Genomic DNA, 54,676 nt, shown 5'->3' with positions numbered 1-54,676 from the left:
ACTACAAAGGGAAGTTCCCGGAAATTGCGGATTCAGCTTATATTGCCGACTATACGACCATTACCGGCGATGTGAAAATCGGGGAAGAATCCAGTGTCTGGTTTAACGCGGTCATCCGCGGTGATGTAGCACCGACCATTATCGGAAGCGGTGTGAATATCCAGGATCAGTCCGTCCTTCACCAAAGCCCGAAAAATCCCCTTATTCTAGAAGATGACGTCACGATTGGGCATATGGTTATTTTACATAGTGCCATTATCCGGAAAAATGCGCTGATCGGCATGGGCTCCCAGATTCTTGACCGCGCGGAAATCGGCGAGGAAGCCTTTATCGGCGCCGGCACTCTCGTTCCTCCGGGCAAAGTCATTCCACCGCGGACGCTGGCCCTCGGAAGCCCAGCGCGGGTTGTGCGTGATCTTACCGATGAAGACCTGAAGGAAATGCATCGTATTCAACAGTCCTATGTAGAAAAAGCCAGATATTATAAAGAAGAGACCGGGCGATGGTGAACCCATTCCCACGATGAATGTAAAAGGGAATGGAACAAAGCGGTACGTCCCCCGACATACGAATGACAAAAAGAACCCGGCTCGAGTGTCCGAAAGGATAGTTGGAAGCGTTTTGTTCAACCCCTCCTTTTGTGCAAATCAGCTGGCGCTTTGTCCATCAGCAGCCTGAAATGAAAGGTATAGTATCCGCAGGATGACGTCTTGCGGACACTACGTCGTTAACATTCGACCATAGTGGTATCGAGTGGATGGCTTGGAGCCACTAGGCACCGGTGAAAGAGTCATAGTATCCTCAAGGACATCCCTTGTGGATACTAACGGTACCATGCGGTCATCCAGTGTACCCGGCATCCTGTGACTGCACCGCTTCCGGTACGCTTCTGCTTCCCAGCATCCCGGCGGCTGCACACCAAAGACCCGAACGATGTCGGCTTCTTTAAGCAGCATGACAGACCATCGTCCGGGTTTTTATTTACTCCGTGTTATTTTGTTCCGGCCTGTTTTATGTCACTTCTCCTGCCTGGGCCTTGAGTGTTTCGGCTTTATCGACTGCTTCCCAGGGAAGTTCGACATCTGTTCTGCCGAAATGGCCGTACGCGGCAGTCTGCCGGTAAATAGGACGGCGGAGGTCGAGCATTTTGATAATGCCGGCAGGCCGCAGATCAAAGTTGTTCCGCACAAGATCGGCAAGTACATGCTCGGGAACTTCCTCAGTACCAAACGTTTCCACCGAAATCGATACAGGCCGGGCAACGCCGATTGCATAGGCGAGCTGCACTTCACATTTTTCAGCAAGACCTGCAGCGACAATATTTTTGGCAGCATAACGGGCGGCGTAAGATGCGGAACGGTCCACTTTTGTTGCATCTTTGCCGGAAAAAGCTCCGCCGCCGTGACGGGCAAACCCACCGTACGTATCCACAATGATTTTTCTTCCGGTCAATCCGGCATCCCCCTGTGGTCCGCCGATCACAAAGCGGCCGGTCGGATTAATGAAATAATTCGTTTCTTCATCCAGAAGGTGTTCCGGAACCACCGGGTAAATGACATGTTCTTTCAGGTCTTTGTCAATTTCGGCCAACGATACCTTAGCATGATGCTGGGTGGATATCACAATCGTTTCCACCCGCAGCGGCTTCCCATCTTCTCCGTATTCAATAGTCACCTGGGTTTTGCCGTCCGGGCGCAGATAAGGAACAACCCCTTCATTCCTCACTTCCGTCAGGCGGCGCGCCAGCTTATGGGATAAAGAAATCGGAAGCGGCATTAACTCCGGTGTTTCATTATCGGCATAGCCGAACATCAATCCCTGGTCTCCGGCACCAATCGCCTCCAGTTCATTTTCGGTCATCTGCCCTTCCCTTGCTTCCAGAGCATGGTCCACTCCCTGAGCGATATCGGCTGACTGTTCATCAATCGATGTCAGGACAGAACACGTTTCGTGGTCAAATCCATACTTGGCTCTTGTATAGCCTATTTTTTTCAGAGTATCCCTCACGATACTCGGAATATCAACGTATGTTGAGGTTGTGATCTCGCCGGCTACCAGAACAAGGCCGGTATTCACCACCGTTTCGCACGCCACCCGTGCGTTGGGATCCTTCGATATAATTTCATCCAGAATGGCATCGGAGATCTGGTCGCAGATCTTATCCGGATGACCTTCTGTTACTGATTCTGATGTAAATAAACGTCGTCCATCGGTTGACACGTGTACTGCCCCCTCTTCGTACTAGATTCTTACGGCACTCATTCCCCTATCTTTCCTATTAAAGACGAGCAGGCGTAAACAGTGTTCCTGTCAGCTGAAAACATAAAGACCCCTTTTTCCATGGCGAGGAAAAGGGGTCTCGATCCGTTCACCTTTTTCGCCTCTTATCTTCCAAGACGTTATTCCGTCTTTCCAGGTTAGCACCTTTGCCTCTGTAACAGAGGATGGTTGCCGGGCTTCAATGGGCCTGTCCCTCCACCATCTCGGGATAAGAGTATCCGTTCGCAGTCTATCGTAACGCAGAACAGGTTCCCTGTCAAATCAGGCGCCGGGAACACCGCACGTTCCCGAACTGCATGACTTTCCGGACAGTCTGTGGCGGTTGCGTGCTACCAGCCTGTACACTCTCCTGCCTGCACAGTCCACTCCCGGCAGCTGCAAAAGCGGCGATACCCACTTTCCGGCTGGGAGCAGCTGTATGAGTCGTTTCACGGCGGCAAAACCGGTATAAAGATAGGTTCCGTTCTCAAGCATATGCATCGCTTCCTGTACATTCCGCCCTTTTAAAAATGGGTAGTCTTCTAATATACCAGGTTCCTGAATATCCCGCCAGATAATTTTTCCTGTCCGGTCCCCTTTTTCTATGATTCGTTTTGACTCTCTGCAGATGCCGCAGCTCTGGTCATAAAAAACGACGATGGCTGGTTCATGATTCAAAGCTAACCCTCCTGCCTTCATTTCTTTTAGTATAACATATTAAAAATATGGATTGACTGCCTGGAATTTGAGAAAAGAATAACATTTTATAATAAAAAGTATAGACTGTTTAATGAAATGTGTTATACTAATTTGTAATTAAGATAATAATTTGATCAAAGAAAGGATTTTCCGCCATGATGTCGACTCGTCTTTCCACCTCCCTAACCCGTCTGCTCCAAGGAGAAAACGTGAATATGGACCTCCCTGTTTCCCGTTTGGTGGAAGCTTCTCTGTTCCGCCGGGAAGGTGTCCTTACTTCCAACGGGGCCCTCTCTGTGGAGACAGGAAAATATACAGGCCGGTCCCCGAAAGACAAGTTTATCGTGGACGACAGCACCTCCCGCGGACGTATCGACTGGGGGGAAGTAAACCGCCCGATCAGCAGAGAAGTGTTCACGTCACTGTATGACCAGGTCCTCCATCATTTAAAAAGCCAAAAAGAACTTTTCGTCACAAACGGGTCGGCCGGCGCAGACTCTTCCTACCAGCTGCCGATACGTGTCATTAATGAATACGCCTGGCATAATCTGTTTGCCCGGCAGCTGTTTCTCCGCTCCGGCAGTCCTGAAAATGAAACCGGCCGGGAGCCTTTTACGATTATCAGTGCACCGCAGTTCAAGGCGGATCCGGAGCGCGACGGCACTTCTTCGGAAACGTTTATAATCATATCTTTTGAAGAACGGGTTGTGTTGATCGGCGGCACGGAATATGCCGGTGAAATGAAGAAGTCTATTTTTTCCGTGATGAATTACCTTCTCCCTGAGCAGGATGTGCTGCCTATGCATTGTTCAGCCAACGTGGGAGAAGAAGGAGACGCCGCGCTTTTCTTTGGTCTTTCCGGGACGGGAAAAACGACGCTGTCCGCTGACCCTAACCGGTACCTGATCGGGGATGATGAACATGGCTGGTCTGATAACGGCATCTTTAACATCGAAGGCGGATGTTACGCCAAATGCGTGAACTTGTCACAGGAAAAGGAACCTCAGATCTGGAACGCGATCCGTTTTGGAACGGTGCTGGAAAATGTCCATGTCGATCCGGACTCGGGCGTTCCTGATTACACACACACTGCTTTAACTGAAAACACACGCGCCGCCTACCCGCTGGACAATATTCCAAACGCTCTGGAAACAAGCCGCTCCGGGCATCCGTCGACCATCATTTTTCTTACGGCTGATGCATTCGGCGTTCTTCCGCCGATCAGCCGGCTTACGAAAGAGCAGGCGATGTATCATTTTCTGAGCGGTTACACGAGCAAACTGGCCGGTACCGAACGCGGGATCACCGAACCACAGGCCACCTTTTCCACCTGCTTTGGGTCGCCGTTTCTGCCGCTTGATGCTTCCGTCTATGCGGAAATGCTGGGAGACAAGATGGAGCAGCACGGAACAGAGGTGTTTCTTGTCAATACAGGATGGTCCGGCGGTCCTTACGGGGTCGGCAGACGGATGGATCTGTCCTACACGCGTGCCATGATTCAGGCAGCGTTGGAAGGAGATCTGCAGTCATCTGAAACAATGCGGGAGCCCGTCTTCGGCCTGCACATTCCACTGCAGTGCCCGGGCGTACCGGATGAGCTTTTGCACCCGGCTTCGACATGGAAAGACAAAGAAGCGTATATGGAAAAAGCCAAAGAGCTGGCTCGTCTTTTCGAAGAAAATTTCCACTCCTTCACGAACGTATCAGACGCTGTGAAAGATGCAGGTCCCTCAGTCCAGACCGCTGAAGCAGCAGGTTATTAATAATCCGCATATACCAAAATAGATTCAAACAGTCCCGGGGACATAACCTCCGGGACTGTTTTTTATTCCGCTTGAGCACGGGGTGCAGGCTTTTGTCATAGGATGCATTACAAGGAGGTGGAAATGATGAAAAAAAGGATACGGAGCCTGCTTTGCGGTGTGCTGATCGCCGGAATGGTTCTTGCCGGCTGCTCCTTCCAGCAGGACGATACCACCACTGTTGAAGTCGCCGAAGTTACCCGGTCTATTTTCTACGCACCATTGTATGCCGCTGTCGAAAAGGGGTTTTTTGAAGAGGAAAACATAAATATAGAGCTGACTACAACCTGGGGCGGCGATAAAACCATGACCGCCCTGCTGTCGGACGGTGCGGACGCAGCGCTTGTCGGTGCGGAAACCTCGATCTATGTTAATGCCCAGGACCCCGCGGAACCTGTTATTAATTTTGCCATGCTCACCCAAACCGACGGCACCTTTTTAATGGCACGGGAAGAACCGGAGGATTTCCAGTGGGAGGACCTGAAAGGCTCGGTTTTTCTCGGACAGCGTAAAGGCGGTATGCCGCAGATGACGGGAGAATACGTATTAAAACAGCATGATATCAATCCAAATCAGGATCTGGAACTGATACAGAACGTGGATTTCGCCAATATCGCCAACGCCTTTGCCTCCGGAACAGGGGATTATGTACAGCTTTTCGAACCTCAGGCCACCAAATTTGAACAGGAAGGAATTGCCCACATCGCCGCCTCGTTCGGAGAAGAATCCGGGCCTCTTCCTTACACGGTATTTATGGCAAAACAAAGCTTTTTTGAAGACGACGGAGAAACAGCTGAACGTTTCACACGTGCGCTGTATGAGGCACAGCAATGGATCTATGAAGCACCTCCGGAGGAAATAGGGAAAGTGCTCGCTCCTTACTTTGATGACACGCCGGAAACGGTTATTGCCGATGCGGCCGAGCGGTACCGCAGCCAGCATTCTTATGCCAAAACCCCGCTGCTTCCGGAAGAAGCCTGGAACAACCTGCAGAATATTATGGAAGAAGCTGGAGAACTTCCGGAACGGTCGGATTACGAAAAATATGTAGATACGAAAACAGCAGAAGCCGTTATGGAGGAATAAAAGGAGGAGGCATCATGCTTCGGCTCAAGGAAATCGAAAAAATATATTTCACGGACGAACACGCAGTGCGGGCAGTTGCCGATATTTCCCTTACCATCAGGGATGGAGAATTCGTTTCCCTGATTGGTCCGAGCGGCTGCGGTAAAACCACACTGTTATCGATGATGGCCGGTCTGTTAGAACCCACATCCGGAGCCATTTTTATGCATAACCGGAAAATGTCCGGCTATTCGAAAGAAACCGGGTATATGCTGCAGGAAGATTACTTGTTCCCCTGGCTCACCATCCGTGAAAACGTGGAACTGGGTCTGGTTATTACAGGTATGCATGACTCCGGAAAAACGGAAAGCACGATGAACCTGCTGGAGGAGCTCGGACTGAAAGATAAAGCAGATGCCTTTCCTTCTGAACTGTCCGGCGGCATGCGGCAGCGGGCCGCGCTGGTCCGCATGCTTGCTCCGGATCCGTCTCTGCTGCTGCTGGATGAACCTTTTTCCGCTCTGGATTACCAGACCAAACTGAAATTGGAGGATCTTGTCGCCGGAACGCTGCAGGCACAGCAGAAGACCGCCGTTCTTGTCACCCACGATATCAGCGAAGCCATTGCCATGTCAGACCGCATATTTCTGTTAGCGTCCAATCCCGGCACCCTCTATCAGACGTTTGATGTCCCGGAAACATTTCGAAGCCGTTCTCCCTTTGAATCCAGGAATCACCCCTCCTTTCACTCTTACTTCCAGCAAATATGGAAGGAGTTGGAGAATGTTGAAACACAATATCCAGACTCAACATAATCGGTACCTTCAGCAGAAAACAAGGCAGAAACGCCGGATTGTCAGTGCCCAATTATTGTTTGCCGTCTTGTTTTTCGCCGTATGGGAAACCCTGGCGCGGGCGGCTTGGCTGGACCCCCTCATTTTCAGCATGCCCAGTCAGATCGGACTATTGTTCATTGAAAAGATAAGCGACGGCTCGCTGCTCGTTCATGCTTCTGTCACCTTATCTGAAACAACTGCCGGATTTCTGCTCGGGACGGCAGGGGGTACAGTGACTGCTTTTCTGCTTTGGTGGTCCCCCTTTTTTTCCAGGGTATTCGACCCTTACCTTGTCATCCTGAACGCCATGCCGAAAGTGGCACTAGGCCCCATTATTATTGTTGTTTTCGGGCCCGGGATTCCTTCTGTTATCGCCATGGCCTGTCTGCTTTCGATTGTTATTACAACCATTGTCGTGTACCATGCGTTTCGACAAGTGGACGACAACTACAGAAAAGTGCTTCTAACGTTCGGAGCCACCAAAAAGCAGTTGTTTCAGTATGCCGTGCTGCCTGCCTGCTATCCAACGATTATTTCCACGATGAAGGTAAACGTCGGATTGGCATGGGTAGGGGTTATTGTCGGTGAATTTCTTGTTGCCGAGCAGGGGCTCGGTTACCTGATTATCTACGGTTTTCAGGTGTTTCAGTTCCGGCAGGTCATGCTCAGCCTGCTCATCATTGCCGTACTGGCCGCTGTTATGTATAAAAGCATTGAGGCGGTGGAACGATTCTTAATCAGTCGGAAAATCCGTCGGAAGGGCCGATAAGTTTTCTTTCTTTTATCTGCTGCAGTGCTTTAGGCAGGACATCATCTTTCATGATGAAACTATAATTTCCGCCCGGATTCCGCGGAAGATAACGGATACGAACCGGTCCCATCGTTTCCATATAATCTGATTTTCCCTCTATTTTATGGACATCGGCAAAATAGACATTTTTTACAATCGTTTCCGCCCGGCCTTTTACTTTATACTGACCGATCTGGGTGATATGCTCCACGATTCCGCCGGTTTCTTCCCATACTTCCCGTTCAGCGGCCTGTTCCGCTGTTTCCCCGGCTTCCACTTTTCCTCCCGGGAATTCGAGGCCGCGGCGGGGGTGGCGGGTCAGCAGCCACTGCTTCTGAAAACGGCAGATCACCCAGACATGACCCGGCCGGCTGGAAAACGGAGATGCATCAAAGGCCAGCTCCACTTCATTGTTGTAATAATCCCGAAACGTGAAAGTTTTCATCTTTGATCGTCCTTATTTTTTAATTGCGCTGAAATGGTTGCTACTTTCCATCCTGCCGCGAAGAGAAACTGGAGAAATCCTCATAAATACGTGCTGCTGCCTGTATGGACCATTTCTCCTGGTCTTTCTTCCTGTCGGTGAACTCTGACAGGATCGCTTCTCCCGAATATCCTTCCCCGATCAGTTCTTCAAGAATCAAATTGGACACATCGTCTTTGCCTGCTGCCATGGCCGCGTCAAACATGACACTGATATCTTTTTCAAGGGAAACAATCTGTCTCACTTTCCCCGACATGAGCGCAGGATCATTATGTTGATCGGTAATGATAACTTCAAGCACCATTTGTTCTTCTGTGTCCATTTTCGAACGAAACCGTTCATCCTCCTGTTGCGGCAGAACAGCTTCAATCAGCCAGGTTCTGTCTTTTTCCTCCCTGTTTATAATCAACCCTTCCTTCAATGGAACATAATACGGCTCAATATTCTCTTCTGCTTTCAGCAGCAGGGTCAAAGAGACAAGACGGAACGTTTTCATACTGCTGTTACTCCTTCCTCCGTATAGTGAAAAAAGCTGTCTTCCAAAAGGGGGCTTTGGGGGACAGCTTTTTCACCGCTTCTCCACTTTATTTCCTAACTTTCCGCCTTCATCATCAAACGCTTCTCCATCCCGGCCCTGTCTTGCTTCCGCCGGCTGTCTGCCATCCATTGGATCAGTTCTTTCTCTTCAACTGTCAGTATACGTCCAAGCTTGCTTTCAAATTCTTCCTGAAGCTCTTTTGCAACATCGTTTTGCATCATGAACCAGGCCCCTTTTCATACGCACAGAATGTTGAAGGAGGTTACACGTCTTTAAGACAAAGAACGAAACATCTTGTACTAGGTAATATATTCGATACTTTTTTCAATAATTCCTGCCCTCAGAAAAAACTTCATGCATTTACTTTTTACTTAAAAGTTCATAACACGGCACTGCATAATTTCTATGCAGTACCCATCCGATCACGGGCGGCTTTCAGGCGGCGCAGGCCTTCATCAAGCGTCTCACGCGGACACGCAGCATTCATCCGCACAAAACCTGCTCCTTCACTCCCAAAAATAGGGCCGTCACTAAGAGCAAGCTTCGCATCCCGGCGCAGCCATTGCTCCATTTCTTTGTTCCCCATATTCAGTCCGCGCATATCGATCCAGACTAAATAAGTGCCTTCCGGTTCAATCACCTTCATTTCAGGCATAGCGGACTCAATATACGTACTCATATGCTTAACATTATCTCTTACGTAGTTCAGCATCTGCTCCAGCCATTCTTCGCCGTGCCGGTAGGCAGCCTCGGCAGCAGCACTCGCAAATGGATTGTCAATGCCGACAAATTCCCGCTGCAGGTGGTTCTCATACGCCTGCTGAGAGTCCCCGTTTTCAAACACAACATAAGAAAGCTGCAGAGAGGCCAGATTGAATGTTTTACTTGGTGCGAGGCAGGTGATCGTCTCTACATTGTTTTCCGCTGCCACTTTGGAAAAAGGCAGGTGCTCCCCTTCCAGCACAATATCCGCATGAATTTCGTCTGATACGACCAGCACCTGGTGTTTTTCAGCCAGTTCCGCCACCTTCGACAGTTCCTGTTTTGTCCATACCCTGCCGATCGGATTATGGGGACTGCATAAAAGCAGCATCTCCGCCTCTTTCATTTTTTCCTCCAGATCCTCAAAATCCATCGTAAAACCTTGTTCCGTTTCTTTTAAAGGATTACGGGCCAAAGTTCGTTCGTTATTATGTACCAAGGCGTAAAAAGGATAGTACACGGGAGGCTGAATAATAATCCCGTCTCCTTTTTCCGTGAAGGTCTGGATAATGTGGCTGATTGCCGGTACCACACCGGGAGTGAAAACAATTTGGTCGTTGGATACATCCCAGTCAAACCTCTTTTTAAGCCATGCCGATGTCGCATCGAAAAGGGGTTTCGGCCGGCGGTGATAACCGAATATGCCGTGATCGAGCACTTCCTGCATGGCGTCAAGTACAGGTTTCGGCGCCTGAAAGTCCATATCCGCGACCCACATCGGCCAAAGATCGTCGGCTCCGTAACGATCCGGATAAAAATCCCACTTCATGGAATTGGTTTGATTCCTATCTATTACGTCTTGAAAATCCATTTCTGTTCCTCCTTGTCTGCCGGTCGGCTGCCGAACGATAATTCTTCTTCATTTAGTGTGCCTTTTTTCGCCATTTTTTGCAAGCTTTCCAAACCGATAAGAGGAGATGCCCCGGCGGACATCTTCCCTATGTCTCAAGCCGTCTGCGAATGCTTCTTGCCGGTGCGGACAACACAGCAGAGAGAAGGCTGCAGCCATTAGTCTCCTCCATATCTGCCTGTGTTGTGACCGCCGGCAAGCAGTACGAATCCAAGAATCTTCATCTTCAACAAGCCGGTTCTCTACATCCTGTGGATAGGCACATGCTGGCTTATCATTTATACTACCAGTAAGACTTGCTGTGAGGCAGGACTGCTGAAAAAAGGAGGGCGATCTGTGGGAGATAAAAAAGGGATAAAAAGACACAAATCATTATATTCGCTATCCCACCACCATCATGAAGGATTGTTTTTAGCTCTTAATCTGCGGCGAGTTGAAACAGAAAAAGCACGTTATTCTATGGAACAGGTTGCAGCCGATGTGAAAAATTTCTGGATATCGGGTGGAAAACAGCATTTCCGTGAAGAAGAGGAGATCCTGCTGCCGGCTTATGCAGAATACGAGTCGGTGGATCTGCCGGAAATCAAAACGATGCTGACTGATCACATCCGTATACGGGCTCTGATGACATCTATCATTAAGAGCGCTGAACCTTCGGTGGATAAGATGCACCAACTCGGAGAAATACTCGAAACTCATATCCGCCTGGAAGAACGAGTTATCTTTCCTTATATTGAACAAACACTTCCGGAAGAAAAACTTCAGGAACTGGCCCAAAAACTGCAAGAACAGGAGTGATTGGGGTATAAAAAGGGATGTCTCTTAAAAAGACATCCCTTTTTTGTCGTAACATTATTTATTGGTATCGTTGTCCGTTTCATTATTGGCTTCATCGGTGAAGACATCTTCATCAATCTTCTTTTCGCGCTGAAGGTCTTCCAGTGCCGCGAAGATCCGCTGTCTTTCAAGCGGCAGCGATCCTTCCCGAAGTTCTTTACGCAATGCTTTAAAGAGGCAGTATACCATCAGAAGCATCACAATCATAAATGGAAAACCGCCAAGGAAAGACGCCGTCTGCAAGGCACTCAGTCCTCCTGCAAGAAGCAGAACGATGGCAAACAGCCCTTCAATGGTACCCCAGGTAATACGGACGCCAAGCGGTGGGTTCGGATTCCCTTTGGTCGTCAGCATGCCGATAACATACGTACCAGAGTCAGAAGATGTCACAAAGAACACAGCAACGGAAATCATCGCTACCGCGATCAGCAGCCCGGATAACGGAAACTCTTGCAGCAGAGCAAAGAATCCCTGTGCTTCATCTTCGAGTACGGCATCCAGAATGTTAACACCATCAAAATGCTGTTTAAAGAGAGCCGCACCGCCGAACACACTGAACCAGACCATGCTGACAGCCGTCGGCACAAGCAGCACCCCGATGGAGAAACTGCGGATGGTGCGTCCCCGTGAAACACGGGCGATAAATGAACCGACAAACGGCGACCACGCGATCCACCAGGCCCAGTAGAAAATTGTCCATGCTTCATACCAGCCGTTTCGGTCACCGTTTGTTGCATCCATACCAAAGGACATGAAAATCAGATTCTGAAGATACGTTCCGGTGGAATGGGTAAGTGCGTTCAGAATGAATAAAGTCGGACCGATCACAAATACGGTAAGCATCAGCAGCCCGGCGACACTAAGGTTAATCTGGCTGAGCCATTTGATCCCTTTATCGATCCCGGTAGAAGTCGATATGATCGCAAGAATAGTTACGACTACAACAATACCGACCCATAATCCCTTATTATTCGGAATGCCGAATAACTGCTCCAGGCCTCCGCCGATCTGCATAACACCAAGACCAAGAGAAGTGGAAATCCCGAGAAGTGTAGCAAGCACACCGATAATGTTCACGATATTGCCCCAAGTACCGTTTAGATTATCTCTACCGAGAATCGGCTCCAGCGTGGAGCTCAAAAGCATCGGCAGCCCTTTGCGGTAGGAGAAATAAGCAAGTGCACACGCAACCACGGCATAAACAGCCCATGGATGAAAACCCCAGTGGAAAAACGAATATTGCAGGGCGGTATGTATAGCCTGATCAGTTCCTCCTTCACCAATAGGAGGGGCATTATAATGATTCAGCGGTTCGGAAACACCCCAGAAGAGCAGGCCGATCCCCATGCCGGCGCTGAACAGCATTGCAAACCAGGAGCCGGTCGAATATTCCGGTTCTTCTCCGTCTTCGCCCAGTTTGATCTCGCCGAGCGGACTCAATATCAGATACACCGTTACAACCAGAAAGACACTGGCACCTAGTATAAATCCCCACCCGAGTGTACTGGTCATCCAGCCAAAGGCAGTATTCATATAGTCGCCGAAGCCGGGCAGTGTTATACCTACGATGACAAACGCCGCGGCCAGAATAAATGAAATAATAAATACCGGAGCTTTTAACGATTCACCAAACGTTTGAAGCCCTTTTCCAAAATTATTATCCACGTTTTTCCTCCTTTTAAAATGTATTTGGATTTAAATCACTATCCCCTACAGACTAGGAAAAATGAAGAAAGGTTACAAACACTGTAAGAGCACGTATCAGAAGCTGAACATTCGTGATTCGTCAATATCAGTCACATACCTCCATTATTTGCACAAATGACGATTATATTCATTATAGCGCCTTAAAGAACAATTTTCTCCGTCTTAATTTTCTGTTCTTTTAGAATTTTGCGTGAATGGTGAATTTAGGTGAAAACCCTCCGCACCATATGAAAAGAGTATCTATATAATGATAGGGAAAGGAGGGAATCTCATGGGAAATCGTAGGAAAAGAGAAGAAGAAGAAATGGAAGAAGCCGCGCGCATGGAAAACAAAAGAAAAAAAGAAAACTGCGTTTGTGATGCGCTGATTCATATAAAGAAAGCCCAGGATGAAGCGGAAGCATCGATGAGCGGGCAGTGCCGTAACAGCTGCTTTAACACGTTATTAAGCGGTAATGGAAACAATAACGGCCGGGATACCGTTCCTTTCCTGCTTCAGCAGAAAGACGGAACCTATTTTCATGCGATCGGAGCACTGGGTGAAAATGACTGCTTTCAGACGGTTTTCTTCCGTGTGGAAAAAGTGTTCAAAGAAGACTGTTGTGCGATATTGTCATTGCTTCGCCCAGACTGCATGATCGAATTTAATAAGTGCTGCGTGGATCCGGAATCACTATGCGGTATAGATGAATTAAACCGTACCCGGGACTGCATCCATGTCGACCTGGACTGTTTCTGTGCGGTGCAGTGTCTGGATCCGGATCTTGTGGACAGCTGAATTAAAAAATAAAACGAAGGAACTGTTTTTTTATGTTCCTTCGTTTTATTTTCTTATAAAGAGAAGCGCTTGATTAAAGCATCCATCTGATCTGATAGTTGAGACAAGGACCGGGAAGCTGCGGCGATCTCATGCATGGATGCACTCTGTTCCTGTGCGGTAGAGGCTGTCTGTTCAATGCCTGCCGCTGATTCTTCCGTCGTGGAGGCAATTTCGGCAGCAGAATCACTCACATTTCCGCTGTCCTCCCGTACGTGGGACAAGGTCGAAGAAACGTGGTCAATCCGGTTCTTCATCTCATTCATGGCGCCTGTAATTTCTTCAAAGTTCTCCCGGGTGATGTGCACCTGGCGGCTTCCTTCTTCCGCCTGCTCATATCCTGATTCCAGCGAAGTAGTGACTGCCCGCGTGTCACGCTGTACCCCTTCTATAATGTCAGTGATTTCAGTAACGGATGTTCCGACTTGTTCCGCTAGTTTGCGTACTTCATCGGCTACGACCGCGAAGCCTTTCCCGGATTCTCCGGCACGCGCCGCTTCAATCGCAGCGTTTAAAGCAAGCAGATTGGTCTGTTCCGATATTTCCTGGATGACATCCACCAATTTTGATATTTCTCCCGATCTTTTATCCAGCTCCCTCGTTTTCCCGACCGATTCTGCCACGAGCCGGCTCAGCTGGTCGATGTTTGCGACAGCCGTTTCCATCTGCTTCCTCCCCTCTTCTGCGCGTTCCACGACATGGCTGGAAGTTTGTTGAAGGGTTTCTCCGTCTTCATAAGCACCTTGAATCTGTTCATTCAGCTGTTTCATCCGGGCCGAAATATCCGACGATGCCCCGGCCTGCTCTTCTGCGCCGGCCGACAGTTCTTCCATCGTCGAAGCAATTTGTTCCGACCCGGAACGTACCTCGTCGGAAGACTGATTCAGTTCCCGGCTGCGGCCGTTTACTTCCTCGGATATCTCCTGAATCTGCCGGACCATATCCCGCATATGATCAAACATCGCATTGCCTGCAGCCGCCAGTTTTCCAATTTCATCATCCCGGTTCATCTGCATTTTATTGACATTCAGATTACCTTCTGCCAACTGCTCGTTCATCACTACGAGCTGATCCACCGGTTTTGTAATATGCCGGATTAAGAGCCAGCCGAGAATAAACACAGCCGCAATGGAAACGACAATCACGCCAATCGATAGAAACATCATCCGGTCATTATCAGCGTGAATCGTATCCACCGTCTGTACCGCGGCGGATTCAAGACTCTGCTGAAGCTGATCGATTTCGGTTCTGGCATTCTCAAACGTTGTGCGGATTTCTTCCATTTCGGCAGGCTGTGCCTGCATGGTTTCCTGATCCATGATACTGGAAGTCTGTTCTTCCCAGGCAGCAAGCGATTCAAAAAAACTATTATAGCGGGATTCCACTTCCTGGCTGCTGATGCCGGTATCCGATTGTAAAATAGTCCGGGCTTCTTCCATCCGTTCGTGCACCTGCGCCGTATTTTCCTCGTAAGCCGCAGCCGCTTCCTCTCTCCCATCCTCCGACTGGAGGGCGGTTAAAAACGCCTGATCCGCCTGATAGAAATCACGGTCGGCATTCAGTAAATAAAACGTCGATTGATATAATTCATCGTATAATTCCCGCTCCAGCTGCTGAGCGCTTTGATTCATATTGTAGATAAGCATGCCGCTCACTATAACAATACCGGCCACTGCAGTCATTAAAATAAAATATAATTTCGGTCCCAGGTTTATTCGATTTACCCATTTTTTCATAGCAATCCCCCATTATCCTTTACCTTTTATATCGGACAGCAGAGGGTGTTTTTTTACTAAATTTCTGAAAATTAAACCTGTTTTCAACATTATTCGACAATTATATGTTTATCTTGTGTTTTAAAACCGTTTTGCTATAAATATAAAATCCCTCTTCCATCCTACCAAAGGAAACAGCCGGGCACCTGCATATAAGTGACCGGCATGTAAGGCGTATATTCCGGCAGATGCTCGAAAAAGGGTTGCTGGAAGCAGCTTCCGGAGAAAAACGAATACGGACATACCGCTTAAAACAGCAGCGCGGACATTGAGTGCCTTATTTTGTTGTTTTGACCAGTTTTTTTCATGTTCACGGACACCTGTTCCGTTAACAGCCATAAACAAGAGGTCGGGGACGGCAAAAGGCACAAATAGCGGCACCGATGTCCGAATATACCTGGAAAACTGCTGTTTTGAAGTCAATAGCGGAACAGATTTCCGAGCCAACACTCTATCTCCGGCGGTCACTTCCGCTCTTCTTTTCGTATCTTCCACAAGGCGGTCAATCCGGAACAGCACGTCATCATTAACAATCTCTTTCCGGTGAAAGTTTTCCTCTTCAATAAACACATAGCCCTGCACTATTTCAGCTTTCATGTAAGCGAGAATTGGTTTCAGCTGCTGTTCGGCAATGAGGTAATGCTTCGCTGAGCCTGCGGTAACAATCATGCTGACTGTTTTATCACGCAGGCCGTCCCCGGGAAGCAGATCGAACACATTTTTCAGCGGTGCCGGGATGGAAGCCTGAAATACAGGAGTTCCGATGACAAGAGCGTCAGCTTCCATGATCATCCGGACCACATACCCGGTATCTCCATCGTAATCAAGGTAGTGGCGGCCGTCACTGAACTGGATGTCATGGTCCGCCAGGTCAAGCAGCGTAACAGCTGCCTCCGGGAATATTTTCTGAAGGGATTGCACGGTATAGTCCATCGCGGTCCGTGTTTTCGAACCTGCAATAGAGCCGGATAACGCCACAATATTCATCACTTATTTCCCTCCTGTTTTGCTGTATGCTTCCGGACTTCCGGGAGAATATCTGTTGCTATGATTTCAATGTTTTTCCGCAATTTATCAAATGGCATGCCGCCGAAATCGATCTGGGCGATATAACGCTGATGACCGAATACTTCATGCTGATAGAGAATTTTCTCGATAATTTCCTGGGGACTACCTATATTCATGACACTTCGTGTATCGGCTCCCTGGGCGAAAACCTGCTTCGAGAAGCCCTGCCCGTTCGTGCGTTTCATCCCCTCATTGATATGGGGATACATGTCACGGAGAGCCTGCTGCGATGTCTCAGCGGCATAGAAAAAACCGGCGGTTGCAACCGGAAGTTTTTCCGGTTCATAACCAGCCGCTGCCGCCGCTTCACGGTAGGCATCAATGGTCCGCTTAAAAGCAGTCACCGGGCCGCCTAAATGGGCCATGAACATCGGCACTCCTGCATATCCTGCTTTCATGGCACTCTGCGGCGTGCCGCCAACCGCCCTCCAGATCGGAAGCCTGCCTTTCTGCGGCCGCGGCAGCACTTCTGCGTTCCGCAGCGGAGCCCGGTAATCTCCGTTCCACGTAATTCTTTCCTGCTCATTAATTTTCAGCAGCAGATCAAATTTTTCTTCATACAACGCTTCATAATCACGGATATCATACCCGAGCAGGTCAAAAAGTCCGATCCGGGAAGCACGCCCGGCAACGATTTCGGCCCGCCCCCTGGAAATAAGATCTACTGTCGAGAAATTTTCATACACCCGCACCGGATCCGATGTGCTGATAATCGTGGAAGAGCTTGCCACCTTAATATTTTCCGTCGCCTGAGCGATACCTGCCAGCACCACCGCGTGCGCCTGGGTGACAAAGTATTCCTGATGGCTTTCTCCGACACTGAAAAAATCGATGCCGGCTTCATCTGCCAGTTTGGCATATTCAATAATGTCCTGAATGCGCTGTTCTGCAGAAATCCGTTCGCCCGTGTGGGGATCCGGCAGATGATCACCTAACGTATAAATGCCGAACTCCAGACCTTTACTCTCATCTATTCCATAATCTTTCATTATGTCACCAGCCTTTCCTGTGCCATGTTATTATAGAAGATACAGTATGAAAAAAGAAGTACGCACTTCAAAGTGGCATAGTACCCTGTATGATACCTTGGAGGAGATAAAATGGAAAAAATACCGGAACAATGCCTTGTCGACGATGCTCTCAGTATTTTAACCGGAAAATGGAAACCTATAATTCTGCTTCACCTGCTGCAGGAGGGCACGCAGCGTTTTAATGAGCTGAAACGGAAAATGCCCGGTATCACGCAGAAAATGCTGACCAAACAGCTTCGCGAACTCGAAGAAGAAGACATTATTGAACGTACCATCTATCCCCAGGTTCCGCCGAAAGTGGAATATGCGGTTACAGAATACGGACAAAGCCTGGAACCAATTCTCGAAGCCATGCATGAATGGGGAAGGAATCACGCCCTTCATAAAAGAAAGAAACAGGCACAGTCCACCACTTAGAAAAAACGCCGGTGCATCCATTGCATCGGCGTTTTTCCCTACTTTTCGTTACGTAGAAACTATTTCTTTCAGGATGTCATAGGACCGCTTCTGTTTTTCCTTATCATAAATATAGGAAACGGCCATGAGCTCATCCACATTGTATTTTTCCTGAAAACGTTGGAGCTGTTCCTGTACCGTCTCTCTGCTTCCCAGAAATGTCATGCTCGACATGGAAGCTGCGGCTTCTTTTTCGCGGGAGTTCCAGATCTCGTCCATGTTATCAACCGGCGGGCTTAACGGCTGTCTGTCGCCTCTGACAACATTCAGGAAAAACTGCTGCATCGTTGTCTGCTCCCGGCGCGCTTCTTCGTCTGTTTCTGCGGCAATGACATTGGCGCAGATCATCATATAAGGTTCGGCCAAATAATCGGATGGCTGGAACCGCTGCCTGTAAATCGATATCGCCTCTTCCATATGAGCGGGCGCAAAATGGGCGGCAAAGACATACGGGAGACCAAGTTTGGCTGCGAGTACTGCGGAATCAGTGGACGAACCGAGAATATAAATCGGAATATTCGTGTCGATGCCAAGGTCTGCTTTCACGTAACCCTGCTCTTCTTCCGGTCCGAAATACGTTAGCAGCTGCTGTACGTCTTCCGGAAATGAATAAACGGACTGGTCCGTTTTGGAACGTCGCAGCGCGGAGGCCGTCAGCATATCGGTGCCCGGCGCGCGTCCCAGACCGAGATCCAGGCGGTCCGGATAAATGGTCGCCATCGTTCCGAACTGTTCGGCGACAACGAGCGGAGAGTGGTTCGGAAGCATAATCCCGCCGGAGCCGATACGGATGCTCTCCGTATGTTCCAGAGCGTGTTTCATCAGGATGGAGGTAGCGGAACTTACGAGTGTTGCTGTATTATGGTGCTCGGCAATCCAGTACCGTTCATATCCCATCTTTTCCACAGCCTGCGCAAGGTCCACCATCGAATCCACCGCGTCTTTTTTGGATTCTCCCTGCCGGACTGGTGCAAGATTTAAGACGGAAACCGGAATATTTATATCTGCCATATAACATATCTCCTTTTCGAATGAAACATTTCCTTTACTCCGGTATTATAACACCACGGCTTCCCTTTTATTGTAATTCTGCTCATATTCCGGGCCGCTGTTCGTTCCAGCCTTTAAAAGAAGAGCTGTCCGGTATGCTGTGGACAGCTCTATTTCTCCTTATTCTTTTACAATCGATACACTGGCGCTGGCACCGATCCGGTCGGCGCCGGCTGCGATCATGGCATCCGCTGTTTCGCGGTCCCGGATGCCTCCCGACGCCTTAACGCCGATATCCGGACCAACCACCTCGCGCATCAGGGCAATGTCGGCCGTTTCCGCTCCGCCGCCGGCAAACCCGGTTGATGTCTTCACAAAATTCGCTCCGGCATTCACCGCCAGCCTGCAGGCGGTTTTCTTTTCATCTTCGGTCAACAACGCTGTTTCGAGAATCACTTTCACGAGTGCTTTTCCTTCCGCCTCTGTCACTACAGCCCGGATGTCGTTTTCCACCGCCGTCTCTTCCCCGTCTTTCAAAAGACCGATGGGAAGTACCATATCAACTTCTTCGGCGCCTTTTTTAACCGCATCCTTCGTTTCAAACGTTTTCGTTTCGGTTGTGCTGGCTCCAAGAGGAAAACCGATGACGGTGCATACTTTCACATCCGAACCCTGGAGCAGGCGGTAAGACTCTGTCACATGGACCGGGAGGACACAAACGGAATAGAATCCAAAATCCCGGGCTTCGGCGCAGAGCGTTTGAATCTGTTTTCCGCTCGTTTCCGGTTTTAACTGTGTATGGTCAATCATTTGTGCCAACTCTGTCTGCATGGCTCATCTCTTCCTTCCATGTATTATAGGGACGCAGCGATCGTCTGAACAAGGTTTTTGAATATTGGTTTCGTCCGGGCCGCCACCGCGACGACATCGTCGTGCGTCAACGGCTCCAGCTCTTCCCCGATGGCCATGTCCGTAATGCAGGAGAGACCAAGTACCTTCATTCCCATCTGATTAGCCGCAATCACTTCCGGTACGGTGGACATGCCGACTGCATCAGCGCCGCAATGGCGAAGCATCTTCAGTTCTGCCGGCGTCATGTACGTCGGACCTGTAATACCGGCATATACCCCGTGCTGCACGTTGATATCAAGTTCCGCTGCTTTTTCATCCGCCACCGAACGCAGGTCGGGAGAATAGGCCCGGCTCATATCAGGAAAACGCGGCCCCATGTCCGGATCATTGGGACCGATCAAAGGATTGTCCCCTGTCATGTTTAGATGATCGTCAATCACCATAATATCTCCCGGTGCAAAGGACGGATTCATTCCGCCACAGGCATTAGTAATAAGAAGTGTCTCCACGCCGAGACCCTTCATCACCCGGACCGGAAACGTGACATCCTGCATGGAATGCCCTTCATAGTAATGGAATCTCCCTTTCATGGCTGCTACCGTTTTTCCCTGCCATGTTCCAACGACCAGCGTACCGGCATGACCTTCCACGGTAGACTCCGGAAAATGCGGAATGTCTTCATAATCGACCACGACCGGATTTTCAATATGATCTGCCAGTTCTCCGAGACCAGAACCTAAAATAAGTCCGAGCTCCGGCTTTACATCTATCTTCTGCTCGAGCGCTGCTACGGCTTCTTTCTGCTTTGCTCCTATGTTTTTCATTTTTTTGTCAGTCTCCTTTCTCTATTCGTTTTACCCATTCCCTGATCAATGACAAAAACTCCTCGCGCACCTTCTCGGTCGTTTCGATCACTTCCTCGTGCGAGAGAGGCTGGTCGAGAATGCCTGCTGCCATATTGGAAATACACGAAATCCCTGCCGTTTCCATTCCCGCATGACGGGCTGCGATCACTTCGGGTACGGTGGACATCCCCACCGCATCTCCTCCGAGAAACTGAAGCATCCTCACTTCCGCCGGCGTTTCATAGGACGGACCGCTGTTCCAGACATAGACGCCTTCGCGGAGATGGATCCCCAGCTCCGCCGCAGCATTCCCCGCTTCTTTCCGAAGCCTGTGGGAATAGGCAGCAGACATATCCGGAAAACGGACCCCGAGCTCCGGGTTATTTTTGCCGCGCAGGGGATTGGACCCGGCGTGATTGATATGATCCGTAATCAGCATGAGATCCCCCGGGTTCAGGGACGGATCCACCCCACCGGCGGCATTGGTAACAATCAGCTTGTCGATCCCCAGTTCTTTCATTACCCGTACAGGAAACGTAACGTCCTGCACGTCCCATCCTTCATAATAGTGAAAACGTCCCTGCATGGCGAGGACCGGCACGCCATGCAGTTCTCCAATAACGAGCTGTCCTTTGTGGCCTTCCACCGTGGACACTGGAAAATGAGGAATCTCCCCATACGGAATCGTGACCGCATCAGTTATTTCATCAGCCAGCACGCCGAGGCCGGACCCCAGAATCAACCCTGTCCTGGGCTGCACCTTCTGCCGGGCTTTTACGGCGCCTGCTGCTTCCTGGATGGATGTTAGATTCATCGTTGTCCCCCCTGCTGCTGCACGTCTTTCAGGAAACTTTCTCCAAACGACGGCATCCTGATCTGGAAGTTTTCCGCTACGGTAGCTCCTACATCGGCAAACGTGTCACGGAGCGGAAGGGCAAGTCCTTGATTCACAGACGGGTGATGGACGAGCAGCGGCACATATTCTCTCGTATGATCCGAGCCGTGATGCACCGGATCATTGCCGTGATCGGCCGTGATAATGAGCAGATCGTCCTCCTGCAGCTTCTCCAGCACTTCCGGAAGCCGTTCATCAAAAGCTTCCAGTGCTTCCCCGTAACCATCCGGATCACGGCGATGGCCGTATTTCGCGTCAAAATCGACCAGATTCAGAAAACTTAATCCTGTAAAATCTATTTCCATCGTTTCCAGCAGCTTATCCATTCCGTCCATATTGGAAGTCGTCCGCAGGGAGGTCGTTACCCCTTCTCCGTCATAAATGTCCGTTATTTTTCCGATGGCTGTCACTTCTAATCCTGAGTCTTTCAGTTCGTTCATGACGGTCCGGCCGAACGGTTTCAATGCATAATCATGGCGGTTCGGGGTCCGTTCAAAGGAGCCCGGTTCTCCGGTAAAGGGCCTTGCAATCACGCGGCCGACCATATACTTTTCATCTTTTGTCAGCTCACGGGCGGTTTCACAAATCCGATACAATTCTTCAACGGGAATAACATCCTCATGTGCTGCGATCTGCAGAACCGAATCGGCGGATGTATAAACAATCAAATCCCCCGTATGCAGATGGTGTTCTCCCAGCTCATCGAGAATATCGGTTCCGGATGCCGGTTTATTGCCAACAATGTTCCGCCCGGAGGCTTCCTTAAGTGCGGTCATTAATTCGTCCGGAAAGCCGTCGGGAAACGTCCGGAACGGCGCATCAATCCGAAGCCCCATCAATTCCCAATGCCCGGTCATTGTATCCTTGCCGGCGGAAGCTTCCTGCATTTTTGTAAAATGGGCAAGCGGCACCTCTGCTTCTTCTATGCCCGGGAGGTTCCTGATATTGCTCAACCCGAGCCTTCCCATATTCGGCATCTGCAGGGATCCGCGATGTCCGGCAATATGGCCGAGTGTATCCGCTTTTTCATCCCCGTACTGTGCTGCGTCCGGAGATGCACCGATCCCGACAGAATCCATAACGATTAAAAAGATACGTTTAAATGAAGTATTCATCTATTATTCCCCTTTCTTATGCCAGCGTTTTATAGAACCAATCCACGATGACTCCGCCGAAGTATACACCTGCAACCCCTATCACCCCGGCAAGAACCGGAGGAGCCGGGAGCGGAAGACGCAGAAATTTGAACACAATACCGATAATCATACCGGCAACGAGACTTAACATTAGTTCTTTCACTTTTTCCCTCCTATTTGTAGGACGTCCAACCTCTTGTTCTGAAAAGAAAGGGCCGTCCATGACGGACCCTCTTCTCCCTTAATGAATCACATCATACAACAACTGAGGTGGTTTAGTCTGCTGTGCTTCTATCGTATAGGATGACATGATTTTCGCTTCAGCTTCTTCGGTATTTCCGGTGCTGGAGTGCATAACGGCGAGGACCTCTCCTTTCTGCACCGGATCCCCGATTTTCTTGTGCAGCATGATGCCGGCGGCCAGGTCAATCGAGGACTCTTTTGTCGTACGTCCGGCCCCAAGCATGCTGGCGGCCGTTCCGATGTCATCTGCTGCGATGGAAGCAACATACCCGTTTTCCGCTGCCGTTACTTCCTTTTTATAGGGAGCGTCCGGAAGCTTTTCCGGGTCATCTACTACAGAGGGATCTCCTCCTTGCCCTGCTATAAAGGTTTTCATTGTTTCAAGGGCTCTTCCGGATCGCACAGCTTCACGCAGACGTTCTTCGGCTTCTTCCGTCGTATCCGTCAGACCGGCTGCCACTACCATATGACTGCCAAGAACCAGGCACAGCTCAAAGATGTCATCCGGACCTTCTCCTTTTAACGTTTCAATGGCCTCTTTCACTTCAAGCGCATTGCCGACCGCGTAACCGAGCGGCTGATTCATATCCGATATGACAGCTGTCGTATGCCTGCCGGCGCCATTCCCGATATCGACCATCGCTTTGGCAAGCTCCCGGGCTTCCTCCGTTTCTTTCATGAAGGCGCCCGTTCCTGTTTTCACGTCCAGCACGACAGCGTCTGCGCCTGATGCCAGCTTCTTACTCATAATGGAACTTGCGATAAGCGGGATCGAATCCACCGTCGCGGTCACATCACGGAGGCCGTACAGTTTTTTGTCGGCCGGGGTTAAATTGCCGCTCTGACCTGTGACAGCCGCTTTGTTTTCATTTACGAGACGGTTGAACGTGTCTCCGTCCAGTTCGACATCAAAGCCGTCGATGGCTTCCAGCTTATCAATCGTTCCGCCGGTATGCCCGAGGCCGCGCCCGGACATTTTCGCCACCGGTACTCCGACGGAGGCAGCGAGTGGCGCCAGGATCAGAGTTGTGGTATCCCCTACCCCGCCTGTGCTGTGTTTATCCACTTTGACACCTTCAATACCGGAAAGATCCACCTGATCCCCGGAGGCTGCCATGGCCTGCGTTATATGCACCCGTTCATCCGTTGTCATCCCCTGAAAGAATACCGCCATCGCAAACGCTGACATCTGATAATCCGGGATTTCTTCTGCTGTATACTGTTCTATCATTTCATTAATGTCTGTTTTCGTTAATTCGCCGCCGTTCCGTTTTTTCTCAATCAGATCGACCATGCGCATCTAAAACACCCTTTTCCATATCATTCAATCTCCTGGATTGCTGTAATCCTTATCAGATCCATTTCACCTGCTGCGTTCATCACGTAACGCAGTAGGAAAAAAGTTATTCAGGGATTTTTATCTTCTGTCCGATCTGAAGGTAATCCGGGTTATCCAGATCGTTGTATTCAGCCAGCTCCGACCAGTCCACTCCATGCTGCTCCCCTATCGCAAAAAGGGTGTCTCCCGGTTTTACGGTATAGACTTCTGTATCCGGCAGAGCGTCTTTTGGCTCATCCTCTGATGGCCCATTATTATTTCCACTCTTTCCTTCAAGTTCAATGCTGTATTCGGCAAAGCCTGAATTGAGCTCTTCTTCGTACGAAATATTTTCCATCGTATCAACGTATTGTCTTCCTTCCGGTGACGATTCAAAAACAACACTTGCCTCCCCTTCTACTGGAGAAAAGGACCAGTTATTGTCCGCCGAAGGATTAATGGTACCCTGCTCTTTAATATAGTCAATTACAATCTGCCGGTTCTCATCCGGAGACTCAATGACAGTATTTTCTCCGTTCAATCCCGGGAAGTTTCCAGTAGCTCTGTAATTGTTTGTAGCTACGAGGAAATGATCATCTTCGGTTACCGGTTCCCCCTCGTATGTCAGGTCAACAATACGCTCCGTGTTTTCGTTGATGAGATTCCCGTCGGCATCATAACGCGGTTCTTCTGTTACATCGATCTTATATTCCACACCATCGATCACATCAAAGTTATAGGAACGAAAATCCATATTAATCAGCTGCTGCTTTTCGGAGCTGGCAGAGTCAATCGTGTTGAATTGACCAGCTGACATTTCCAGCCATTCCTTTACCTGCTTTCCATCAAGATACACAGCCTGAAGTGTATTATCGTACAAATACAGATTTGCTGCATCCTGAATGGCAAGTTCACCAGCCGGTATGTCTGTGTAATCACTCGGATCCCCCCGTGACCCTGCTTTAAATGGTGCGCCGGCTGACAAAACCGGTGTACCGTCATATTCTGTCCCCTGAATATATTGTTCAAGGTACCATTTCTGTGCATTCGTCACAATCTGGATCGATGGATCATCAGCAACCTGCGCAAAATAGCTGTGCATCGGTGCTGTCGTTTCTCCTATGGTATCGCGGACATAATCAAGCGTATTTTCATGTTCTTCTTCAATTAACTGATACAGCTCATTATCACGTTCAACTTCTTCTGTTACCTGCCTGGTTTCACTGGTGCCGTCCACGACTTCCCAATCTCCTTCGACCTGCTCCAGCGTCAAATCGATAATGCCTAACCTTTCTCCCCATTTCCCGGGCATCACAGAAGGTGTTCCGTTAATCGTACCCTTATCTACATTGGTCCACTCGTAATCCTGAAAGTCTTCGCCGGGAAATACAGCATGATCGTGACCAAACATGACAGCATCTATTCCGTCGACCGTCGTTAACTTCGATGTAGCATTTTCTTTAAAGGTTTCGTCTTCCATGGTGCCAAAGCCGGAGTGAGGAACAGCAGCGATAACATCAGCACCTTCTTCTTTCATCTCAGGAACAAATTTCTCCGCCGTTTTTACGATATCCTCTGTGACCACTTCGCCGGTTAGATGGGATGTATCCCAATCCATAATCTGAGGCGGAACAAATCCGATCACACCAACTTTCACGGTATGTTCTTCATCGGCTTCATCCGTCACCGTTCGATCAAGAATCACATATGGATCATACCGGTTGGCACCTGCTTCCCCATTACCGTTATCCTCATAAACATTGGCGTTGACATAAGGGAATTCCGCTCCATCCAGCACCTGTTTTTGATAGTCAAGACCGTAATTAAAATCATGGTTTCCCAGGTTTCCGACATCATACTCTATGTCGTTCATGATCTTATAAGCAGGATGCGTTTCCCCTTGGGTCAGCGGATCCACTTCAGCCACGTATTCGCCCAGTGGATTTCCCTGAATCAGATCGCCGTTATCAAACAACATCGAATTTGAAACTTCATTTCGTGCTTCTTTAATAAGTTCAGCCGTTTTCACAAGACCGTAATCTTCCGTTTGTTCATCCGTGTAATAATTATAATTAGCAAGATGCATATGAATGTCTGTCGTCTCCATCAACCGAAGCTGCACCGTGGAATCGCTCCCGTTTTCAGCCCCAGCCGAACCATGGAACATTAATCCAGCTCCGGACGCTGCCAAAATACCTGCTGCTGCTATCTTCGAGAGAATTGAACACCTACAATGGACTCCAGCTGCCAAAGATTCATTGTTCATGTTTTTTCCCCCTTATTGTCATATAAAACACCATGAAATTCTAATTATCTAGACAAACATTCCTGCAATCGCAGCACTCAACATCGAAGCGAGGGCTCCGGCGATGACCGCACGTACACCGAGTTGTGCGATTTCGGAGCGTCGTTCAGGCGCAAGACTGCCGATTCCGCCAAGAAGGATCGCCAGAGAACTGATGTTGGCAAATCCACACAGCGAAAATGTAATGACCGTTATCGCTTTGTCCGAAAGATTCCCAGCTTCAATCTCCGGGGCAAAATTGGCATACGCCACAAATTCATTCAAAACCAGCTTCTGGCCAACAAACGATCCGGCACGAACAGCTTCTTCCCATGGTACGCCGACCATGAAAGCAATTGGTGCGAAAATAAATCCGAGAATCTTTTCAAGCGTCAATCCTTCTGCGCCAAACCAGGCACCCACTCCTCCGATAATGCCGTTTACCATCGCAATCAGGGCAATAAAAGCAAGAAGCATGGCACCGACGTTTAAAGCCAGCCGCAGACCTGTCGATGCCCCGTTTGCAGCTGCATCAATAATATTCTGGGATTCTGAATCTTTTTCCAGTTTGATATGGTCTGTCGTTTCAGAAACCTCTGTTTCCGGCATAATCATCTTTGCCATGATCAAACCGGCCGGAGCAGCCATAAAGCTTGCCGCAAGCAGAAAATTCAACGGTATACCAAGTGCGGCATATCCGAACAGAACCGAACCTGCCACGGACGCAAGTCCTCCGGTCATAACGGCAAACAGTTCAGATTTCGTCATATTGGAGAGAAACGGTTTCACAACAAGTGGCGCTTCGGTCTGCCCTACGAAAATGTTAGCAGCCGCCGACATCGATTCCGCTTTACTCGTTCCAAGAATGTAAGAAAGAAATCCACCGATAATCTTAATAAACCATTGCATAATGCCAATATAATATAATATCGCAATCAAGGAAGAGAAGAAAATAATGACCGGAAGCGTCTGCAGCGCGAATACATTTTCTACACTTTCAACAGCGAGCAGATCCCCGAATAAAAAGTCGATACCTTCACCGGTATAACCGATAATGTTGGAAACATATTCAGTGAACCATTCCAGCCCCTTCCTGCCTAAGTCCCACTGCAGGACGATAAAAGCAAAGGTGAGCTGTATTGCCAGTCCCCCAAGGATCGTCCTCGGCCGGATGGATTTTTTTCTGGCTGATACAAGAAATGCAAGAAGCAAAACAAAGACAATCCCCATCAATCCCCATAGAAAATTCATTATGAAACCTCCCGATTTATGTTTGGTAAGCGTTTTCTAAAAACAAATAAAAAATAACCCTTTGTCGTTAGACGTCCAACCTCTGTAATCAAAAAAGAAACCCCTTTCAATATGTGGTGACAACCTCCCATCTTTCGTGTTGATGTGTATATTATAAAGGTTAGACGTCCAACAACACAAGTCTTTTTTTTAAGAAGCGCTTAGTTGACTTGTCTCCTGCCCGCCTTCGAACCGGGGTCATTTGAAGGCGAATGCTTCTCTTCCCATACTTACGTTTTAACTGTCCTGTGTATGATAAACGTCGCTATGATCTGTTCTATGTTACGTTTGGCCGGATTCCACCGGTCAAAAACTGTCTTATGAACGGTTTATACTTACGTTTTCGGTATTCTTCCACCACTTTTTGGCCGTATGATAAGAAAAGCGCAAAACCTTCACTCAAAACAAAAAGACAGCTCCTAAAGCTGTCTTCTTCGAAATACATTAAAACTAATCTGATCGGATTTAAAAAAGTTAATCGAGTATAGCACGGGCTCATCCGCCATATCATAATGGACCTGTTTCAATACGAGGAGCGGCGAACCATTTTCACACTGCAGCATCGTGCTGATTTCTTCATGATAGCCCATCGTTTCAATATTGGCTTTGGCGTAGCTGATAGTCACGCCGGCCTTTTTCTCCAGCGAGAGCAGCATCGATTCTTCCTCCAGGTTGTAATCCTCTTCAAGCAGCCCCGCTGGAATCTTGTCCACACAGTAGACAAGCGGATCGTCATCTGCGGTCCGGATCCGTTTTATCAGATACACCTGCTCGTCTTCATTGAGTGTAAGCTCTTTTTTATCATCACCATGCGGCTCAGCGAATCCGGTAAATAAAATATCCGTTCCCGGTGTTTTTCCTTCGCGTTCAATCATATCGGTAATGCTGAACAACTCTTCAATACCGCCTGAAAACACCGGCTTTTTGTTCACAAACGTGCCGATCCCGTGTTTGCGCACCATAATGTGCTCTTCTTCGAGGATCCGCAGCGCTTCACGGAGCGTGTTCCGGGAGACATGCAGCTGTTTCGCGTACTCATTTTCCGATGGCAGGCGTTCCCCGGGTTCCAGCTCCCCGTTTCTGATTTTCTCTTTTATTTCTTCAATAACCGTGACATAGCGGGGGTGTTGAAATTGATTTGTCATGATAAGCCTCCAGCATTCTTCTATCTATTATAGTATCAGACAACTTCAACACCCGTCTATCAGATATCGGCGCGCATCGATACATCCTTACATCGCATGCTTAACTCCCTTATTCACGAGCAGCCAGTTTGCCGGATAACTGGTGAGAAAGCCGAGCATCATCGCGATCTGCATCATGAACCAGAACACCGCGCCGCTTGGCTGCGGCGGCTGGGCGAACAGAAGGTAATGAGCCACGGCCATCCAGCCGAACATACCGACTTCAAAAGCAATCAGGGACCACGTATCCGCTTTGACCGCGTCTTTCAGTTTTTGTCTTCCACTTCCTCCCCCGTGAGCCCCCATTCCGTAATACTGAAACGCGATACCGAAAATATAGGCCAGCACAAATTCCACCCCGTATTCTGCAAACAAGGTGCTTCCTGCAATGGTCAGGCCTGTGAAAACAACGATCGGCACCCCGATCATATCTCCGAGGGAACAGCCGGCGCTGCAATGGGTGGTGGATACAAATACACTCTGCCAGAACGGCTTGTTCTGATGTTCGTGATGGGCATGGTGATGATGGTGTTCGTGCTGATGACCATGAGCATGGTTATTCTGCCCCAGTTTCCAATACGCCCATACGCCGGCAACTGGAAAATATAGTCCGGTGAGCGGCCACACAACGTTCATAATCGGCATCATCTCTTGTGGTTTCTTTAAGACATCTATCGTTATATAACCAGCCTGCAGTACTCCCAGCATGATAAAAAACCAGGATATAATTTCGAGGGTACTCATATGCAAGACTCCTTCGCTTCCTTTTTTTGAAACATCGTTTACACTAAGGAAAACTTCCGTCTGTATAATACCCGCCTTTGCTTTAAAAATAACAATGAAAAAGGAATACTGATTAACAGAATGGTTTCACGATCATTTCCAATACTCCGCTCCCGATCCTGTTCTGGTGTGTCAAAAGCAAGAATCACCATCGTTACAGATAGGTCCAGCGGCACGCCTGTTGATTACCCAAATATAGGAAGCGTTTCGTTGGGCTCCGCCTTTCTTGCCCGCTTTTCGCGGGCGTCGCCTCAGCTACTGGGAAAATCACCCGGTGATCTTCGGCTGACGCTTCTCCCGCTGGAGTCGGGCAAACGGCTCCGTCCAACGAAAAAGAAAGGGGAATAAATGCTTTGATCACAGATGCCCCCCTCCTAATAGATCCCTTTTCCATTCCTTTATATGGTAAATCAACAGGCGTGGTCCGGCGGCATATAAATGTAAGTGCAAATGTTCTATTGATGTTGTTTTACATTGGTTCGAGTGTTTATTTTACCAGGTCAGCTACTTTTGTGTAGGACATAACGTCATTCGTCATATGATGAAAAGTTTGTTGATCCATGATCTCTTCACTAAGGGTTTTCAGCAACGTTACGGTTGCTCTAAAAGGAGCTGATCCACAACTAAGCCTTTCAATGCCAATGCTTGATAACTCAGTCAAAGAAGGCATCTCGGGCCCGGCCAATAGGTTAATGGGAGAAGAAATTTCTTCTCTGAGATGCTGGATGCTTTCCAAATCTGTTAAACCGGGAACGAAAATACAATCTGCTCCAGCTTCCTCAAACTCTTTTGCACGCTTCACCGTTTCTTGAAATCGCGTCGATGCATCTCCAACATTGAGCCAATATGTATCTGTGCGTGCATTTATAAACAATGAGGGGTCCACAGCAGTATTCGAGAGTTCTTTGATAGCTGCAATCTTTTCTTTTTGAAAGGAAAGATCATATAGAGGCTGAACGGGATTTCCTGTACCATCTTCAATGTTTATCCCTACTACTCCAGCTGCTATCATTTTTTTCACCGTTTCTACAACCTCTTTAACGGTTTCTCCATATCCTGCTTCAATGTCTGCGCTCACGGGGACATTCACAGAACTTGTAATTGACTTAATGACTTCAATCATCTTTTCCAGTGGGATACTCTCTCCATCCTTATACCCCAATGACGCAGCTATGCCGGCACTTGTTGTTCCTATCGCTTTAAATCCATTTTCTTCAAACATCTTCGCACTTATGACATCCCAGGCATTTGCAAGAACAAAGCAGGATGACCGCCGATGTAGGTGATGAAAATCGTAAGCCTTCAACGATTGGTTTTTTTGGCTCATAAGAAAAACCCCATTTCATGTGTTGGATTTGGAACTCACTATTGATCTATGTAATTGTAACCTACAAGCATTTCAACTATTATCGAAATATGGAATACAGAAGGAGATAAATGCCAATGAATGTATATCCAAATGTTGCCGAAGTTGCTGCTCTCCTTAGTGAACCGTCAAGAGCAGCGATTTTGACCAGTTTAATGGATGGACGTTTTCATACAGCTGGTGAATTAGCCTATAAGGAATGCAGACGATTCTGCAGCTTTTTTATGTGGCTTCCTTCACTTTTTTCCCTTCCATCCTTAAGTTGATAATCGTCGATATGTGTATTAAACAATTTTTAATTACACACAATAAAAATCCAGAAATTAAACTTCCTAAACAGTAAAGGAGGCATTACATTGAACCAAAAACTGAACACAATTATTTGGCTGCTTATAGGCAGCTCATTGCTCTCCTCCATTTTTAGTATCATAATGCTAATACTTACAATAAGACACGACCGGAATGTAACTGGCGGAAGCTTTAGGTAGTTTCTAAAACATTTTAGTGATTCGCATTTTCCGTCGTACTCGCGCTAAACGGCAGCCAGCAGCACTTCAAAGACAGCCTCCAATACATCCACGATAATGCTGTTGCCGGCCGGCTTGGCTTTGCTGTATAACGTTGCATTCAAAAAAACAGAGACCTCTTACCATTAAAATAACGCCGGGCCGAGGAAGTCCCTCAAACCGGCGTCATTGGCGCAATTATGTATGGTGGAGCATATCGGACTCAAACCGATGACCTCTTGGCTGCCAGCCAATTTTGCTTCATTCAGCCCTTTTCACACCCATTCATTCGTCAAACTGCAAACGTGAATATATCAGTTAATTCTCGATAAGTTCATACAGCCATTCATTGTTGTTTGGCGGGTATGTTACCACTTAAGTCATCTTTTATAATTTAATACCACATAAAATTGGTCATGTAATACAAAATACTATGTTAAAGACAGCGAGAATAGAGTTTTTAAATAGTTCTTGCTTTCCTTAGTCCATCGAATATAATTAAGCTACGGTATGGGGAAGTGAAGCATTGAGAGTTTATATAGCAGGCCGTCGGTTGACGGTCTGTTTTTTATCAAAAATATTTACACGTATTATAATACGTTTAATAATATAATTAACAAAGAAGGGAGGGGAAAGCCAATGTGAAAAGTTATTCTTCAAAAGAAATCTTAAAAATACTTGAGGACGATGGTTGGTACATAACAAATATTAAAGGCAGTCACCATCAGCTTAAGCATCCTACGAAGCCCGGGAAAGTGACGCTACCACACCCCAAAAAACAATTACCAACCGGAACAGTGAAAAGCATCTTCAAACAGGCGGGGCTTTAAGCCTATCCCACTTAGGAGGTTTTATATAGATGAGTTATCCTGATCGCTACACATTTCTTGCGTTTTTTGAATATGAAGATGATCAAGTGGGTGTTCGTTTCCCAGACTTACCTGGTTGTATTACAGTTGCCGATCAAGAAGTAGAAGCTGTTGATATGGCCAAGGAGGCTTTAGCACTGCACTTGTATGGCATGGAGCAGGATGGTGATGAGATTCCAAATCCAAGTTCCCCGAGAGATGCTAAACCAGAGGATACGGAATATGCCGTTTTTATAGATGTCTGGATGCCGCCATTTAGAAGTGATATGCAGCAGCGGTCTGTTAAAAAAACCCTAACCCTTCCTGCTTGGTTGGATGATATTGCAAAAGAGCATAAAATTAATTACTCGCAATTGCTTCAAGATGCATTGAAAGAGCATATCGGGGTTCACAGGCCGTCAATTTCTTCGCATAATCAAGATGATTCAAACCGTGTGTTTGTCCCCGCAGACCAATCTAAGAAGGGTTCAAAATCATAAACACACTATGTTTTTATGTAGAAGCAGGGGCAAAAAAGCCCCTGCTTTTTTTATATGCTCGGATCCTTCTGCTGCTTCGATTCGTAGTCGCCTTCCGTTGGATGTTCTTCCTTTTTGTCCGGATTCACAAAAGCCGCAGTCAAACCAGCTGCAGCCATAATAATCGTTTCTACCCCTTCACGGACTGCCGATTCATTCGTTTCTCTGATTGATCGCTAGAAATCGTTTCATTATTGCTATCTTACTTTTTTTGTTCGCTTTCCTTAATTTCTGATTATAAGTGAAGAACTAGATCATTGGGTTGGTATAGACTATATCCCATTCTCTTTATTTTTATTTTCATCCTTTTTAATATGGGAGAGTATTTATTGCAAAAGCTTTAGATGAAAATGAATAGAGAACATAGTCCCCTTATTTCTTACTATCGAGGAAAGAGGGTTACAGAAAGAAGTGAATGGCTGACTTGCTGTTAGAACAATGGCTCCGTGATCTTTAATTACTCGTTTGTATTGCTCCCATAATTGATCGAACGGGAGAATTTCATGATAATGTCTAACGGATCCATCCGGTATTTGCCTCATCCCCTCAATGCATTCCTTTTGTTTGTATTGTCATATCTTTTCTCCCTTCCGCATGATAGAATGAAAACCAGAAGGGAACGATTGTTCCTTTATTGTGTTTAGACCCTTTTGAAAGGGTCTCCTTTAGTTGATAGTCGAAATATGAATTAAATCAGTGGTACTGACAAACTTCGATCTTTCTAATTCAGCATTGTTATATTACTCACTTCGATGGGCATGTTAAGCACTAAAAGGAGGCTCACAATATTGACTGGGTTAATTATTAAAATCTTTGTTTGTCCAATTACTGTTGTCATCTCGTCTTTCATTTTTCCAAACGTGAACTACGAAAATTTATGGCAACCAATTATTGTAGGGCTCATTCTCGCTGTTAGTGCTCATGTTATGGAAGTGTTTATATTGAAAGAGGGAACATTCTGGCTCAGTACCATTGCTGATTTTATTGCGGCATCGGCGATCGTATATATTGTTTCATTATTTTTTGATACAGCTGCGGTTTCTTTCTTTGGAGCTCTGCTAACCGGCTTATTATTGACAATCACAGAGATTGCACAGCACAACTGGCTTATTAAAAACGGAAAAACAGAGAAGTCCCCAACTTAAGACCACCTCAAAGCTTTTTTTAAAAGCATCTTTGCAAAACATCCAACCATACCTGGGCAATTGCTCACACAAACCAGTGCTGCTTCGTCATAAATTGTGACTAGTGACAATAAGGAGGTGAAGTTATGAGCGCAGGTTATGGTTATGGGTCTGGATTTGCGTTGATCGTTGTCCTGTTTATCCTGTTAATCATTGTTGGTTCATCTGGTTTCTTTGGTGGAAAAGGTGGTTACGGTGATTACGGATACTAAGAAGCATATCCCTATTCTTTTTCCTAAAGGGCGGACCTAATGTCCGTCCTTTAGGACCTTTTGAACATGGGTCTTTTTTTCACATAATCCGTCGTACTCGCGCTAAACGGCAGCAGTAGTTTCCTTCGTCAGCAGCACTTCAAAGACAGCCTCCAATACATCCACGACAATGCTGTTGCCGGCCGGCTTTACTGTATGACGTTGCATTCAAAAAAACAGAGACCTCTTACCATAAAAATAACGCCGGAACGGGGAAGTCCCTCAAACCGGCGTCATTGGCGTAATTATGTATGGTGGAGCATATCGGGACCCGCACCGATGACCTCTTGGCTTGCGGCCAATTTTGCTTCATTCAGCCCCTTTCACACCCATTCATTCGTCAATCTGCATACGTGAATATCTCGGTTAATTCTCGATAAGTTCATACAGCCATTCATTGTTGTTTGCCGGGTATGTTACCACTTAAGTCATCTTTTATAATTTAATACCACATAAAATTGGTCATGTAATACAAAATACTATATTAAAGACAGCGAGAACGACTTGCATTATGTTCCGTTTGATCAGATTACAGACATTCAGAAAAGTATATAATGGAAGAAATTGATCTTGATCGGAGGAATATGCATGTGCGGACGTTTCACCTTAAGTGTGGACCTGGAGACACTGCAGGATCAATTCGATATCGATGAAACAACCATTGAGGATTACGATGTAAGCTACAATATCGCCCCGTCTCAGGACATACTTGCTGTCATTAATGATGGAGAAAATAACCGTTTGGGAAAATTGCGGTGGGGTCTCATTCCTTTTTGGGCGAAGGATAAGAACATCGGTTATAAAATGATCAATGCTCGTGCTGAAACCGTTGCTGAAAAAGGCAGTTTCAAACACGCATTGAAAAAACGCCGCTGTATCATACCGGCCGACTCTTTCTATGAATGGCAGAAGGTTGATGGGAAAAAGCAGCCGTATCGCATTTACTTAAAGGATCAAGACGTATTTGGATTCGCCGGATTGTGGGAAAAATGGAAAGATGAAAACGATCAGGACATATTCAGTTGCACGATCATTACGACACAGGCGAATGATTTTATGTCAGAGATCCATGACCGGATGCCGGTTATCCTCCCGAAAGAGCATCAACAACAATGGATGGATCCGACTAACCAAGATCCTGATGATGTTCAGCAGTTACTGCAACCGATTGATTCTAATGCAATGGATGCTCACCAGGTATCAACAGACGTGAACAGTCCACGTAACGACTATAAAGAACTCGTTAACCCTCTATAGAGTTTTTAAATAGTTCTTGCTTTCCTCGGTCCATCGAATATAATTAAGCTACGGGATGGGAATGGGGAAGTGAAGCATTAAGGGTTTATATAGCAGGCCGTCGGCTGACGGTCAGTTTTTTCTTATGTATCATTCATCCTCTTCCTCTAATTCTACTTTCTCCAGATCCAACCAAGAAAGCATTTCCCCTACTACTGTATTTACTTTTTCATCTACAACATTGCTGCCATATTTCTTTTTGGCTTTATTGATATTTTCAATGACATCCTCATGAAAACTTATTAATGGGTCATCATCTTCGATTTCATTAAACAATTCGATCATTTCATTATTTCCTTCTGAAATTTTATCGATCGCTTCACTGTATTTATTAAAATCCACTTTATTCGCTTTCATTATAATCACCTAGTAAAAGCTTTCCCTGTTTTTTTATTTGTATGAAGAGCAAGGGGCAGAGCCCCTGCTCTTTTTAATTCAGGTCTTCATACATCCGCATCATAACAGTAGACATCTGTTTCCGCGTAATCGGCTTCCGCGGATCCTTTCCATTGAGAAAACCTTTCTTCTGTGCCCATTCCCATGCTTCTTTGTGACTTTCATTCGGTTGCTGTTGTTCCATATCTTTAATTACCTCCTTTAATTTTTCAAAGGTGTTTGGTCCGGCGATACCGTCCACAGATAATCCGTGTCGTGCCTGGAACACTTTGACTGCATCGAATGTTTCGTTACCGTAGTCACCGTCTGCTCCGTACCTGGGCAACTATTTACCGGCATCCATCAGGTCTTCTTGTAGCTGCTCACCTCACTGCTAGCATCACCTTTCTGCAGCAGGTTGTCGTCTGTGACGGCCGCAATCCCTTCTCCATTCATTTCTCGTTTCACGTCTTTTATGAATAATTGCCAGAACGACACGCCGTTCTGATTGAGCGCATTCCCCGGATCCGTTTTCCTTTCAGGGTCTAAGGCGGAATGCCCTGTGATATCTTTTTCTGGATCCCATCCATGCGAGTGCCGTCCCATGTCGCCGATCTCCCTTTCGCTCTCTCTTCCAGCTTGTTAACTTTCCCTTTTACAGCATCAATTTCTTTTCTGGCTTCTCCCACTTCTTCACGAAGACCATTATATTTTTTTATCGCTGATCGAGTTTGCTCCATTTCAACGCGCAAATCACGAAAGTTATCTTTCAGCTGCCGAGAAGTTGTTGTTTTTCCATCAAGCTGCAACTGCAGTGACAGCCGAGAACACAAAGGAAACGAACATTTCTACGTTCTGCTCGTCAATCGGAAGGGGCGAGTGGCCAAACAGAGCCAACCCCTGGTTGATGAATGCGGCGGCCATGAGTACGGTGCGTGTGACGGTTCCTGCTTCTAGTTTTTTCAGTTTTTAGATCATGTGGATCACTCTTTTTTAAATTAAAAAGAGCCTCCGCTTGGAGACTCCTTTTGGATATAACGATAGCGCGCTTATAAGCCCGCTATCGTTTTTTCAGGTATTTATATTGTTCGTTTGGCGTTTTTCCTTTTAACTTACTATCATGGGCTGCTTCAGCGATGAGTTCACTACAAATCATTTGGCTTGGATTGTTCCAGGGTTTATCACCAAACTTAACTCCATACCAAATAAATTTAAGCACATCATAGCGCTTTTCAACGTGTTTAATGGCCTTGTTTATATCTCCCTTTACTTCTACTACTTCGAAGTCATTAAGATCAAAATGACGAATCTGTACACCCTGCGGAAACCGAGAATCAAGGATATGGTAGTCGTCTATTTTAATCGCATTGTGGCTCCATTTTCCGTCGGTGAATCGTTGGATCAGACGCGATAGCAATGAAGTATTACGGGAAAATATAACTTCCATCACCATGTCACAGCCTCGATTTCCTCTTTCGTTGTCGCACGATCCAGTTTATGATTTTCTGAAGCAGTGATGACCGAGAAAAACTGTTCAGGTGTAAAAGAAACAACACCGTTATTTAACTTTTTCCATCGAACTTCTTCCGGCAGCGTTTCTCCTTGATTCTTTTTCTGTACAAGACGGAGGTTCATTTGCGTCAGATTGTTTTGGTCATGCTCCTTCATGCCAAGCGTATATTCCGTGTTACCGATTGTAATGGAAAATCCGGCATGAATAGCAGCTGTACACTGTTCCTTTAATTCCCGTATTTTACGGGAAGAAGCAGAAGATAGCTCCTGCTCCTGTTGTTCTGTAGCTGAAACAAAACTATTCGATAAGTTCGCCATCTTCGTTTACCTCCTTCCAGTCTCCCCCGGTAAAGCTACCTTCTTGGAACGGAATATAATATTTCAACTCGATGTACCATTATCCATCAGATTTTTCAGCAGAGTGAATGGGGTTTTCATCCAAGTTCTTTAGCTGAATATCGTTAACATTGATTTTTCCATCTTCGTCAGAATCGATCTGGGTGAAGTCAAATACTTCTTCTATATTATCTTCCCCGGTTCCTTCTGTAACGGTGATGATTCCCGCAGGGTCGTAGTCGTAAGAAAGCTGAATAAAGTCCCTGGTAAGAATGAAATGCTTAATATTCACTTACATCCTTCCTTTCCAATATCCTATTACCCCTAACCCGACAAGTGCTCCTGCTTTTCGTTAATGAAATTATTCCAGTTTGTTTCGTCTTGACTGGAAGCAAGTTCCCCTCGTTCTGATCCCAAGAGAATCCGCTTTGGAATGGGCGGATACGACGGTTATGGATATTAGGAGGCACATCTCTATTCATTCTCCTTTTTATAGAGCGGACTAATGTCCGTCCTAATACTTTTGGATGCAATTTCTTTTTACACATAATCCGTCCTGGAATCATCGTTATCTGCCTTAATTTATTTGATGACTGTTAACTTGATAATGGGTTTGTTAATATTAAAAAGTGAACTTACTAAATTCTGGGAGGTTTATCATGAACAAGGTAACTTCAGCTAACATAGCTCTTTTCAGTAGCATTTTACTGGTCATTGGTCCCTCAATAACACTTCTCACTAACGATGTCCCAGGAAATATTGTTTTTGTTCAGTACATACTCTTATTCAGTGGAGTTTTAGGTGTCATCGGTAATGCTGCAGCCATTAAAAAGCACAGAAAAGATGCTGAGTGAAGCTTACTCTTTGATTCACATAATCCGTCTTACTCGCGCTAAACAGCAGCAGTAGTTTCCTTCGTCAGCAGCACCTCTCCAATATATCCACGACAATGCTGCTGACGGCCGGCTTTGCTGTATGACGTTGCATTCAAAAAAACAGAGACCTTTTACCATAAAAATAACGCCGGGCCGAGGAAGTCCCTCAAACCGGCGTCATTGGTGTAATTATGTATGGTGGAGCATATCGGGACCCGCACCGATGACCTCCTGGCTGGCAGCCAAGCGCTCTTCCATAGTTCATTGCACTGCCCTAAAGCTCGTTCTTATATATGTTTTTCAGCATTTTGTTCCAACCAATCCGCAAGTTCATGCAATGTGAATGTTCGAACGGCTGCACCTATACAAACTTCATATAATTCTTCGTCACTAATGATTAAAGAATATCCATTTAGTTCAAGTTAGTTCAAGAAACACAGCAGCAGTGAGGTAAGCAGTTCTTTTGTTTCCATCACTAAAATACTGATGAGTGGCAAAGCCTTCTAAATACACGGCGGATTTTAAAAATAATCCGGGATACAGTTCTTGGCCAAAGCTGAACATAAAAGGCTTTTCAGCCATGTATTCAATCATCCCCGGTTCATTTTCTCCCTGCACTCCTCCGTATCTATCAAGAGCGAGTTGATGAAGTTGTCTTATATCTCCGGAATCTATGGACTCAACACTCAATTCTTACTTACCTTTTTTAATCCTTCCTCGTTCCTGTCTGCTACTTTCTTTCCTACCTTTTGTATAAGTTCTTTTCTATCTGCTTTTTTTAATTCTTTTAATTCTTTTTCCGTGGTTACCATGTTCGAATGTTCTCCTTTATCCATATTACCGCCTCCTGAAACATTGTAATAACAGGATGGGTTCCATGTGTATAGAATAAACAGCTTTTAAGCTAATTTTATTTTCTTCATTATAACATATTTTTAATCAACGCCCACCGTGATTCATCCAGCTGCGTTTAAGCACCCTAATCATAAAAATAACGCCGGGCCGAGGTTATCCTCAAACCGGCGTCATTGGCGTAATTATGTATGGTGGAGCATATCGGGCTCGAACCGATGACCTCTTGGCTGCCAGCCAAGCGCTCTCCCGACTGAGCTAATGCCCCGTATCAAAACGACAATTTTTATTATAAGCAGGTTTGCACCGCCTGTCAATACTATAAAAGTTCGAAAATTCCCCATCCTGCCCCGCCGACGACGCCGACAAGAAAAGATTCCGCGATTTTTTCTTTGCGCCATTGTTTTTCCCGGGCGTAATCAAAAATAAGCCAGCCGATAAAAACGGCCAGGCCGAAACTGATCGATTCCAGCAGTATCATGGAAGAACCTCCCCGCATCGTCTTTTCCCACCATACCAGATGATGAATGAAACGGCAATATGATGGCTATATTGGTAAAAACACTGTTCATCGGCAGGAAAGGAGTTCCTTATGTTACATGCTGCGGTCCGTTTTTATGATCGGATTCCGGTGCTTGTCCGTCTTCTTATGATCATTATTTTAATAATTACTGCTTTCGCCTTCCTTCTTCATGTCCTCGAACCGGAGGCGTTCCCGTCTTTTTTTGACGCGGTCTGGTGGGCGGTTGTAACATCAACGACGGTCGGCTACGGGGATTTTGTGCCGGAAACTGTGACGGGACGGATTGCGGCCATGGTTCTTATCCTTTTCGGCATCGGTTTTGTGTTGTTTTTTGTGACAAACTTGGCTTCCAGTACCGTGAGCGAACAGCACCACTGGCAGAAAGGCACGCTTGCTTCCAGTTTTCAGGATCATTATATTATTGTGAACTGGAATGAACGTTCCCGGCAGTTTATCGAACAGATTCAGCTGGCCTATCCGGGACGCCCGGTCCTTTTGATCGATAATAACTTGACGGAAACACCGTTTGACAACAGCCGCACCCTTCAGTTTATCAAAGGCAGCCCTACTTTCCAGACTACCCTGCGTCAAGCCAATATCCGGCGGGCCCGCGCGCTCGTCATCACATCCGGGTTGGAAAGCACGGAACAGCATGCCGATGCCCAGACGATTCTGACCCTGCTGACGGCCAGACATTACTGTGATGATATCTACACCGCCGCTGAAATCCTGACCTCTGAACAGCTTCCAAATGCCCGTCATGCAGGTGCCGATGAAATCATTGCCTCCAACATGATTTCGAGCCTTCTTATGACGGAAAGTCTGGAACAGCAGGGCATTGCCGAAACGATCACGCTTCTTCTCGACGTGGAAGCCGCTCCGTATCTCCGTTCGATTCCCTGTCCGGAGGAATGGATCGGAAAAACATTTGAAAGTATCAGCCACGAAGCCCGTATGCGCGAATACCTGCCGATCGGCATCAGCAGCGAAAATCAGACCACCCTGCATCCGGACGGAGAAAAGGTCGTCACGGAAGATCATTCTCTGCTTGTGCTTGAATCGTCACGTTAATAACACGTCTTCCAGTTCTTTATTCAGCCTTTCCCCCTGTTCCACCCAGGAAGCTGGCACGTCGGCATCTCTGTCCTCCGGGGTCTGAAACTGGTTGACGACAGCATTATAAGGTTCTTCGACATGATCACTGCCCCGCTTATACTGATGCGCCAGTACAAACGGACGGCCGAGAGCCACTTTTACGCCCTTCTGTTCCAGTTCACCATCGACAGCTTCAAACGGAACCCGGAAAAACTGATAATCCTCTTCGTTCGACATTTTGTAGTCCATATAACCGTGATCATATTCCCATCCGCCACCGATGTCATAGCCGAGCGGCTTCATTTTTTTCTCCAGATCCTGAAGCACAAAACGGTGGCCTTCCAATTTTGAAGGTATCTCGATCATAGGGATCCCGCCTTCTTTTTGGTTTTACTTTTTCCCCGTTGCCGATTTTCATACAGAAATCCCGGAGAAAAAATCTCCGGGATGCGTACTCATTGATTCAGGCGTTTCTGCAGTTCCTGCTGCTGTTGTTCAAAGCCGGGCTTCCCAAGCAGGGCAAACATGTTTTTCTTATAGGCTTCCACTCCAGGCTGATCGAACGGATTGACTCCGAGCAGATACCCGCTGACGGCGCATGCTTTTTCGAAGAAATACACAAGATATCCAAAGTAATATTCATTCATTTCCGGAATACGCAGCACCAGGTTCGGTACGTCGCCGTCGGTATGGGCAAGCAGGGTGCCCTGAAACGCTTTTTCATTCACAAAATCCATCGACTTTCCGGCGAGATAATTGAGCCCCTCAAGGTCATCTTCCGTTTCAGGTATCGTAACATCTTCACCGGCCTTCTCCAGCTGAAGTACCGTTTCAAACAGATGGCGCCGTCCTTCCTGCACATACTGCCCCATCGAATGAAGATCGGTCGAAAAATTCACGGAGGCTGGAAAGAGTCCTTTATGGTCTTTGCCTTCACTTTCGCCGAACAGCTGCTTCCACCATTCCGAAACAAAAACCAGGCTCGGCTCATAATTGACGAGCAGCTCAATGGCTTTTCCTTTTTGATAAAGCATGTGGCGGACCGCTGCATATTGATACGCCTCATTTTTCATCAGATCAGGTTCTGCATACGTAAGGCGGGCGGCATCGGCCCCTTCCATCATCTTCTCCACGTCCAGTCCGGCTGCGGCAATCGGAAGCAGTCCGACAGCAGTCAGTACGGAATAGCGGCCGCCTACATCATCGGGAACGGTGAATGTTTCGTAGCCCTGTTCATCCGCCAGCGTCTTCAGCGCTCCTTTTTCTTTGTCGGTCGTGGCGTAAATCCGCTTGGCTGCTTCTTCCTTCCCGTATTTTTTCTCGAGAAAATCGCGGAAAATCCGGAAGGCAATCGCCGGTTCCGTAGTGGTCCCGGATTTGGAAATCACATTGATCGAGACATCTTTATTTTCCAGCATATCCATCAGATCCCGGATGTAGGATTGGCTGATATGGTGGCCGGCAAAATAAATTTCCGGACCGCTGCGGCCGTCTTTACGCTGCTGGTTGCGGAAGGTATGCGTCAGGCTTTCAATGGCCGCTTTGGCCCCAAGGTAGGAACCGCCGATACCGAGAACGAGCAGCACATCGGAGTCGTTCCTGATTTTCTCCGCGGCTTTCTGAATACGCTCGAATTCTTCTTTATCATAGTCCTTCGGCAGGTCGACCCACCCTAAAAAATCACTTCCTGCGCCGGTCTTTTCATGAACAGCGTCATGAGCATGCTGTACCGGGCTGCGCAGGTGTTCCAGTTCATGTTCGCTGAAAAATGGCAGTGCGTTGCTGTAATCAAACTGAATGTCTTTTGGCATGACAAGATCCCCCATTTTTTAGTCTCTTCTTCAAATGTATAGAACGGCGCTCTGGAATTCAAGATATTTCTAAGATGTAACCGAATTCAAGGCATGATGGTTTCTTTTTTCTAAAATCATGAATAAAGGACGTCTTATTCCATCATGATAAGGGGTAAGCGTGACACAGGTGAAGGGGGGTGAAGGAGGATGAGCGGAATGCAGCGCACTGCTCTTGTTCTGACCATTATAGGTGCTGTGAACTGGGGTCTCATTGGATTTTTTGGATTTGATCTTATTGCTGCGATCTTTGGCAGTCAGGCGGAAGCGATGTCCCGGGTAATTTACGCCCTGGTTGGAATCGCCGGCCTTTACAGCATCTCGGTTCTTTTCAAACCGGATGAAGAGTTGGAACGAAGCCCCGAACCTCAACGGTAATATCATAATGAATCATAAAAAAAGAAGGGGTGCTTCCCGTAACGAACGGAATGCCCCTTCTTTTTATTACTTGCGGATGCGTTTATTTAGATCAGCCTGAATTTCATTGGACTGTTTCAGCCAGTCTTTCAGCTTGTCTTCGAGGGTATTGAATCCCTGATTTTTCTGGCCGCCCTTGGCTCCGCCTTTCGGAGCGCCGCTGTTGTGACTCGGTTTTCTTTCTTCTTTTTCCGGTGCTTCCTGGGTATCACGGATGGAAAGGGAAATCTTGCCATTATCCGCATCAATGGATTTTATTTTTACCTTCACTTCGTCCCCGACGGAAAGTTCATCATTAATATCTTTTACATAACCGTGGGCGACTTCAGAGATATGGACGAGTCCCTGTTTATTATCATCAAGAGCGACAAACGCTCCGAATGGTTTAATTCCTGTAATCTTACCCTCAACGATACTTCCTACCTCGTATTGCTCTACCGACATTCAAACATCTCCTAAATATTTATTAGCCTTCAAATTATATCACACCCTCCCCCTTTCAGCAATTTATTTATATAAGATGAAACAGAAAACTTGGTTATCCCCGTTATCAAAGCAGAATAAGTATGAAACTTCCCGGATCGAAGCTTTTCTCGACCCGGGAAGTGAACAGGTATTATACGGAGTCCGAAACGGGCTCTTTCTTTTCTTCCGATCGATCTATGATATACGCGCAGGCGGCATCGCCGGTAATATTCAGGGAGGTACGAAGCATATCGAGCAGACGGTCGACGCCCAGTACAAGCGCAATACCTTCAACCGGCAGGCCTACCTGCTGCAGTACCATAGACAGCATAATCAGCCCGACACCCGGCACACCGGCTGTCCCAATGCTTGCAAGCGTCGCCGTCAGCACTACCATCACGAGCTGGGAAAAAGCAAGATCCGCTCCCCACACCTGCGCAATAAAAACAGTCGCTACAGCCTGCATGATAGCGGTTCCGTCCATATTTATTGTAGCTCCAAGGGGCTGGACGAAACTGCTGACTTTTTTACTCACACCCAGTCTCTCCTGGGCCGTTCTCATCGATACCGGCAGGGTACCGCTTGAACTGGCAGTACTAAATGCTACGATCATGGCCGGGTAAAAGCTTCTGAAGAAATGCACCGGACTTTTCTTCCCAATCACTTTGACAGCAAAGCTGTACGTAACAGCTGCATGAAGGATAAGCCCGAGAATGATGGTGATCATGTACAGCAGCATCTGCTGCAGGCCGTCCACACCGGCAGTTCCGACAGCCGATGCAATCAATGCAAAGGCACCATAGGGAGCCGTGTACATGACGACACGAACAAGAAACATCATCACTTCATTTCCCTGTTCGAGCAGCCTGTGCAGTCCCGCTGTTTTATCACCCAGCTTCGCAAGCGCTGCCCCAAAGAATATGGCGATGGCAATAATCTGCAGCATATTGGCCTCTTCCAACGCGTTAATAGGATTTCCCGGTATAATATTTAAAAACGTATCCATAATGGGAGGTGCTTCTTCCGCTTCATAATCCGCTCCCTGCGTATCAAAAGCACCCTCCGCACCGGGCTGAATCAAGTACGCCAGGCTGATTCCAATAATAAGTGCAATGGTCGTGGTGATTAAATAAAAGCTGATCGTTTTGCCGCCGATTCTCCCTAATTGAACCGGATCTTTTAAGCTGGCTGTTCCGAGCGCTATGGAAATAAAAACAATTGGAACAACAAGCATGGTAATAAGGTTCAAAAAGATATCACCAACGGGGGTCAACAAATACGTATCCAACCAACCGAAAACGTTTTCAGGAACAAAGTTTAAAATAAGTCCAACAATCACCCCGAATAAAAGAGCGAGCAAAATATGTTTCGTTAAATTTTCATGCACGTCATTTCCCTCCTTTTGTAATCAAAGCAGTTCCGGCTATGTCCACCCTTCTTTATAGTATGTCAGCTATTTTACCGAAAGAACATCATCGTTCCAACCCTGCAGTCCAGGCTGAGCGGGTCGGGCAATGTAGAATAAATTCTTTCAAATATGTAAAAAGTATAATATTTTTACAATCATCTATCAATACTCTACGGTTACTTTATTTTTAAGGGAATGTCAGGATGTCTCTTCAGGGTGATGGGCATGTTAAAAAAGAAAGCTCTTCCTTCATCCTTTCCATTGACAATGCGCCAGGTTTTCCGATATGGTTTTGAGATGTTTACATCGTTTAAATAAAGGAAGTGCAGCTATGAAAAGAGAACAGTGGCATTCAAAATTAGGTTTTATTCTGGCCGCGGCCGGATCGGCCATAGGGCTGGGCGCTGTCTGGAAATTACCATACGTAACTGGAACGAGCGGGGGCGGAGCTTTCTTCCTCGTATTTATCCTGTTCACTCTCCTGCTCGGAACCTCGCTGCTTTTGGCTGAATTCGTCATCGGCCGAAAAACACAGAAACCTCCGATACAGGCGTACCAGGAACTGGCTCCCGGAACTCCCTGGTATCTCCTCGGTATTCTCGGTATTGTGTCCTCCTGTTTGATTCTGTCCTTTTATGCTGTCGTGGGAGGTTGGATTCTTACATACTTTATCCGAAGCTTGACCGGCGGTTTAACGAATCCACCGGACGGTAATTACGGAGTCTTATTTGAATCCATTATTTCCAACCAATGGGAGGTTGGGGCAGCCCACCTTGCTTTCATTCTTCTTACCATTCTCGTCGTGCAGAGCGGCATTCAAAAAGGCATTGAACGGGCCAGCAGTATCATGATGCCCGCTCTGTTTCTCATTTTTGCGGTCCTGGTTATCCGTTCAGTCACTCTGGACGGTGCCATGGAAGGCGTTCAGTTTTTCCTGCAGCCGGACTTGTCCAGTCTCGACGGCGGTACGATTCTGTTTGCTCTCGGCCAGGCTTTCTTTTCCTTGAGCCTCGGCGTCTCGGTTATGGTGACGTACAGCTCTTATTTGTCGAAAAAAGAGAGCCTGGTCCGCTCCGCTTCCTCTATTGTCGGCTTAAGTCTTCTTATCGCTTTTCTATCCGGCCTTGCGATATTTCCAGGGGTATTTGCGTTCGGACTGGAGCCTGACGAGGGACCAAGTCTTATTTTCACGGTTCTTCCTGCCGTATTCAGCGAAATGGCATTTGGTTCGGTGTTTTTCACCCTGTTCCTGCTTCTGTTGCTTTTCGCAACGTTGACGTCGGCGTTTTCCCTGCTTGAGATCGTCGTTTCTTCTCTTTCTTACCGTCGTCCCGGAGATCGCAGAATGGCAGCCTGGATCGGCGGAATCGGCATCTTCCTGCTCGGGATTCCGTCGAACCTATCGTATGGTGTTTTGTCCGACTGGCTGCTTTTCGGTGACACCTTTTTTAATCAAATTGATTTTCTCGTCAGTAATATCCTGCTGCCACTGGGAGCTTTTCTGATCGCCGTTTTTGTATCCTGGCGGATCAAACGAGACACGTTGAAAGAGGAACTCCTGCAAGGTTCAAACCTCCACTCCGGCATTTTTGATACATGGCTGTTCGTGCTTCGTTATATCACCCCGGCAGCCATTCTTGCCGCTTTTCTGGATGTGCTGGGTGTGTGGTAAAAGTAACTTTACGAAACGAAAGAGGGACCTCCCATACTGTGGAGGCCCCTCTTTTTATACGTTTATTATCCCGCATGGCGGCGCAGAAACCGGCCTATCCGTTCCACCGCTGTCTCGAGAGATTCCATCGATGTCGCATACGAACAACGGATGTGCCCTTCTCCGCCTGCCCCGAATACATTACCGGGGACGACGGCTACATGCTCTTCTTTCAACAGAGCTTCGGCAAAGGCATCTGAGCTCATACCGGTGTCCTCAATGGAAGGGAACGCATAAAACGCCCCGCCGGGGACATGGCAGGAAAGTCCGATTTCGGCAAATGATTTCACCATATAATTGCGTCGCTGCTTATAGCTTGTTACCATCCGATCTACATCATCCCGGCCGCTTCTTAGTGCTTCCAGGGCGCCGTACTGGGCAGGAGTGGAAGCACACATCAGAATATACTGGTGAATTTTCAACATCGCTGCTGTAATATCCGCCGGAGCGCATACATATCCGAGGCGCCAGCCGGTCATCGCAAATGCTTTGGAAAATCCGGAAATGAGAATCGTACGGTCTCTCATCCCAGGCATGGCCGCAAAACTGCAGTGATGATTGTCATAACTCAGTTCGGCATAGATTTCATCCGAAAATACGAGCAGGTCATGCTTTTCCATGACATCGACAAGCGGGGCCATCTCTTCTTTTGTCATTACCGCTCCGGTCGGATTGTTTGGAAAACTGATCATCACAGCTTTTGTATTGGGGGTTACTGCCGCTTCCAGTTCCTCTTTTGTCAACTTGAATTCATTTTCTTTGCGTGTCCCGATGGAAACCGGGATGCCTCCGGCAAGGGAGACGATCGGAGCATACGATACAAAGCCGGGCTCAACGATAATGACTTCCTCTCCCGGATTGACTGTAGAACGGACGGCAATATCAATCGCTTCACTGGCTCCGGCTGTCACGATAATTTCCTTCTCCGGATCATACATCGTGCCGAAGCGGTCGTCGAGATAATCCGAAATTTCGCTGCGGAGCTCCATGATACCGGGATTGGACGTATAAGCCGTGTATCCTCTTTCCATGGAATCGATGCTTGCCTCCCGGACGTTCCAGGGTGTCACAAAATCGGGCTCCCCCACCCCGAGTGAAATCACATCGTCCATCGTGGACGCCATGTCAAAAAAGCGGCGGATGCCGGAGGGCACGATTTGCTGCGCAGCATCAGACAGGCGGTTTGTTTTTCTTACGGGAGGCGTGCTCATGGCGACACCACAATCCTTTTGTCATCGTCCTCCCCGTCTTCAAATACGACACCGTCATGTTTGTAGGTTTTCAGACGGAAATGGGTAGTGGTGGATATGACCGATTCGAGGGTCGACAATTTCTCCGACACAAATCCGGCAATCTCAGACATCGTGTTGCCGTCAATGACGACAGACAAATCATAAGCGCCCGATACCAGATAAAGAGCTTTAACTTCCGGGAAACGGTAAATGCGTTCTGCTACTTCATCAAAGCCGACTCCGCGCTGCGGAGTCACCTTGACATCTATCATGGCCGTGACGCCTTCCTTTTCTTCCACTTTGCTCCAGTCCACCACAGCTGCATAGCTGACAATAACATTGTCTTTTTCCAATTTATTCAAAACCGCCTGCACTTCCTCGTCCCTGCGGTCCACCATTTTGGCGATGGTAGCTACGTCCAGACGGCCGTTTTCTTCAACAAGCTTCAGGATTTCCAGTTCATGCTTTTCCATCTCTGTCTCTCCTTTCAGTCGCACAGCACTGCTTCATCTTTTCTCATTACCGTCTATCTTATCATATGAACAGGCCGGGCGACATTGTATTTTAGATTTAAGAGAAGGAAGTTCCGGGAATAATAACGGAGAAAGAATGGAGGGATGCACATGTCGGATACGCTTCATCATGTGAAAGAAAAGTCTTCAACTGCGCTGATAATACTGGATATGATCAATGATATGGAGTTTGAAGACCGGGATTACTTATTTCCGCATGCCCTGGAGGCAGCCAAAAATCTGGCTTCCTTAAAAAAGCGGGTAAAATCTCACGGCATCCCCGTTATATATGTTAACGATAATTATGGACGGTGGCAGAGCGATTTTCAGGAACTGATTGCCCACTGCAAACGGGAGGATGTAAAAGGGAAAGAGGTAACAGAACTCATTGAGCCGGACGACGATGACTATTTTGTGCTGAAACCGCAGTTCTCCGGTTTTTTTGCGACACCGCTTGATATTCTGCTTGATTATCTGGAAGTGAAAACATTAATTATCACAGGTGTTGCGGGCAATATGTGTGTGCATTTCACCGCCAATGATGCCTACATGCGGCATTATCAGCTGTTTGTGCCCGGTGACTGCACGGCATCCAACAGTTCCGAGGATAATGAGCTGGCTCTCGATCTGATGAATCACGTGCTGAAAGCCGATACTACCAACAGCAGCGACTACAACATCGAAGACCTGATAGCCCGCGCCAAACGTTATGATGAGAAAAACCCCTAGAAAAACACACCTTTTTTATGGGGCTCCGGCTTACGGACACTAAGTAGTCGAAGGGTGATTTTAGTGTCCACAAACGTCGTTTTTGGAGACACCATGACACCGTTCCCATAGTATTAACGGGTCCCGGTGTCCGCCCGCAAACCACTATCTCTTCGTTTCGGTCCCATAGTGTCCGTTAGCCATCTTCTATCAGATACTAAACCTCCATCTCGGTGTGATAATGTACACAGTCTAATGGAGTATGTTGGTTTTTCATAGCGCATTCTACACAAACGCTTCCGACTATTTTTAATAATCGGAAGCGTTTTTTTCTGTAGAGCCCCGTCTCATGGAGCTCTTAAAATACTTTTTTCAGCTCATCTTTATCCTGACCGAGCCAGTAGCGCATCCACTCTTTTGCATTATCCAGGTGGTGCAGTTTCGCCTGCCCGCACTGCTCTTCATTGGCAGCCGGTACTTCTTCCAGGGTCAGCGAATATTCCATGGTTTTTTCCAGAATTTCAATAAGTTCGCTGATTTCCGGTTCTCCATTCATGATGAGATAAAAACCGGTCTGACATCCCATTGGTGACAAATCAATCACTTCAAAATGGGAATATTCTTCGGCATACCTGCGGATATTCAAAGCGAGCAGATGTTCCAGCGTATGAATAACCGGCGGAGTCATGTTTTCCTTATTCGGCTGGCCGAAACGGATATCGAATTTATTGACAATGCCGTCTGTGCCGATTTTCTGGAAGCCGGCGTGTCTGACGTACGGTGCTTTTACCTTGGTGTGATCCAGTTCAAAACTTTCTACACGTGCCATTTCAAAAACACTCCTTTGTTATTTCTCCTGTCTCCATCATACAATGCCTTCGTTTTCTTTGGCAATCCAAACCGTTTACGAAACAAACCGTCTGCCGGCCGCCACATCATCGGTGAAGACAGCATCCGCCCCGTACGTCTTTAATTTTTCCCAGTATTTCGGCTTGTTCACCGTCCATACATACACTTTGTATCCTTTTTTGTGCATCCGCTGTATGAAACGGGCACCCGCCAGACGGTAATGGGGGCATACGATGTCGGCTCCCGTTTCCTGCAGGCGCTTTTCCGGAAAATAATCCCTCCACCACTGAAACGGTTTTTTCCGTTTCTGTAAAAAAGAGAACTCCCCCGTTAGAAGTGCTGTCCGGCACACCGGATCCACCTTTTTCATGTTTTTTATAATCTTTTCATCGAAAGAGGAAAACAGGATATGGTCTGACGCAGGAATCTGCTGCAGCACCTTCTGTTCCAGCCCTTTTTCTTTCACCTCCAGATTGAAGGATGTCCCTTCCTCCACTAACGGCAAAAGATCGGTCAACAATGCAGGTGTCCAGTTTTCTCGCTGTTCCGTTTCCGCTCTCCATTCCTCATACGTGAAATCCCGGATAAAACGTCCATTCCAGGTGGGGTAATGGGCACAGACAAGCTGGTTGTCTTTTGTCATCCGGATATCGGTTTCTATCATATCAGCTCCGGCCTGAACGGCACGACGGAATGCCTCTACAGTATTTTCTTTAATACGGTCCGTTGCACTGCCCCGGTGTGCAATCACCTTTATTCTGTCATTCCGTGTCATCAGCGGAATCCTCCGAGTATTGAAATAGATGGATATTTACTATACAACAGAATTCGTCAAGCGCACATCGTCAACTTATATGTATTTGAAGTTGACATAAAGAAAGTCTTTGTTTATGATAATAATTCAGAAGAAATGAGAAGGGAGTCTTCTTCATGACATTCAAGCCTATCGACATTGTATCTGCAGCTCTTTTTGCTGCATTAATGGGAATCGGCGCGAACATTGCCGCTTTTCTCGTTATCGGCGGTGTGCCCGTCACCCTGCAGCCCATCATTGCCATTACAGCCGGCGCGCTGCTCGGGAGCCGCCTCGGCGCCTTCTCCATGTTCATTTACATGCTGATCGGACTGATCGGGATGCCGGTTTTTGCAGAATTCTCCGGAGGGCTGCGCGCTTTGCTCAGTCCAACATTTGGTTTTATTTTATCATTTATCGTGATTGCCTATGTAACCGGAAAAATCATAGAATTGAAATCAAATCCCGGTATGCCCACGTTTTTCACAGCTGCTTTCATCAGTCTTGCCATCAATTATGCAATGGGGACGACGTATATGTATTTTGCCTATCAGTGGATTGCTGATGCGCCGGAAGGATTTCATTATGCCATGTTATGGGGATGGATGGCTCTGCCCCTTGTAAAGGATATCATTCTTACCGCCTTAACCGCCGCATCGGTGCCGAAACTTCACCACATGCTGGAACGCCGGACCTCTTTGAACCCATCGAAACGTTCGGCCTGAAAAAAAGGAGCCCGAAAATGGGCTCCTTTTTATTATTCACCGGTAATCTCTTCAATTTCGGTTTCCAGTTTATCGAGGATAGCTCCTGCTTCATCTCCTGCGTTTTCCCGGTAAAAATCACGCATCGGCATGGCCAGCTCACGGAACGCATCCCGCTGTTCAGAAGTTAGTTCCGTTACCTCTGTAGGTGTATCCTCATTATCTTCAATGTCGGAAAGCAGCTGATTGTTCAATTCATCCTGCATTTCAAACCCAACGTCGCGCATTTCTTCCACGGTTTCGTCGATCATGCCCTGAATTTCATCAGGCAGACCGTTATAAAAGTCCGGATTCACTGTCATCATCGCAACGTAGGAGTTGTGATTGGAAATGGTCATGTAATCCTGGACTTCATGATAAGAGGAGTCGGCGATAAAGAAAATCGGATTTTCCTGGCCGTCCACCGTTCCGTTCTGCAAACCGGTATACAGGTCGCCGGCACTCATGACCGTCGCATCTGCCCCGTACCGTTCATAAGACTGCTGAATCAGCGGTGAATCCTGCGTTCTCATCGTAAACCCTTCAAAATCGGACGGCTCGATTAATTCGCTGCTCCCCGTCCACTGCATGAATCCTTCGGTGAAGAAGGAAAGCGGCATGATACTTTCTTCTTCATATAGACCAGCAAGATCTTCATTCAGCGCTTCGCTGGACTCCAGCAGCTCGTGGACATCCTCCTGGTTGTCCGGAAGCAGGAACTGAAGCGCAAATACCTGTCCTTCTTCCACCATCGTTCCGGTGAATCCCGGCGAAATGATAGCCATTTCAACGGCGCCGCTCTGCAGCTGCCCAACCTGGTCCACTTCTGTACCAAGTCCGCCGAATTCAAACACTTCTATGGAAATCTGTCCATCTGATTTTTCTTCGAGACGATCGGCAAATTCGCTTGCATATTCATACTGCATCTGCCCTTCGCTTTCCTCCGTCACAAAACGCCAGTCATAGGTTTCTCCATCAGCAGCTTCTTCCCCGCTGCCTCCGGAATCTCCACCGGAGTCTTCTCCGCTGTCACCGCCTCCTTCATCTGTTCCTCCGCCGCCGCAGGCAGCAAGGACAAGAGAGGAGCTTAACGCTGTACCCAGCAGCCATTTAAACTTCCCTTTTTTCATGTTTATTTCCCCCTTCAAATGATTAATCTATATCTCAACTTCCTGATCAGTCTGGCACCAGGAAGAGAGAAATCTCTGGAAATACAATTAAAAGGACGCAAACAATAAGCATCATAACTATAAACGGTGGTGTGCCGCGTATCGTGTCGAGGTAAGAGCGGTTAAACACGGCACTCGCCGTGAAGATGTCCACTCCAAACGGCGGCGTCGCCGAGCCGAGAGCGGCCTGAAAGGTTACAATCACCCCGAGATGAACCGGATCGACTCCGGCAGACGTGGCCGCCGGCAGAAATATCGGTGTCAGGATAAGAATGACAACAATCGGATCAACAAACATACATCCAACAAAGAAAAAGATGGATACAATGATTAATACTTGAATCGGACCGGGGCTTCCGGATAGAAACGTTTCTGCAATCATACCCGGAATCCCGGTTATGCCGAGAGTGAAAGCAAATGCCTGGCCGCCCGCAACGAGAATAAACACCGCGGACGTTACCAATCCCGTGGAAAGAGCTACACTCGGCACCTTTTTGATGCTGAATGATCGAAATATTACCAATTCAAGCAGCAAAGCGTACAGCACAGACACTCCCGCTGCTTCCGTCGGGGTGAAAAAGCCGCTGTAGATACCCCCGATAATAATAACCGGGAACATCAGCGGAAAAACCGCCTTCCAGGTAAACTGAAAACGTTCCGGCCAAGTCGCCTTTTCCGCCAGCGGTATACTATACAAACGGGCGTGAATATAGGCATATAATGCAAAAAAGAGAAAAATCAAAAGCCCGGGTAAGATACCGGCTATAAACAGATCACCAACCGATGTCTGTGATATGAGTCCGTAAATAATCATCCCTATGCTCGGCGGCACCAGGAGTGCGACATCACTCGCATTGATAATGAGCGCAATCGCTGTCGAATCCTTGTATCCGACTTTCAGCAGGCGTTCGCGCATCGGCGTTCCTATCGCCACCACCGTTCCCTGTGTAGAGCCGGAAATGGAACCGAACAAAGTACAGGCTGCCGCCGTCGTTATCGCATAACCGCCCCGCAGATGCCCGACAAAGGCACCAACAAAATCGAGCAGCCGGTTCGATGTCTTTCCCATTGACATAATATCAGCTGCAAAGATAAACAACGGAACTGCAAGCAGTATGGGTTCTGATATACCGCTCATCATCTGCTGGATCATCAGGAATGGTTCCACCTGCGGCAGGAAAAACAGAACCACCGTTAAAGGAGCCAGAATAAGCGGGATCATCATTGGAAAACCAAGTAATAAAAACACAAACATAATGACCAGTAATGTCGTAACCATCTGCCATTCCTCGCTATTCTGTATAGTTTACGTTGTACTCTGCCGGGTTGCCTCGTCTTCAGACTGATAATCTTTCCGCTCCTCCGCCAGATAAACATCCCTGTTTCTTACATTGACCCAGAAATTCCGGAGAAACTGAATCCCTCCAAGCAAAAAACCGAGCGGAGCCCAGATATTCATCCAGTAATAAGGGATGCGGAGCGCCGAGGTGACACGCCCGGAAGTCGACTGAACGTATTCGTAGGAAAAGTAAGCCATAATAAACAGAATAACAGCTGTGATCAGCGGGATAAGAACAGCCAGGGTTTTACGAAGAGCGAAGGGTACATTATCAAAAAGTGCCGACATGGTAATATGCCGTCCTTTTCTGGCTGCATAGCTGATCC

The 54,676-nt window shown here is 47.4% G+C and carries 62 protein-coding genes, 1 tRNA gene, 3 pseudogenes and 1 riboswitch (2 of these 67 only partly in view); of the genes and pseudogenes, 20 read left to right on the top strand and 46 right to left on the bottom strand.

Annotated features, from left to right (window positions below):
• On the top strand, positions 1 to 509 hold the 3' portion of the coding sequence (locus ACW9JV_RS04985) for a gamma carbonic anhydrase (protein WP_457331956.1). It extends 10 nt beyond the left edge of the window; 509 of the gene's 519 nt are visible here — the last part of the coding sequence; its start codon lies beyond the left edge, outside the window; its stop codon occupies positions 507 to 509.
• Positions 510 to 719: 210 nt separating this feature from the next.
• Here the strand turns inward: ACW9JV_RS04985 and ACW9JV_RS04980 are convergent, their stop codons facing one another.
• The 3 genes from ACW9JV_RS04980 to ACW9JV_RS04970 form a co-directional block, all read right to left on the bottom strand.
• Positions 720 to 956: a hypothetical protein gene (locus ACW9JV_RS04980; protein ID WP_457331954.1), complete on the bottom strand. Its 237-nt coding sequence runs from the start codon at positions 954 to 956 to the stop codon at positions 720 to 722.
• Between the two features lie 55 nt (positions 957 to 1,011).
• Complete coding sequence (metK, locus tag ACW9JV_RS04975; RefSeq protein WP_457331952.1) at positions 1,012 to 2,220, bottom strand: methionine adenosyltransferase; 1,209 nt, start codon at positions 2,218 to 2,220, stop codon at positions 1,012 to 1,014.
• Positions 2,221 to 2,381: 161 nt separating this feature from the next.
• Positions 2,382 to 2,495: riboswitch (SAM riboswitch) on the bottom strand.
• Between the two features lie 46 nt (positions 2,496 to 2,541).
• Entirely contained in the window at positions 2,542 to 2,937 is a 396-nt protein-coding gene (locus tag ACW9JV_RS04970; RefSeq protein WP_457331950.1) for a thiol-disulfide oxidoreductase DCC family protein, read from the bottom strand.
• A 176-nt stretch (positions 2,938 to 3,113) separates the two neighbouring features.
• On the opposite strand from ACW9JV_RS04970, the gene pckA reads away from it, so the two are divergent.
• From pckA to ACW9JV_RS04950, 4 genes are all read left to right on the top strand, one after another.
• Entirely contained in the window at positions 3,114 to 4,721 is a 1,608-nt protein-coding gene (gene pckA, locus ACW9JV_RS04965) for a phosphoenolpyruvate carboxykinase (ATP) (RefSeq protein ID WP_457331948.1), read from the top strand.
• Between the two features lie 126 nt (positions 4,722 to 4,847).
• Complete coding sequence (locus ACW9JV_RS04960) at positions 4,848 to 5,846, top strand: ABC transporter substrate-binding protein (protein ID WP_457331946.1); 999 nt, start codon at positions 4,848 to 4,850, stop codon at positions 5,844 to 5,846.
• 14 nt (positions 5,847 to 5,860) lie between these two features.
• On the top strand, positions 5,861 to 6,640 hold the full coding sequence (locus ACW9JV_RS04955; RefSeq protein WP_457331944.1) for an ABC transporter ATP-binding protein: 780 nt from the start codon (positions 5,861 to 5,863) through the stop codon (positions 6,638 to 6,640).
• A complete protein-coding gene (locus ACW9JV_RS04950; protein WP_457331942.1) occupies positions 6,609 to 7,430 on the top strand; it encodes an ABC transporter permease in 822 nt (273 codons plus the stop codon). The genes ACW9JV_RS04955 and ACW9JV_RS04950 overlap by 32 nt, the downstream gene beginning before the upstream one ends.
• Here the strand turns inward: ACW9JV_RS04950 and ytkD are convergent.
• The 4 genes from ytkD to ACW9JV_RS04930 form a co-directional block, all read right to left on the bottom strand.
• Positions 7,399 to 7,896, bottom strand: a complete 498-nt coding sequence (gene ytkD, locus ACW9JV_RS04945) for an RNA deprotection pyrophosphohydrolase (RefSeq protein WP_457331940.1) — start codon at positions 7,894 to 7,896, stop codon at positions 7,399 to 7,401. The genes ACW9JV_RS04950 and ytkD overlap by 32 nt on opposite strands.
• Before the next feature lie 40 nt (positions 7,897 to 7,936).
• On the bottom strand, positions 7,937 to 8,431 hold the full coding sequence (locus tag ACW9JV_RS04940; RefSeq protein ID WP_457331938.1) for a YwpF family protein: 495 nt from the start codon (positions 8,429 to 8,431) through the stop codon (positions 7,937 to 7,939).
• A gap of 95 nt (positions 8,432 to 8,526) precedes the next feature.
• The gene (locus tag ACW9JV_RS04935) at positions 8,527 to 8,694 is read right to left on the bottom strand and encodes a hypothetical protein (protein ID WP_457331936.1); all 168 of its coding nucleotides are present in this window, start codon (positions 8,692 to 8,694) and stop codon (positions 8,527 to 8,529) included.
• Between the two features lie 182 nt (positions 8,695 to 8,876).
• On the bottom strand, positions 8,877 to 10,046 hold the full coding sequence (locus ACW9JV_RS04930; protein WP_457331934.1) for a MalY/PatB family protein: 1,170 nt from the start codon (positions 10,044 to 10,046) through the stop codon (positions 8,877 to 8,879).
• A 375-nt stretch (positions 10,047 to 10,421) separates the two neighbouring features.
• Here ACW9JV_RS04930 and ACW9JV_RS04925 point away from each other — a divergent pair, with 375 nt between their 5' ends.
• Complete coding sequence (locus ACW9JV_RS04925; protein ID WP_457331932.1) at positions 10,422 to 10,883, top strand: hemerythrin domain-containing protein; 462 nt, start codon at positions 10,422 to 10,424, stop codon at positions 10,881 to 10,883.
• A gap of 54 nt (positions 10,884 to 10,937) precedes the next feature.
• On the opposite strand, the gene ACW9JV_RS04920 is transcribed toward ACW9JV_RS04925, so the two are convergent.
• Positions 10,938 to 12,587 (bottom strand): BCCT family transporter, encoded by a 1,650-nt coding sequence (locus tag ACW9JV_RS04920; protein ID WP_457331930.1) that lies wholly within the window; start codon positions 12,585 to 12,587, stop codon positions 10,938 to 10,940.
• Positions 12,588 to 12,900: 313 nt separating this feature from the next.
• Here ACW9JV_RS04920 and ACW9JV_RS04915 point away from each other — a divergent pair, with 313 nt between their 5' ends.
• Positions 12,901 to 13,407: a CotY/CotZ family spore coat protein gene (locus tag ACW9JV_RS04915; RefSeq protein ID WP_457331928.1), complete on the top strand. Its 507-nt coding sequence runs from the start codon at positions 12,901 to 12,903 to the stop codon at positions 13,405 to 13,407.
• Positions 13,408 to 13,460: 53 nt separating this feature from the next.
• Here ACW9JV_RS04915 and ACW9JV_RS04910 read toward each other — a convergent pair whose 3' ends face one another.
• From ACW9JV_RS04910 to ACW9JV_RS04900, 3 genes and pseudogenes are all read right to left on the bottom strand, one after another.
• A complete protein-coding gene (locus ACW9JV_RS04910; RefSeq protein WP_457331926.1) occupies positions 13,461 to 15,182 on the bottom strand; it encodes a methyl-accepting chemotaxis protein in 1,722 nt (573 codons plus the stop codon).
• 498 nt (positions 15,183 to 15,680) lie between these two features.
• Positions 15,681 to 16,208, bottom strand: a pseudogene (locus ACW9JV_RS04905) (NADPH-dependent FMN reductase); the annotation flags it as partial.
• A complete protein-coding gene (locus ACW9JV_RS04900; protein WP_457331924.1) occupies positions 16,208 to 17,278 on the bottom strand; it encodes an LLM class flavin-dependent oxidoreductase in 1,071 nt (356 codons plus the stop codon). The gene ACW9JV_RS04900 and the pseudogene ACW9JV_RS04905, both read right to left, overlap by 1 nt.
• Before the next feature lie 111 nt (positions 17,279 to 17,389).
• On the opposite strand from ACW9JV_RS04900, the gene ACW9JV_RS04895 reads away from it, so the two are divergent.
• The gene (locus tag ACW9JV_RS04895; RefSeq protein WP_457331922.1) at positions 17,390 to 17,737 is read left to right on the top strand and encodes a winged helix-turn-helix transcriptional regulator; all 348 of its coding nucleotides are present in this window, start codon (positions 17,390 to 17,392) and stop codon (positions 17,735 to 17,737) included.
• A gap of 48 nt (positions 17,738 to 17,785) precedes the next feature.
• Here the strand turns inward: ACW9JV_RS04895 and ACW9JV_RS04890 are convergent, their stop codons facing one another.
• From ACW9JV_RS04890 to ACW9JV_RS04835, 12 genes are all read right to left on the bottom strand, one after another.
• Complete coding sequence (locus tag ACW9JV_RS04890) at positions 17,786 to 18,787, bottom strand: LLM class flavin-dependent oxidoreductase (protein WP_457331920.1); 1,002 nt, start codon at positions 18,785 to 18,787, stop codon at positions 17,786 to 17,788.
• Between the two features lie 159 nt (positions 18,788 to 18,946).
• A complete protein-coding gene (deoC, locus tag ACW9JV_RS04885; RefSeq protein WP_457331918.1) occupies positions 18,947 to 19,597 on the bottom strand; it encodes a deoxyribose-phosphate aldolase in 651 nt (216 codons plus the stop codon).
• 23 nt (positions 19,598 to 19,620) lie between these two features.
• Positions 19,621 to 20,442 carry a purine-nucleoside phosphorylase gene (locus tag ACW9JV_RS04880; protein ID WP_457331916.1) on the bottom strand — a complete coding sequence of 274 codons (822 nt, stop codon included), beginning with the start codon at positions 20,440 to 20,442 and terminating at the stop codon, positions 19,621 to 19,623.
• A 7-nt stretch (positions 20,443 to 20,449) separates the two neighbouring features.
• Complete coding sequence (locus ACW9JV_RS04875) at positions 20,450 to 21,277, bottom strand: purine-nucleoside phosphorylase (RefSeq protein ID WP_457331914.1); 828 nt, start codon at positions 21,275 to 21,277, stop codon at positions 20,450 to 20,452.
• On the bottom strand, positions 21,274 to 22,473 hold the full coding sequence (deoB, locus tag ACW9JV_RS04870) for a phosphopentomutase (RefSeq protein WP_457331912.1): 1,200 nt from the start codon (positions 22,471 to 22,473) through the stop codon (positions 21,274 to 21,276). Before deoB ends, ACW9JV_RS04875 begins: the two co-directional genes overlap by 4 nt.
• A gap of 16 nt (positions 22,474 to 22,489) precedes the next feature.
• Positions 22,490 to 22,657: a XapX domain-containing protein gene (locus ACW9JV_RS04865; RefSeq protein WP_457331910.1), complete on the bottom strand. Its 168-nt coding sequence runs from the start codon at positions 22,655 to 22,657 to the stop codon at positions 22,490 to 22,492.
• Between the two features lie 78 nt (positions 22,658 to 22,735).
• On the bottom strand, positions 22,736 to 24,037 hold the full coding sequence (locus ACW9JV_RS04860) for a pyrimidine-nucleoside phosphorylase (RefSeq protein ID WP_457331908.1): 1,302 nt from the start codon (positions 24,035 to 24,037) through the stop codon (positions 22,736 to 22,738).
• A 103-nt stretch (positions 24,038 to 24,140) separates the two neighbouring features.
• Positions 24,141 to 26,321, bottom strand: coding sequence for a bifunctional 2',3'-cyclic-nucleotide 2'-phosphodiesterase/3'-nucleotidase (locus tag ACW9JV_RS04855; RefSeq protein ID WP_457331906.1), 2,181 nt, complete (start codon positions 26,319 to 26,321; stop codon positions 24,141 to 24,143).
• A gap of 48 nt (positions 26,322 to 26,369) precedes the next feature.
• On the bottom strand, positions 26,370 to 27,590 hold the full coding sequence (locus tag ACW9JV_RS04850; protein WP_457331904.1) for a NupC/NupG family nucleoside CNT transporter: 1,221 nt from the start codon (positions 27,588 to 27,590) through the stop codon (positions 26,370 to 26,372).
• 458 nt (positions 27,591 to 28,048) lie between these two features.
• Positions 28,049 to 28,774 carry a GntR family transcriptional regulator gene (locus tag ACW9JV_RS04845; protein ID WP_457331902.1) on the bottom strand — a complete coding sequence of 242 codons (726 nt, stop codon included), beginning with the start codon at positions 28,772 to 28,774 and terminating at the stop codon, positions 28,049 to 28,051.
• 87 nt (positions 28,775 to 28,861) lie between these two features.
• A complete protein-coding gene (locus ACW9JV_RS04840; RefSeq protein WP_457331900.1) occupies positions 28,862 to 29,557 on the bottom strand; it encodes a DUF4396 domain-containing protein in 696 nt (231 codons plus the stop codon).
• Between the two features lie 526 nt (positions 29,558 to 30,083).
• A complete protein-coding gene (locus tag ACW9JV_RS04835) occupies positions 30,084 to 30,923 on the bottom strand; it encodes an isocitrate lyase/PEP mutase family protein (protein ID WP_457331898.1) in 840 nt (279 codons plus the stop codon).
• Between the two features lie 116 nt (positions 30,924 to 31,039).
• Here ACW9JV_RS04835 and ACW9JV_RS04830 point away from each other — a divergent pair.
• The 3 genes and pseudogenes from ACW9JV_RS04830 to ACW9JV_RS04820 form a co-directional block, all read left to right on the top strand.
• A pseudogene (locus ACW9JV_RS04830) lies at positions 31,040 to 31,156 on the top strand (transcriptional regulator); the annotation flags it as partial.
• A gap of 953 nt (positions 31,157 to 32,109) precedes the next feature.
• On the top strand, positions 32,110 to 32,298 hold the full coding sequence (locus tag ACW9JV_RS04825; protein ID WP_457331896.1) for a type II toxin-antitoxin system HicA family toxin: 189 nt from the start codon (positions 32,110 to 32,112) through the stop codon (positions 32,296 to 32,298).
• 29 nt (positions 32,299 to 32,327) lie between these two features.
• Positions 32,328 to 32,816 carry a type II toxin-antitoxin system HicB family antitoxin gene (locus tag ACW9JV_RS04820; RefSeq protein WP_457331894.1) on the top strand — a complete coding sequence of 163 codons (489 nt, stop codon included), beginning with the start codon at positions 32,328 to 32,330 and terminating at the stop codon, positions 32,814 to 32,816.
• A 446-nt stretch (positions 32,817 to 33,262) separates the two neighbouring features.
• Here ACW9JV_RS04820 and ACW9JV_RS04815 read toward each other — a convergent pair.
• Positions 33,263 to 33,397, bottom strand: a pseudogene (locus tag ACW9JV_RS04815) (site-specific DNA-methyltransferase); the annotation flags it as partial.
• Positions 33,398 to 33,643: 246 nt separating this feature from the next.
• On the opposite strand from ACW9JV_RS04815, the gene ACW9JV_RS04810 reads away from it, so the two are divergent.
• From ACW9JV_RS04810 to ACW9JV_RS04800, 3 genes are all read left to right on the top strand, one after another.
• On the top strand, positions 33,644 to 34,000 hold the full coding sequence (locus ACW9JV_RS04810) for a DUF2512 family protein (protein WP_457331892.1): 357 nt from the start codon (positions 33,644 to 33,646) through the stop codon (positions 33,998 to 34,000).
• 125 nt (positions 34,001 to 34,125) lie between these two features.
• Entirely contained in the window at positions 34,126 to 34,251 is a 126-nt protein-coding gene (locus ACW9JV_RS04805; protein WP_457331890.1) for a YjcZ family sporulation protein, read from the top strand.
• Positions 34,252 to 34,878: 627 nt separating this feature from the next.
• On the top strand, positions 34,879 to 35,547 hold the full coding sequence (locus ACW9JV_RS04800) for an SOS response-associated peptidase (protein WP_457331888.1): 669 nt from the start codon (positions 34,879 to 34,881) through the stop codon (positions 35,545 to 35,547).
• 129 nt (positions 35,548 to 35,676) lie between these two features.
• On the opposite strand, the gene ACW9JV_RS04795 is transcribed toward ACW9JV_RS04800, so the two are convergent.
• The 7 genes from ACW9JV_RS04795 to ACW9JV_RS04765 form a co-directional block, all read right to left on the bottom strand.
• Positions 35,677 to 35,943, bottom strand: coding sequence for an atypical membrane-integrating protein (Mistic protein) (locus ACW9JV_RS04795; RefSeq protein ID WP_457331886.1), 267 nt, complete (start codon positions 35,941 to 35,943; stop codon positions 35,677 to 35,679).
• Between the two features lie 73 nt (positions 35,944 to 36,016).
• Positions 36,017 to 36,166: a hypothetical protein gene (locus ACW9JV_RS04790; RefSeq protein WP_457334754.1), complete on the bottom strand. Its 150-nt coding sequence runs from the start codon at positions 36,164 to 36,166 to the stop codon at positions 36,017 to 36,019.
• Between the two features lie 158 nt (positions 36,167 to 36,324).
• Entirely contained in the window at positions 36,325 to 36,567 is a 243-nt protein-coding gene (locus tag ACW9JV_RS04785) for a hypothetical protein (RefSeq protein ID WP_457331884.1), read from the bottom strand.
• A gap of 192 nt (positions 36,568 to 36,759) precedes the next feature.
• Complete coding sequence (locus ACW9JV_RS04780) at positions 36,760 to 36,927, bottom strand: phage holin (RefSeq protein WP_457334579.1); 168 nt, start codon at positions 36,925 to 36,927, stop codon at positions 36,760 to 36,762.
• 94 nt (positions 36,928 to 37,021) lie between these two features.
• Complete coding sequence (locus tag ACW9JV_RS04775; RefSeq protein WP_457331882.1) at positions 37,022 to 37,414, bottom strand: hypothetical protein; 393 nt, start codon at positions 37,412 to 37,414, stop codon at positions 37,022 to 37,024.
• Positions 37,408 to 37,791, bottom strand: a complete 384-nt coding sequence (locus ACW9JV_RS04770) for a DUF4376 domain-containing protein (protein WP_457331880.1) — start codon at positions 37,789 to 37,791, stop codon at positions 37,408 to 37,410. The genes ACW9JV_RS04775 and ACW9JV_RS04770 overlap by 7 nt, the downstream gene beginning before the upstream one ends.
• Before the next feature lie 79 nt (positions 37,792 to 37,870).
• Entirely contained in the window at positions 37,871 to 38,101 is a 231-nt protein-coding gene (locus ACW9JV_RS04765; RefSeq protein ID WP_457331878.1) for a hypothetical protein, read from the bottom strand.
• Between the two features lie 367 nt (positions 38,102 to 38,468).
• Here ACW9JV_RS04765 and ACW9JV_RS04760 point away from each other — a divergent pair, with 367 nt between their 5' ends.
• Positions 38,469 to 38,663 carry a hypothetical protein gene (locus tag ACW9JV_RS04760; protein WP_457331876.1) on the top strand — a complete coding sequence of 65 codons (195 nt, stop codon included), beginning with the start codon at positions 38,469 to 38,471 and terminating at the stop codon, positions 38,661 to 38,663.
• Between the two features lie 438 nt (positions 38,664 to 39,101).
• Here the strand turns inward: ACW9JV_RS04760 and ACW9JV_RS04755 are convergent, their stop codons facing one another.
• The 4 genes from ACW9JV_RS04755 to ACW9JV_RS04740 all read right to left on the bottom strand — a co-directional run bounded on the left by ACW9JV_RS04755 (position 39,102) and on the right by ACW9JV_RS04740 (position 40,017).
• Positions 39,102 to 39,374: a type II toxin-antitoxin system death-on-curing family toxin gene (locus ACW9JV_RS04755; RefSeq protein ID WP_457331874.1), complete on the bottom strand. Its 273-nt coding sequence runs from the start codon at positions 39,372 to 39,374 to the stop codon at positions 39,102 to 39,104.
• The gene (locus ACW9JV_RS04750; protein WP_457331872.1) at positions 39,371 to 39,520 is read right to left on the bottom strand and encodes a hypothetical protein; all 150 of its coding nucleotides are present in this window, start codon (positions 39,518 to 39,520) and stop codon (positions 39,371 to 39,373) included. Before ACW9JV_RS04750 ends, ACW9JV_RS04755 begins: the two co-directional genes overlap by 4 nt.
• Positions 39,521 to 39,728: 208 nt before the next feature.
• Positions 39,729 to 39,804, bottom strand: a tRNA-Ala gene (locus ACW9JV_RS04745).
• Positions 39,805 to 39,855: 51 nt separating this feature from the next.
• Complete coding sequence (locus tag ACW9JV_RS04740) at positions 39,856 to 40,017, bottom strand: hypothetical protein (protein WP_457331870.1); 162 nt, start codon at positions 40,015 to 40,017, stop codon at positions 39,856 to 39,858.
• A gap of 111 nt (positions 40,018 to 40,128) precedes the next feature.
• On the opposite strand from ACW9JV_RS04740, the gene ACW9JV_RS04735 reads away from it, so the two are divergent.
• Positions 40,129 to 41,130: a potassium channel family protein gene (locus ACW9JV_RS04735; RefSeq protein WP_457331868.1), complete on the top strand. Its 1,002-nt coding sequence runs from the start codon at positions 40,129 to 40,131 to the stop codon at positions 41,128 to 41,130.
• On the opposite strand, the gene ACW9JV_RS04730 is transcribed toward ACW9JV_RS04735, so the two are convergent.
• Together ACW9JV_RS04730 and ACW9JV_RS04725 are read right to left on the bottom strand one after the other, a co-directional pair.
• Positions 41,122 to 41,520, bottom strand: coding sequence for a YugN family protein (locus ACW9JV_RS04730; protein ID WP_457331866.1), 399 nt, complete (start codon positions 41,518 to 41,520; stop codon positions 41,122 to 41,124). The two genes, ACW9JV_RS04735 and ACW9JV_RS04730, sit on opposite strands and share 9 nt — an antisense overlap.
• An 89-nt stretch (positions 41,521 to 41,609) precedes the next feature.
• Positions 41,610 to 42,965 carry a glucose-6-phosphate isomerase gene (locus ACW9JV_RS04725; protein WP_457331863.1) on the bottom strand — a complete coding sequence of 452 codons (1,356 nt, stop codon included), beginning with the start codon at positions 42,963 to 42,965 and terminating at the stop codon, positions 41,610 to 41,612.
• A gap of 189 nt (positions 42,966 to 43,154) precedes the next feature.
• Here ACW9JV_RS04725 and ACW9JV_RS04720 point away from each other — a divergent pair, with 189 nt between their 5' ends.
• Entirely contained in the window at positions 43,155 to 43,382 is a 228-nt protein-coding gene (locus ACW9JV_RS04720) for a DUF378 domain-containing protein (RefSeq protein WP_457331860.1), read from the top strand.
• 66 nt (positions 43,383 to 43,448) lie between these two features.
• Here ACW9JV_RS04720 and yugI read toward each other — a convergent pair whose 3' ends face one another.
• Together yugI and ACW9JV_RS04710 are read right to left on the bottom strand one after the other, a co-directional pair.
• Complete coding sequence (gene yugI, locus ACW9JV_RS04715; protein WP_457331858.1) at positions 43,449 to 43,865, bottom strand: S1 domain-containing post-transcriptional regulator GSP13; 417 nt, start codon at positions 43,863 to 43,865, stop codon at positions 43,449 to 43,451.
• 172 nt (positions 43,866 to 44,037) lie between these two features.
• Positions 44,038 to 45,273: a dicarboxylate/amino acid:cation symporter gene (locus ACW9JV_RS04710; RefSeq protein ID WP_457331856.1), complete on the bottom strand. Its 1,236-nt coding sequence runs from the start codon at positions 45,271 to 45,273 to the stop codon at positions 44,038 to 44,040.
• Positions 45,274 to 45,625: 352 nt separating this feature from the next.
• Between ACW9JV_RS04710 and ACW9JV_RS04705 the strand changes: the two genes are divergently transcribed.
• The gene (locus ACW9JV_RS04705; RefSeq protein WP_457331854.1) at positions 45,626 to 46,966 is read left to right on the top strand and encodes a sodium-dependent transporter; all 1,341 of its coding nucleotides are present in this window, start codon (positions 45,626 to 45,628) and stop codon (positions 46,964 to 46,966) included.
• A 65-nt stretch (positions 46,967 to 47,031) separates the two neighbouring features.
• Here ACW9JV_RS04705 and ACW9JV_RS04700 read toward each other — a convergent pair whose 3' ends face one another.
• The gene (locus tag ACW9JV_RS04700; RefSeq protein ID WP_457331852.1) at positions 47,032 to 48,216 is read right to left on the bottom strand and encodes an aminotransferase; all 1,185 of its coding nucleotides are present in this window, start codon (positions 48,214 to 48,216) and stop codon (positions 47,032 to 47,034) included.
• On the bottom strand, positions 48,213 to 48,710 hold the full coding sequence (locus ACW9JV_RS04695) for an Lrp/AsnC family transcriptional regulator (RefSeq protein WP_457331850.1): 498 nt from the start codon (positions 48,708 to 48,710) through the stop codon (positions 48,213 to 48,215). Before ACW9JV_RS04695 ends, ACW9JV_RS04700 begins: the two co-directional genes overlap by 4 nt.
• 150 nt (positions 48,711 to 48,860) lie before the next feature.
• Here ACW9JV_RS04695 and ACW9JV_RS04690 point away from each other — a divergent pair, with 150 nt between their 5' ends.
• Positions 48,861 to 49,478 (top strand): cysteine hydrolase family protein, encoded by a 618-nt coding sequence (locus tag ACW9JV_RS04690; RefSeq protein ID WP_457331848.1) that lies wholly within the window; start codon positions 48,861 to 48,863, stop codon positions 49,476 to 49,478.
• 337 nt (positions 49,479 to 49,815) lie between these two features.
• Here the strand turns inward: ACW9JV_RS04690 and ACW9JV_RS04685 are convergent, their stop codons facing one another.
• Together ACW9JV_RS04685 and ACW9JV_RS04680 are read right to left on the bottom strand one after the other, a co-directional pair.
• Positions 49,816 to 50,286, bottom strand: a complete 471-nt coding sequence (locus tag ACW9JV_RS04685; protein WP_457331846.1) for an S-ribosylhomocysteine lyase — start codon at positions 50,284 to 50,286, stop codon at positions 49,816 to 49,818.
• Between the two features lie 75 nt (positions 50,287 to 50,361).
• Positions 50,362 to 51,081 (bottom strand): glycerophosphodiester phosphodiesterase, encoded by a 720-nt coding sequence (locus ACW9JV_RS04680; RefSeq protein ID WP_457331844.1) that lies wholly within the window; start codon positions 51,079 to 51,081, stop codon positions 50,362 to 50,364.
• A 155-nt stretch (positions 51,082 to 51,236) separates the two neighbouring features.
• On the opposite strand from ACW9JV_RS04680, the gene ACW9JV_RS04675 reads away from it, so the two are divergent.
• The gene (locus ACW9JV_RS04675; RefSeq protein ID WP_457331842.1) at positions 51,237 to 51,824 is read left to right on the top strand and encodes a biotin transporter BioY; all 588 of its coding nucleotides are present in this window, start codon (positions 51,237 to 51,239) and stop codon (positions 51,822 to 51,824) included.
• Between the two features lie 32 nt (positions 51,825 to 51,856).
• On the opposite strand, the gene dctP is transcribed toward ACW9JV_RS04675, so the two are convergent.
• The 3 genes in view from dctP to ACW9JV_RS04660 are tightly spaced (at most 46 nt apart) and all read right to left on the bottom strand, a layout consistent with a single transcriptional unit that may run on beyond the window.
• Entirely contained in the window at positions 51,857 to 52,972 is a 1,116-nt protein-coding gene (gene dctP / locus ACW9JV_RS04670) for a TRAP transporter substrate-binding protein DctP (RefSeq protein WP_457331840.1), read from the bottom strand.
• A 46-nt stretch (positions 52,973 to 53,018) separates the two neighbouring features.
• The gene (locus tag ACW9JV_RS04665) at positions 53,019 to 54,290 is read right to left on the bottom strand and encodes a TRAP transporter large permease (RefSeq protein ID WP_457331838.1); all 1,272 of its coding nucleotides are present in this window, start codon (positions 54,288 to 54,290) and stop codon (positions 53,019 to 53,021) included.
• Between the two features lie 27 nt (positions 54,291 to 54,317).
• On the bottom strand, positions 54,318 to 54,676 hold the 3' portion of the coding sequence (locus ACW9JV_RS04660) for a TRAP transporter small permease (RefSeq protein ID WP_457331836.1). The gene runs 184 nt beyond the window's last position; 359 of the gene's 543 nt are visible here — the last part of the coding sequence; its start codon lies off the right edge, out of view; its stop codon occupies positions 54,318 to 54,320.

The sequence above is a fragment of the Salibacterium sp. K-3 genome (genome assembly GCF_054052005.1).
The sequence above is the reverse complement of the archived record's forward strand: the minus strand, read 5'-3'. Positions and strand labels throughout refer to the sequence as shown.

Excerpts from the sequence above, each read along its gene's own strand:
- ACW9JV_RS04980 (WP_457331954.1), bottom strand. The coding sequence starts at position 956 with ATGCTGCTTAAAGAAGCCGACATCGTTCGGGTCTTTGGTGTGCAGCCG.
- pckA (WP_457331948.1), top strand. The coding sequence starts at position 3,114 with ATGATGTCGACTCGTCTTTCCACCTCCCTAACCCGTCTGCTCCAAGGA.
- ACW9JV_RS04960 (WP_457331946.1), top strand. The coding sequence starts at position 4,848 with ATGAAAAAAAGGATACGGAGCCTGCTTTGCGGTGTGCTGATCGCCGGA.
- ACW9JV_RS04955 (WP_457331944.1), top strand. The coding sequence starts at position 5,861 with ATGCTTCGGCTCAAGGAAATCGAAAAAATATATTTCACGGACGAACAC.
- ACW9JV_RS04950 (WP_457331942.1), top strand. The coding sequence starts at position 6,609 with ATGTTGAAACACAATATCCAGACTCAACATAATCGGTACCTTCAGCAG.
- ytkD (WP_457331940.1), bottom strand. The coding sequence starts at position 7,896 with ATGAAAACTTTCACGTTTCGGGATTATTACAACAATGAAGTGGAGCTG.
- ACW9JV_RS04940 (WP_457331938.1), bottom strand. The coding sequence starts at position 8,431 with ATGAAAACGTTCCGTCTTGTCTCTTTGACCCTGCTGCTGAAAGCAGAA.
- ACW9JV_RS04935 (WP_457331936.1), bottom strand. The coding sequence starts at position 8,694 with ATGATGCAAAACGATGTTGCAAAAGAGCTTCAGGAAGAATTTGAAAGC.
- ACW9JV_RS04930 (WP_457331934.1), bottom strand. The coding sequence starts at position 10,046 with ATGGATTTTCAAGACGTAATAGATAGGAATCAAACCAATTCCATGAAG.
- ACW9JV_RS04915 (WP_457331928.1), top strand. The coding sequence starts at position 12,901 with ATGGGAAATCGTAGGAAAAGAGAAGAAGAAGAAATGGAAGAAGCCGCG.
- ACW9JV_RS04910 (WP_457331926.1), bottom strand. The coding sequence starts at position 15,182 with ATGAAAAAATGGGTAAATCGAATAAACCTGGGACCGAAATTATATTTT.
- ACW9JV_RS04900 (WP_457331924.1), bottom strand. The coding sequence starts at position 17,278 with ATGAAAGATTATGGAATAGATGAGAGTAAAGGTCTGGAGTTCGGCATT.
- ACW9JV_RS04895 (WP_457331922.1), top strand. The coding sequence starts at position 17,390 with ATGGAAAAAATACCGGAACAATGCCTTGTCGACGATGCTCTCAGTATT.
- ACW9JV_RS04890 (WP_457331920.1), bottom strand. The coding sequence starts at position 18,787 with ATGGCAGATATAAATATTCCGGTTTCCGTCTTAAATCTTGCACCAGTC.
- deoC (WP_457331918.1), bottom strand. The coding sequence starts at position 19,597 with ATGCAGACAGAGTTGGCACAAATGATTGACCATACACAGTTAAAACCG.
- ACW9JV_RS04880 (WP_457331916.1), bottom strand. The coding sequence starts at position 20,442 with ATGAAAAACATAGGAGCAAAGCAGAAAGAAGCCGTAGCAGCGCTCGAG.
- ACW9JV_RS04875 (WP_457331914.1), bottom strand. The coding sequence starts at position 21,277 with ATGAATCTAACATCCATCCAGGAAGCAGCAGGCGCCGTAAAAGCCCGG.
- deoB (WP_457331912.1), bottom strand. The coding sequence starts at position 22,473 with ATGAATACTTCATTTAAACGTATCTTTTTAATCGTTATGGATTCTGTC.
- ACW9JV_RS04860 (WP_457331908.1), bottom strand. The coding sequence starts at position 24,037 with ATGCGCATGGTCGATCTGATTGAGAAAAAACGGAACGGCGGCGAATTA.
- ACW9JV_RS04855 (WP_457331906.1), bottom strand. The coding sequence starts at position 26,321 with ATGAACAATGAATCTTTGGCAGCTGGAGTCCATTGTAGGTGTTCAATT.
- ACW9JV_RS04850 (WP_457331904.1), bottom strand. The coding sequence starts at position 27,590 with ATGAATTTTCTATGGGGATTGATGGGGATTGTCTTTGTTTTGCTTCTT.
- ACW9JV_RS04845 (WP_457331902.1), bottom strand. The coding sequence starts at position 28,774 with ATGACAAATCAATTTCAACACCCCCGCTATGTCACGGTTATTGAAGAA.
- ACW9JV_RS04840 (WP_457331900.1), bottom strand. The coding sequence starts at position 29,557 with ATGAGTACCCTCGAAATTATATCCTGGTTTTTTATCATGCTGGGAGTA.
- ACW9JV_RS04835 (WP_457331898.1), bottom strand. The coding sequence starts at position 30,923 with ATGAGCCAAAAAAACCAATCGTTGAAGGCTTACGATTTTCATCACCTA.
- ACW9JV_RS04820 (WP_457331894.1), top strand. The coding sequence starts at position 32,328 with ATGAGTTATCCTGATCGCTACACATTTCTTGCGTTTTTTGAATATGAA.
- ACW9JV_RS04805 (WP_457331890.1), top strand. The coding sequence starts at position 34,126 with ATGAGCGCAGGTTATGGTTATGGGTCTGGATTTGCGTTGATCGTTGTC.
- ACW9JV_RS04800 (WP_457331888.1), top strand. The coding sequence starts at position 34,879 with ATGTGCGGACGTTTCACCTTAAGTGTGGACCTGGAGACACTGCAGGAT.
- ACW9JV_RS04795 (WP_457331886.1), bottom strand. The coding sequence starts at position 35,943 with ATGAAAGCGAATAAAGTGGATTTTAATAAATACAGTGAAGCGATCGAT.
- ACW9JV_RS04790 (WP_457334754.1), bottom strand. The coding sequence starts at position 36,166 with ATGGAACAACAGCAACCGAATGAAAGTCACAAAGAAGCATGGGAATGG.
- ACW9JV_RS04785 (WP_457331884.1), bottom strand. The coding sequence starts at position 36,567 with ATGGGACGGCACTCGCATGGATGGGATCCAGAAAAAGATATCACAGGG.
- ACW9JV_RS04775 (WP_457331882.1), bottom strand. The coding sequence starts at position 37,414 with ATGGTGATGGAAGTTATATTTTCCCGTAATACTTCATTGCTATCGCGT.
- ACW9JV_RS04770 (WP_457331880.1), bottom strand. The coding sequence starts at position 37,791 with ATGGCGAACTTATCGAATAGTTTTGTTTCAGCTACAGAACAACAGGAG.
- ACW9JV_RS04760 (WP_457331876.1), top strand. The coding sequence starts at position 38,469 with ATGAACAAGGTAACTTCAGCTAACATAGCTCTTTTCAGTAGCATTTTA.
- ACW9JV_RS04750 (WP_457331872.1), bottom strand. The coding sequence starts at position 39,520 with ATGGATAAAGGAGAACATTCGAACATGGTAACCACGGAAAAAGAATTA.
- ACW9JV_RS04740 (WP_457331870.1), bottom strand. The coding sequence starts at position 40,017 with ATGATACTGCTGGAATCGATCAGTTTCGGCCTGGCCGTTTTTATCGGC.
- ACW9JV_RS04735 (WP_457331868.1), top strand. The coding sequence starts at position 40,129 with ATGTTACATGCTGCGGTCCGTTTTTATGATCGGATTCCGGTGCTTGTC.
- ACW9JV_RS04730 (WP_457331866.1), bottom strand. The coding sequence starts at position 41,520 with ATGATCGAGATACCTTCAAAATTGGAAGGCCACCGTTTTGTGCTTCAG.
- ACW9JV_RS04725 (WP_457331863.1), bottom strand. The coding sequence starts at position 42,965 with ATGCCAAAAGACATTCAGTTTGATTACAGCAACGCACTGCCATTTTTC.
- ACW9JV_RS04720 (WP_457331860.1), top strand. The coding sequence starts at position 43,155 with ATGAGCGGAATGCAGCGCACTGCTCTTGTTCTGACCATTATAGGTGCT.
- yugI (WP_457331858.1), bottom strand. The coding sequence starts at position 43,865 with ATGTCGGTAGAGCAATACGAGGTAGGAAGTATCGTTGAGGGTAAGATT.
- ACW9JV_RS04705 (WP_457331854.1), top strand. The coding sequence starts at position 45,626 with ATGAAAAGAGAACAGTGGCATTCAAAATTAGGTTTTATTCTGGCCGCG.
- ACW9JV_RS04700 (WP_457331852.1), bottom strand. The coding sequence starts at position 48,216 with ATGAGCACGCCTCCCGTAAGAAAAACAAACCGCCTGTCTGATGCTGCG.
- ACW9JV_RS04695 (WP_457331850.1), bottom strand. The coding sequence starts at position 48,710 with ATGGAAAAGCATGAACTGGAAATCCTGAAGCTTGTTGAAGAAAACGGC.
- ACW9JV_RS04690 (WP_457331848.1), top strand. The coding sequence starts at position 48,861 with ATGTCGGATACGCTTCATCATGTGAAAGAAAAGTCTTCAACTGCGCTG.
- ACW9JV_RS04685 (WP_457331846.1), bottom strand. The coding sequence starts at position 50,286 with ATGGCACGTGTAGAAAGTTTTGAACTGGATCACACCAAGGTAAAAGCA.
- ACW9JV_RS04680 (WP_457331844.1), bottom strand. The coding sequence starts at position 51,081 with ATGACACGGAATGACAGAATAAAGGTGATTGCACACCGGGGCAGTGCA.
- ACW9JV_RS04675 (WP_457331842.1), top strand. The coding sequence starts at position 51,237 with ATGACATTCAAGCCTATCGACATTGTATCTGCAGCTCTTTTTGCTGCA.
- dctP (WP_457331840.1), bottom strand. The coding sequence starts at position 52,972 with ATGAAAAAAGGGAAGTTTAAATGGCTGCTGGGTACAGCGTTAAGCTCC.
- ACW9JV_RS04665 (WP_457331838.1), bottom strand. The coding sequence starts at position 54,290 with ATGGTTACGACATTACTGGTCATTATGTTTGTGTTTTTATTACTTGGT.